This window comes from Thalassovita sp. ABM4_323, assembly GCF_056158665.1.
Genome location: NZ_JBSWTS010000007.1, coordinates 3,423,251 through 3,480,921, shown reverse-complemented (window position 1 = coordinate 3,480,921; position 57,671 = coordinate 3,423,251). Strand labels below are relative to the sequence as shown.

Annotated in this window: 43 protein-coding genes, 1 tRNA gene and 6 pseudogenes (2 of these 50 running past the window's edge); 21 read left to right on the top strand and 29 right to left on the bottom strand. The window is 59.8% G+C overall.

Annotated features, from left to right (window positions below):
* The 4 genes from mhpA to ACXADQ_RS19670 form a co-directional block, all read right to left on the bottom strand.
* Nucleotides 1–400, bottom strand: the 5' end (the start) of a protein-coding gene (gene mhpA / locus ACXADQ_RS19685) for a bifunctional 3-(3-hydroxy-phenyl)propionate/3-hydroxycinnamic acid hydroxylase MhpA (protein ID WP_475325405.1). The gene continues 1,139 nt to the left of window position 1, outside the view; the window shows 400 of its 1,539 coding nt (coding positions 1–400); its start codon is at nt 398–400; its stop codon lies off the left edge, out of view.
* 82 nt (nt 401–482) lie between these two features.
* A complete protein-coding gene (locus ACXADQ_RS19680; RefSeq protein WP_475325400.1) occupies nt 483–1,763 on the bottom strand; it encodes a TRAP transporter large permease in 1,281 nt (426 codons plus the stop codon).
* On the bottom strand, nt 1,760–2,239 hold the full coding sequence (locus ACXADQ_RS19675; protein ID WP_475325397.1) for a TRAP transporter small permease: 480 nt from the start codon (nt 2,237–2,239) through the stop codon (nt 1,760–1,762). The genes ACXADQ_RS19680 and ACXADQ_RS19675 overlap by 4 nt, the downstream gene beginning before the upstream one ends.
* A gap of 62 nt (nt 2,240–2,301) precedes the next feature.
* A complete protein-coding gene (locus tag ACXADQ_RS19670; protein WP_475325393.1) occupies nt 2,302–3,309 on the bottom strand; it encodes a TRAP transporter substrate-binding protein in 1,008 nt (335 codons plus the stop codon).
* Between the two features lie 208 nt (nt 3,310–3,517).
* Here ACXADQ_RS19670 and ACXADQ_RS19665 point away from each other — a divergent pair, with 208 nt between their 5' ends.
* Together ACXADQ_RS19665 and ACXADQ_RS19660 are read left to right on the top strand one after the other, a co-directional pair.
* The gene (locus ACXADQ_RS19665; protein WP_475325386.1) at nt 3,518–3,949 is read left to right on the top strand and encodes a MarR family winged helix-turn-helix transcriptional regulator; all 432 of its coding nucleotides are present in this window, start codon (nt 3,518–3,520) and stop codon (nt 3,947–3,949) included.
* A 97-nt stretch (nt 3,950–4,046) separates the two neighbouring features.
* Nucleotides 4,047–4,694: pseudogene (locus ACXADQ_RS19660) on the top strand (IS5 family transposase); the annotation flags it as partial.
* A gap of 31 nt (nt 4,695–4,725) precedes the next feature.
* Here the strand turns inward: ACXADQ_RS19660 and ACXADQ_RS19655 are convergent.
* Nucleotides 4,726–6,066 (bottom strand): annotated as a pseudogene (locus ACXADQ_RS19655) (integrase core domain-containing protein).
* A gap of 67 nt (nt 6,067–6,133) precedes the next feature.
* Here ACXADQ_RS19655 and ACXADQ_RS19650 point away from each other — a divergent pair.
* Entirely contained in the window at nt 6,134–6,922 is a 789-nt protein-coding gene (locus ACXADQ_RS19650) for a recombinase zinc ribbon domain-containing protein (RefSeq protein WP_475325384.1), read from the top strand.
* Nucleotides 6,923–7,144: 222 nt separating this feature from the next.
* Here the strand turns inward: ACXADQ_RS19650 and ACXADQ_RS19645 are convergent, their stop codons facing one another.
* Nucleotides 7,145–7,621, bottom strand: a complete 477-nt coding sequence (locus ACXADQ_RS19645; RefSeq protein WP_475325381.1) for an Lrp/AsnC family transcriptional regulator — start codon at nt 7,619–7,621, stop codon at nt 7,145–7,147.
* A 140-nt stretch (nt 7,622–7,761) separates the two neighbouring features.
* On the opposite strand from ACXADQ_RS19645, the pseudogene ACXADQ_RS19640 reads away from it, so the two are divergent.
* Nucleotides 7,762–8,427, top strand: a pseudogene (locus ACXADQ_RS19640) (alcohol dehydrogenase catalytic domain-containing protein); the annotation flags it as partial.
* A gap of 27 nt (nt 8,428–8,454) precedes the next feature.
* Here the strand turns inward: ACXADQ_RS19640 and ACXADQ_RS19635 are convergent.
* A protein-coding gene (locus ACXADQ_RS19635) for an IS3 family transposase (RefSeq protein WP_475325379.1) occupies nt 8,455–9,614 on the bottom strand; the annotation gives its coding sequence in 2 pieces (ribosomal slippage) (nt 8,455–9,365 and nt 9,365–9,614; 1,161 coding nt in all).
* 71 nt (nt 9,615–9,685) lie between these two features.
* On the opposite strand from ACXADQ_RS19635, the pseudogene ACXADQ_RS19630 reads away from it, so the two are divergent.
* The 4 genes and pseudogenes from ACXADQ_RS19630 to ACXADQ_RS19615 all read left to right on the top strand — a co-directional run.
* Nucleotides 9,686–10,054: pseudogene (locus tag ACXADQ_RS19630) on the top strand (zinc-binding dehydrogenase); the annotation flags it as partial.
* A 3-nt stretch (nt 10,055–10,057) separates the two neighbouring features.
* Entirely contained in the window at nt 10,058–10,858 is an 801-nt protein-coding gene (gene proC / locus ACXADQ_RS19625; protein ID WP_475325377.1) for a pyrroline-5-carboxylate reductase, read from the top strand.
* Between the two features lie 86 nt (nt 10,859–10,944).
* A complete protein-coding gene (locus ACXADQ_RS19620; protein ID WP_254656780.1) occupies nt 10,945–11,181 on the top strand; it encodes a hypothetical protein in 237 nt (78 codons plus the stop codon).
* A 6-nt stretch (nt 11,182–11,187) separates the two neighbouring features.
* Nucleotides 11,188–12,372, top strand: a complete 1,185-nt coding sequence (locus ACXADQ_RS19615) for an aromatic amino acid transaminase (RefSeq protein WP_475325371.1) — start codon at nt 11,188–11,190, stop codon at nt 12,370–12,372.
* Between the two features lie 712 nt (nt 12,373–13,084).
* Here ACXADQ_RS19615 and ACXADQ_RS19610 read toward each other — a convergent pair.
* Genes ACXADQ_RS19610 through ACXADQ_RS19590 form a run of 5 tightly spaced genes read right to left on the bottom strand, consistent with a single transcriptional unit; the run spans nt 13,085 to nt 16,468 of the window.
* Complete coding sequence (locus ACXADQ_RS19610; protein WP_475325367.1) at nt 13,085–13,729, bottom strand: ion channel; 645 nt, start codon at nt 13,727–13,729, stop codon at nt 13,085–13,087.
* Nucleotides 13,726–14,901, bottom strand: coding sequence for a low temperature requirement protein A (locus tag ACXADQ_RS19605; protein WP_475325365.1), 1,176 nt, complete (start codon nt 14,899–14,901; stop codon nt 13,726–13,728). The genes ACXADQ_RS19610 and ACXADQ_RS19605 overlap by 4 nt, the downstream gene beginning before the upstream one ends.
* A gap of 15 nt (nt 14,902–14,916) precedes the next feature.
* Complete coding sequence (locus ACXADQ_RS19600) at nt 14,917–15,453, bottom strand: DUF924 family protein (protein ID WP_475325362.1); 537 nt, start codon at nt 15,451–15,453, stop codon at nt 14,917–14,919.
* 11 nt (nt 15,454–15,464) lie between these two features.
* Nucleotides 15,465–15,716, bottom strand: a complete 252-nt coding sequence (locus ACXADQ_RS19595; RefSeq protein WP_475325357.1) for a hypothetical protein — start codon at nt 15,714–15,716, stop codon at nt 15,465–15,467.
* Nucleotides 15,716–16,468, bottom strand: coding sequence for an SDR family NAD(P)-dependent oxidoreductase (locus ACXADQ_RS19590; RefSeq protein WP_475325353.1), 753 nt, complete (start codon nt 16,466–16,468; stop codon nt 15,716–15,718). The genes ACXADQ_RS19595 and ACXADQ_RS19590 overlap by 1 nt, the downstream gene beginning before the upstream one ends.
* A gap of 116 nt (nt 16,469–16,584) precedes the next feature.
* On the opposite strand from ACXADQ_RS19590, the gene ACXADQ_RS19585 reads away from it, so the two are divergent.
* Entirely contained in the window at nt 16,585–17,493 is a 909-nt protein-coding gene (locus ACXADQ_RS19585) for a LysR family transcriptional regulator (RefSeq protein WP_475325349.1), read from the top strand.
* A 186-nt stretch (nt 17,494–17,679) separates the two neighbouring features.
* On the opposite strand, the pseudogene ACXADQ_RS19580 reads toward ACXADQ_RS19585, so the two are convergent.
* The 5 genes and pseudogenes from ACXADQ_RS19580 to ACXADQ_RS19560 form a co-directional block, all read right to left on the bottom strand.
* A pseudogene (locus ACXADQ_RS19580) lies at nt 17,680–17,880 on the bottom strand (tyrosine-type recombinase/integrase); the annotation flags it as partial.
* Between the two features lie 1,314 nt (nt 17,881–19,194).
* Nucleotides 19,195–21,474 carry a peptidoglycan-binding protein gene (locus ACXADQ_RS19575; protein ID WP_475325347.1) on the bottom strand — a complete coding sequence of 760 codons (2,280 nt, stop codon included), beginning with the start codon at nt 21,472–21,474 and terminating at the stop codon, nt 19,195–19,197.
* 10 nt (nt 21,475–21,484) lie between these two features.
* A complete protein-coding gene (locus ACXADQ_RS19570) occupies nt 21,485–22,690 on the bottom strand; it encodes a serine protease family protein (protein ID WP_475325344.1) in 1,206 nt (401 codons plus the stop codon).
* A gap of 71 nt (nt 22,691–22,761) precedes the next feature.
* Entirely contained in the window at nt 22,762–23,700 is a 939-nt protein-coding gene (locus tag ACXADQ_RS19565) for a S1 family peptidase (protein ID WP_475325341.1), read from the bottom strand.
* Nucleotides 23,701–23,702: 2 nt separating this feature from the next.
* Nucleotides 23,703–24,503 carry a M12 family metallopeptidase gene (locus ACXADQ_RS19560; RefSeq protein ID WP_475325338.1) on the bottom strand — a complete coding sequence of 267 codons (801 nt, stop codon included), beginning with the start codon at nt 24,501–24,503 and terminating at the stop codon, nt 23,703–23,705.
* A 293-nt stretch (nt 24,504–24,796) separates the two neighbouring features.
* Here ACXADQ_RS19560 and ACXADQ_RS19555 point away from each other — a divergent pair, with 293 nt between their 5' ends.
* Entirely contained in the window at nt 24,797–26,413 is a 1,617-nt protein-coding gene (locus ACXADQ_RS19555) for an amidohydrolase family protein (protein WP_475325335.1), read from the top strand.
* An 821-nt stretch (nt 26,414–27,234) separates the two neighbouring features.
* On the opposite strand, the gene ACXADQ_RS19550 is transcribed toward ACXADQ_RS19555, so the two are convergent.
* Nucleotides 27,235–31,683, bottom strand: coding sequence for a calcium-binding protein (locus tag ACXADQ_RS19550; RefSeq protein WP_475325333.1), 4,449 nt, complete (start codon nt 31,681–31,683; stop codon nt 27,235–27,237).
* Between the two features lie 191 nt (nt 31,684–31,874).
* A pseudogene (locus ACXADQ_RS19545) lies at nt 31,875–32,603 on the bottom strand (calcium-binding protein); the annotation flags it as partial.
* Between the two features lie 2,040 nt (nt 32,604–34,643).
* Between ACXADQ_RS19545 and ACXADQ_RS19540 the strand changes: the two are divergent.
* Both ACXADQ_RS19540 and ACXADQ_RS19535 read left to right on the top strand, forming a co-directional pair.
* A protein-coding gene (locus tag ACXADQ_RS19540) for an IS3 family transposase (RefSeq protein ID WP_475324003.1) occupies nt 34,644–35,803 on the top strand; the annotation gives its coding sequence in 2 pieces (ribosomal slippage) (nt 34,644–34,893 and nt 34,893–35,803; 1,161 coding nt in all).
* Nucleotides 35,804–35,840: 37 nt separating this feature from the next.
* On the top strand, nt 35,841–36,317 hold the full coding sequence (locus ACXADQ_RS19535; protein WP_475326109.1) for a tyrosine-type recombinase/integrase: 477 nt from the start codon (nt 35,841–35,843) through the stop codon (nt 36,315–36,317).
* Nucleotides 36,318–36,383: 66 nt separating this feature from the next.
* Here the strand turns inward: ACXADQ_RS19535 and ACXADQ_RS19530 are convergent.
* A tRNA-Phe gene (locus ACXADQ_RS19530) sits at nt 36,384–36,458 on the bottom strand.
* Between the two features lie 294 nt (nt 36,459–36,752).
* Nucleotides 36,753–36,950 carry a heavy-metal-associated domain-containing protein gene (locus tag ACXADQ_RS19525; protein ID WP_475325330.1) on the bottom strand — a complete coding sequence of 66 codons (198 nt, stop codon included), beginning with the start codon at nt 36,948–36,950 and terminating at the stop codon, nt 36,753–36,755.
* 141 nt (nt 36,951–37,091) lie between these two features.
* Between ACXADQ_RS19525 and ACXADQ_RS19520 the strand changes: the two genes are divergently transcribed.
* Nucleotides 37,092–39,545, top strand: a complete 2,454-nt coding sequence (locus tag ACXADQ_RS19520; RefSeq protein ID WP_475325327.1) for a heavy metal translocating P-type ATPase — start codon at nt 37,092–37,094, stop codon at nt 39,543–39,545.
* Between the two features lie 3 nt (nt 39,546–39,548).
* Entirely contained in the window at nt 39,549–39,938 is a 390-nt protein-coding gene (gene cueR / locus ACXADQ_RS19515; RefSeq protein WP_475325324.1) for a Cu(I)-responsive transcriptional regulator, read from the top strand.
* 13 nt (nt 39,939–39,951) lie between these two features.
* On the opposite strand, the gene ACXADQ_RS19510 is transcribed toward cueR, so the two are convergent.
* The 6 genes from ACXADQ_RS19510 to ACXADQ_RS19485 are packed head-to-tail and all read right to left on the bottom strand — an operon-like array spanning nt 39,952 to nt 46,893.
* Nucleotides 39,952–40,926 (bottom strand): NAD(P)H-dependent flavin oxidoreductase, encoded by a 975-nt coding sequence (locus tag ACXADQ_RS19510; RefSeq protein WP_475325322.1) that lies wholly within the window; start codon nt 40,924–40,926, stop codon nt 39,952–39,954.
* The gene (locus ACXADQ_RS19505; RefSeq protein ID WP_475325320.1) at nt 40,927–41,712 is read right to left on the bottom strand and encodes an enoyl-CoA hydratase/isomerase family protein; all 786 of its coding nucleotides are present in this window, start codon (nt 41,710–41,712) and stop codon (nt 40,927–40,929) included.
* Nucleotides 41,713–41,723: 11 nt separating this feature from the next.
* Complete coding sequence (locus ACXADQ_RS19500) at nt 41,724–42,851, bottom strand: CaiB/BaiF CoA transferase family protein (protein ID WP_475325317.1); 1,128 nt, start codon at nt 42,849–42,851, stop codon at nt 41,724–41,726.
* Nucleotides 42,848–44,995: a 3-hydroxyacyl-CoA dehydrogenase NAD-binding domain-containing protein gene (locus ACXADQ_RS19495; protein WP_475325314.1), complete on the bottom strand. Its 2,148-nt coding sequence runs from the start codon at nt 44,993–44,995 to the stop codon at nt 42,848–42,850. The genes ACXADQ_RS19500 and ACXADQ_RS19495 overlap by 4 nt, the downstream gene beginning before the upstream one ends.
* 11 nt (nt 44,996–45,006) lie before the next feature.
* Entirely contained in the window at nt 45,007–46,215 is a 1,209-nt protein-coding gene (locus tag ACXADQ_RS19490) for an acetyl-CoA C-acetyltransferase (RefSeq protein ID WP_475325312.1), read from the bottom strand.
* Nucleotides 46,216–46,239: 24 nt separating this feature from the next.
* The gene (locus ACXADQ_RS19485) at nt 46,240–46,893 is read right to left on the bottom strand and encodes a TetR/AcrR family transcriptional regulator (RefSeq protein ID WP_475325308.1); all 654 of its coding nucleotides are present in this window, start codon (nt 46,891–46,893) and stop codon (nt 46,240–46,242) included.
* A 205-nt stretch (nt 46,894–47,098) separates the two neighbouring features.
* Here ACXADQ_RS19485 and ACXADQ_RS19480 point away from each other — a divergent pair, with 205 nt between their 5' ends.
* From ACXADQ_RS19480 to ACXADQ_RS19450, 7 genes are all read left to right on the top strand, one after another.
* Entirely contained in the window at nt 47,099–47,974 is an 876-nt protein-coding gene (locus ACXADQ_RS19480) for a branched-chain amino acid ABC transporter permease (RefSeq protein WP_475325306.1), read from the top strand.
* Between the two features lie 4 nt (nt 47,975–47,978).
* Nucleotides 47,979–49,076, top strand: a complete 1,098-nt coding sequence (locus ACXADQ_RS19475; RefSeq protein ID WP_475325304.1) for a branched-chain amino acid ABC transporter permease — start codon at nt 47,979–47,981, stop codon at nt 49,074–49,076.
* Entirely contained in the window at nt 49,073–49,843 is a 771-nt protein-coding gene (locus ACXADQ_RS19470) for an ABC transporter ATP-binding protein (protein WP_475325300.1), read from the top strand. Before ACXADQ_RS19475 ends, ACXADQ_RS19470 begins: the two co-directional genes overlap by 4 nt.
* The gene (locus tag ACXADQ_RS19465) at nt 49,840–50,607 is read left to right on the top strand and encodes an ABC transporter ATP-binding protein (protein WP_475325297.1); all 768 of its coding nucleotides are present in this window, start codon (nt 49,840–49,842) and stop codon (nt 50,605–50,607) included. The genes ACXADQ_RS19470 and ACXADQ_RS19465 overlap by 4 nt, the downstream gene beginning before the upstream one ends.
* A 4-nt stretch (nt 50,608–50,611) precedes the next feature.
* Nucleotides 50,612–52,459, top strand: a complete 1,848-nt coding sequence (locus ACXADQ_RS19460; RefSeq protein ID WP_475325293.1) for an AMP-dependent synthetase/ligase — start codon at nt 50,612–50,614, stop codon at nt 52,457–52,459.
* Nucleotides 52,460–52,519: 60 nt separating this feature from the next.
* Complete coding sequence (locus ACXADQ_RS19455; protein ID WP_475325290.1) at nt 52,520–53,686, top strand: ABC transporter substrate-binding protein; 1,167 nt, start codon at nt 52,520–52,522, stop codon at nt 53,684–53,686.
* Nucleotides 53,687–53,770: 84 nt separating this feature from the next.
* Nucleotides 53,771–54,922, top strand: coding sequence for an acyl-CoA dehydrogenase family protein (locus ACXADQ_RS19450; protein WP_475325287.1), 1,152 nt, complete (start codon nt 53,771–53,773; stop codon nt 54,920–54,922).
* Nucleotides 54,923–55,120: 198 nt separating this feature from the next.
* Here ACXADQ_RS19450 and ACXADQ_RS19445 read toward each other — a convergent pair whose 3' ends face one another.
* Together ACXADQ_RS19445 and ACXADQ_RS19440 are read right to left on the bottom strand one after the other, a co-directional pair.
* Nucleotides 55,121–55,531: a hypothetical protein gene (locus ACXADQ_RS19445; protein ID WP_475325283.1), complete on the bottom strand. Its 411-nt coding sequence runs from the start codon at nt 55,529–55,531 to the stop codon at nt 55,121–55,123.
* A 155-nt stretch (nt 55,532–55,686) separates the two neighbouring features.
* Nucleotides 55,687–57,671: the 3' portion of a caspase family protein gene (locus tag ACXADQ_RS19440; protein WP_475325279.1), read on the bottom strand. 136 nt of this gene lie beyond the right edge of the window; 1,985 of the gene's 2,121 nt are visible here — the last part of the coding sequence; the start codon falls outside the window, past its right edge; it ends in the stop codon at nt 55,687–55,689.

Here is a 57,671-nt window from a genome sequence, read left to right as displayed (position 1 = left end):
CCTCATAGCCGGTCACTGGAGTGCCCTGTCGCACAGTAATGAGGTCATGGCCTTTTGCTGCCCGGTCCAGCACGTCTTCGACATGGGGCTGGTACATCATGTATTGCGACGGCCAGCCGCATTTGCCTGGGTTGTCGTATTCGATGTCCAGCAGCACTTCGCCCTTGCCGTTCAGCCATTCATAGCCGCGCTGGATGTTGGTGCCAGCCAGCATTTCTTCGGCGATTCCAAGGTGCTGGAAGGTGCGCATGGTCTCATCGTCAAAACAGGCAGCGCGGGGCAAGTTGTACAGCCCCTCGAACCGTTCAAGGATGACTACCCTGCGACCCAGTTTCGCCAGCAGAAGCGACAGGACCATTCCTGTCGGCCCATAGCCCACAATGGCGACGTCGTATCTCATGTTTTCCTCCGATCAAAATTATTGCGTTAGCATATGTTGCATATGCATATATAAGTGGTCATGACCCACGCATCCCGTCAACTCAGCGCCCGATCAGAAGGTCCACCCCGATCAGTGAAATCGCGGGGACATAGGTGATCAGCAATAGCGCAATTAGGTAGAGCAGAAAGAACGGCGCGGTGCCTTTGTAGATGGTCATCAGGTTGATCCGGCTCAGCGCCTGAAGGACGAAGATGTTGATGCCAAACGGGGGCGTGAACAATCCAATGGCCAGATTGACGGTGACGATGATGCCAAAGTGGACCGGATCGACGCCAGCCGCAGTGATCAGCGGCACCAGCAGCGGCGTGAGAAGCAGGATCGCCGACAGCGGGTCGATCAGGCAGCCCACGATCAGCAACAGCATGTTGATCGCCAGCAAGAGCACCCAGGTTGGCAGGGCCATTTCCTGGATAAAGGCCACCATCGCGCCCGAGATCTGATTGACCGTGATCAGCCAGGAAAACACCCCGGCACAGGCGATCACGATCATGATCTGCGCGGTATATGACACGGTCGTACGCGCGGCAGTCATCAGGTCCGCCACTTTCAGGTCGCGCATGATGAAGAGCGATACGATCATCGCATAAAGGCAGGCGACCGCGGCGGCCTCGGTTGGGGAAAAGATGCCGCCGTAGATTCCGCCCAGAATAACCACCGGAACGCCTGCGGCCCAGACGCCTTCTTTGGTAGCGCGCAAGAAGCGGCGGACCGAGAACTTCTCGTCCGCGCCAACCTTGGACTTGCGGCCCACCCACATGGAATAGAGCCCGATCAGCGCCACGATCAGCAACCCCGGCACGATGCCTGCCGCATAAAGGCGCGGGATCGATTCATCCGCCGCCGCGGCATAGACAATCATCGGGATCGACGGCGGAAGGATCACCCCGACCGCGCCGACTGAAACCAGCAGCCCCGCGTTGAAACCGTCAGGATAACCGTCGTCGCGAAGGTGGGGCAGCATCACCCGGCTGATCGTCGCGACCGATGCCGCCCCAACCCCGGTAATGGCCCCGAACACGGCACCGCTGGTCGCCGTCGTCAACGGTACTTTGGCGGGAACGCGCCCCATGCTGGCCCGCATGAGCCCAACCAGCCGTTCGGATATCCCGCCACGGCCCATCAGTTCTCCGGCCAGGATGAAGAAGGGCAGGGCCAGTAGCGCATAGGCATTGACTGAGGAAAAGAGGTTCTGCTGCAGCGCGACAAGCGGAATGTTCATCGTGAAGACCATCGTCGCGGTCGACGCGGTCAGAAGCACAAGAAAGATCGGAAATCCAAGCGCCATCAGCACCAATGGCAGGACAAGCAGCGTCCAGGTCATGCAGCGTCCTCCCCCCGGATCGCCTGAACGATCTTGAGAACAGAGATCGCCGCCATGCCCACCAGTCCGACCAGCACCAGAGAATGCAGGAGCCAAAGCGGCGTGTTCGACATGTTGCTAAGGGTGCCCCGCTTGATCAGCATTGCAACGACCTTCCACGAATAGGCTGCGACATAGAGACAGGTCCCGGCGATGAGCAGGTGCTCCAACACCTGCACGACCCGCGTCGCCTTGGGCCCGAGCGCCTGAACGAACAGCGACATCTTCAGATGTTGGGACCGGTAAGAAACAGAGATCACGCCCAGAAATGTCACGCCGATCATCGCGAAGACCAGCGTCTCATCCGCCCAGAGGATCGAATACCCCCAGCCATACCGCAGCGCCACGTTCAGGCAGCCCATCGCAACCATCGCAAGGATGACGCTGGCCAGCACCGTGTCGAGCAGACGAGTTAAGCGGTCGATTACATGTGTCATGGAGTGCTCCGAAGGCGAGGACGGACGAGAAAGTCCGCCCTCCATCTGATTGCTCGACAGGTTTATTCGCGCGCCAGACGCTCTGCTGCGGCGCGGAAGAACTCCAGCTCACCGTTCAGCGTGCTGTTGGCCTCGATTGCGTCCGGCAGGCTGGCGTTGACAACGTCGAGATACTTGGCGGCCTCGTCGCCCTCGAGCGTCACGATCGTTCCGCCGTTCTGCGTCCACAGGTCATGCATCTTGCCATTCATCCCAAGGGTGAATTCGCTGGTCGCGGGCAGGGCCTCGCGTGCGGCTGCGCGTACTTTTTCGGCCAAGTCTTCGCCGATCATGTCCATGAACGTCTGGCTGGCGACGGCGGTGACCACCAGATAGCTCTCGGGCAGGATCGCCATTTCGGTGGCCACGTCATAGTAGCGGCCAAGGATATAGACCGGCACGCCCGCGATCAGCCCGTCGATTGCGCCGTTCTGCATGGCTGGCAGAACCTCGCCCAGGGGCATTGAGACGGGCGAGGCGCCCAGCCGCTGGAACGGCCCGGTGTTCAGCGCCGTGGGCCCCGCAACGCGGATCCGCTGTCCATCCAGCTGGCCCATGGTCGCAGTGCCTTTGGTGCTGAGCAGGGCAAGCGGCCCATGCGGGAAGGCGGCAATCGTTTCGACCCCCTGATCGTTGGCATAGGCCGAGAGGTGGTCCAGAACCTCGTCATCCGCCAGCACTCTCTGTGCATGGGCCAGATCGCTGAACAGTCCCGGAACGCTTAGAACCTCGAAGCGCCCGTCAAGCTGGATGAAGAAGCCCGACGCGGGCGCGGTGACCTCGATCGTCCCCATGGCGACACCTTCGACGGTCGTGGGGATCTGGCCCAGCTGGTTGGCTGGGAACAGCTGCACATCGATTGCGCCGTCCGAGGACGCTTCGACCTTCTCTTCGAATATCTGCATCCATTTCAGGATGGGATCGTTGTTGGTCGGTGACGAAACCTTCAGCGTGTAGTCGGCTGCCATGGCAGTACCGAAGGGCACGACAAAGGGTATGGCCGCAAGGGCCAGTGCTTTCGCGAGTTTCATGATTTCCTCCCTTGATTCTGAAACACGCTAGCTGGCTAAATATGTAAATGCAACATTTCTATTTGCAACCGAATGCAGCACGTTGCTTTGAAAGGGGGTGAGTTTGTACACATCCGTTGCATTTCGAAGCCTTGCGAGGCCATATATTCCACAATGGCAGGTTCCGTTGCAGGTGCCGCGGCCTTACGCGCAGATAGAAAAGACCCCGATGTCATACACATTCACGAATTCCGTCCCCTACCTGATCAATCGTGCCGGCACCGCAGTCGGGAATCGGTTCAGCCGCCGGATTGCGGATCGCGGCATTAGCCTGCCGATGTATCGGTCGTTGGCGGTTCTGCGGCAAACCGGTACCAAAACGCTGGGAGAGCTGTCCGTCATGGTGTCGAAGGAGCAGTCGACCCTTTCCCGGATCATAGGCCAGATGGAGGGACTCGGGCTGGTGACACGCGTCCGTCCGAAGGAAAATGCGCGCATTGTCCTGATTGACCTGACGCCCGCAGGGGCGCAACTGGCCGAGGAACTGATGCCGATCGCCATCCACTTCGAGGAGACGCTGACCAAGGGCCTGGACGCCTCAGAAGTTGCGGAACTGAAGCGGCTACTGAAACAAGTCTATGCGAATATCGATGATCTCTGACCGGTCTTCCCCGCAGCACTCCAACTTCGGTTAGGCTCAGGACCCATTGATTTCCGCGTGTCGTCGTGATTTATCGCGCATAAAACAAGCGGTGAATATGTCTGATCTTTTCTGGCCAACGGACCCGCAGATGGGCCGTCTGGCGCCTTTTTCCTGAACTCCCACGGCAAGCCGCGCGTTCACTGCCCGGCAGGGTATTGCGCAGCGATGTCCCGAGAGGGGATGACCGACGTGTGCAAATCGGGATTATCTTCATTAATCGCAATGGGTTGAGATGGTGCGACGCCCCCTCGGCCTATGGCCCACATAAGACGCTCTACAACCGTTGGAGGCGCTGGAGCGACAAGGGTATCTTCGCCCGGATGATGGCTGGTCTGGCGGCTGACCACGGCGAACAGAAGAGCGTGATGATCGACGCGACCTACCTCAAAGCCCACCGCACAGCGACCAGTTTGGGCGTCAAAAAAGGGGGCGTGGACGTTTGATCGGTCGGACCAAGGGCGGCATGAACACCAAATTGCATGCCATCTGCGACAGCCAGGGACGTCCGCTCAACCTGTTCGTGACCGCGGGACAAGTCAGCGATTACATCGGAGCGCGGGCCTTGTTGAGCAGCCTGCCAGATGTCGATTGGCTGCTCGGAGATCGCGGCTATGACGCCGATTGGTTCCGGGAAGCGTTGAAAGACAAAGGGATACGCGCCTGTATCCCTGGCGGAAAACAGCGGAAGAAACCGGTGAAGTGGCGTGCCCCCATCGGGTGGTCCGGTTTGATTGTTAGTGCATGGTGGGCCTCTGGTCCATTGGCACGATGCTTTTGGGCGCAGGCGGACGGTAGCCCAATGAGCTATGCGGCCTGACTGTGTTGTAGTGAATGCGCCATTGCTCGATCAGGATTTGCGCTTCCCGCAAGGTGTAGAACAACTCGCCATTCAGGAGCTCATCCCGGAACCGGGCGTTGAAGCTTTCACAGTAGCCATTCTCCCATGCCCTGCCCGGCAGGGCATCGCATGGCGATGTCCCGAGAGGGGTGATCCTGGTTCGATGTATGCGGTCTTGGCACCAACGGCGGCGATCCAGTCCCTCACCTTTTGAGCGATAAATTCTGGCCCATTGTCGGATCTTATGTATTCCGGTGGTCCACGCAGGATGAACAGGTCTGTCAGCGCATCCAGCACGTCCGTGGAGTTGAGTTTGCGATCCACGCGGATCATCCATTGCCCGGCAGGCGATTTGCCTTGCAAATCTGCCGAGAGGGGGGCTCTCTGGTGTATTCATCGATGATGTTGAGCGTCCGATAAACCCGGCCGTCAGCGGTGCGGTCCTGGACGAAGTCATAGGACCAGACGTGGTTGGGGCGCTCGGGTCGTAGACGCACGCATGATCCGTCCACTGCCCGGCAGGGCATTGCGCAGCAATGTCCCGAGAGGGGTTCAGCCAAAGCCGTCCTGTTCGCCTGTTCTCTCGAACCGGTGGCGTTCACAGGCTCACTCTTCTGCTTTTGCGGGACCTTCAGCCCTTCACGCCGCCATATCCGTTCAACCCGCTTATGGTTCACACACCACCCAGCATTGTTCAGCAAACCTGTCACCATGCGATACCCATAGCGCCCGTATTGATCGGCCAGCTCGATAATGTCGTCGGTCAAACGCGCTTCATCAGCACGGCCTTGGGGGACCTTGCGCTGCGTGGATCGATGCTGACCGAGTGCGCGGCAGGCGCGGCGTTCAGACACGCCAAGCTCCTGCCGTACATGGTCGACGCATTTCCGGCGACGCGAAGGGCTTAGGGGCTCCGCCCGTTCAGGCCTGACTTGATCCACAGGATCAAGTCCTAGACGGCCATCACTCCCTTTGCGGCTTCAGTCAAGATGAGCTTATCCAAGGTCAAATCGGACACCGCCCGTCGCAGCCGTTGGTTCTCTTTCTCCAGATCCTTCAGGCGCGCAAGCTGAGACCCCTGCATCCCGCCATAGAGCTTTCGCCATCGATAGAACGTCTGCTGCGTCACGCCGATTTGGCGCACTGCCTCGGTAATCGTCGCGCCTTGCCCCTGAAGTACTTCAACCTGCCGAAGCTTCGATACAATCTCTTCGGGCTTCTCTCGTTTTCCAGCCATCGCTGATCCTCCAATTTGCGGGATATTCTATCCCAGTTGGTGGACCACTTTCAGGGGGCTAATCCACGTGAACAACTACCCGAAGAAGAGAACCGACTACCTCCTGAGCGGCTTGATGAAATGCGAAGAATGCGGCTCGTCGTATATTTCCATGGGCGGTGGCAAGCATATTAAATTTGGTTGTAGTGCCCGCCGTGAGCGTTCCACCTGCACAAATAGACGCATGATCGCACGTTCAATCATCGACAATAGTGTTCTCTTCGCGCTGCAGGAGCACCTCCTTAGTGACGAGTGCATCAAACCCGCCATCAAGGCGTATGAGACCGACTTAGCAAAGCACGTGGCAACTTTGGAGACGACACGGCCTAAACTTGAAAGGCGACTGAAACAGATTCAAGAGACACGTCGTAAGCTGTTGCTGTTGCTAGAGAAGGGCGTCGAACCTGAAGCCATCGAAGACCGTATGCTTGAACTCGACTCCGAAGAGCGCACCAATAAACGGCAGTTGAAGGATGCCCCTCAGCCTATCGACGTAGACTTTTCGCAGGCTCGTGAAGAATACGAAGATGTGATTGGAAATCTTCGCTGCAACACCCTCCAAGACAACTTCGCCTACAAGAAAGAAGTTATGAGCGCGGTCCGGGAATTGGTGGATGAAGTTATCATTTATCCCTCAAACAACTCTCAAGGCCGAGACGTAGAGTTGGGTGACATCGAAACGCTTTGCTTTCCCAAGGGCCTTGGTATGGAAGCGATGGTGCCCGGGGGCTTTTCTTGGATGTCCTCGAATTCGACAACCAAATTAACTTCCTTTCGGCTAGTTTTCAATGTCTTACCACCTAATACATCGAGTTGAAGCGGCCAAATTCTCGCCGAAAGCTGCTATTTTTCTAGCTACATTGGCCGCCAAATTGGGACGTTAGAGCTTGGCTCCGCCAATGCAGGTATCGCCCCTCTCAGCGGCGCTTCGAGCGAGAAAGCGGCCCTTCGGAATGGCGGCAGCGGACGCTCACAATGCGGGACGAAGCCGGCTTTCGATGGAGCTGCACGAATGTCTGCTGTTGAAACGCTCTGCTAATCATCGCTCTGAACCACGCACTGGCAGCTTGCTCGATGCCTTCATCTCTTTGAGTGACAGGTTCGAGCGAATGCTGGTCACACCAGGAAGACGCCGTAGCGTGCTGTCGACGAAGGCGCTGTAGTCGTCCAGATCGCGCGCGACCACGATCAGCAGGAAATCGTCCTCGCCGGTCGTGTTATGGCAGGCGAGGATATTGGGCGTGACCTCGATAACACGCTGGAATTCGGCGGTCGCGTCTTGATCGTGCTCTGAGCAACTCAGCTGAACGAAGGCCATGACACCTAGCCCCAGTTTTCGACGATTGAGGTGAGCCTGATAGCCCTCGATGATGCCCGTCTCTTCCAGTTTCTTGAGCCGTCGCCAGCAGGGGGTTTCGCTCATGTTCAGGTGCTCAGCCAGTTTGGCGTTGGTCATGCGCCCATCGCTTTGAAGCAGTTCGAGAATTTGTGCGTTGACTGGGTCGATGCTGAACAAGGGAAGAGTTTCCTCAATAAGCGCTCATTTTGAGGGGTTTCTGCTTAAAGTATTCACAATTAAGGGCAGTATAGCAAGGTAATTTCGTCATCATAGGATAACTTCCACTCAACCAGCCGATACAACCGAAAGATCCTGCCATGAAAGCCGTCCTGTTCGAAAAATTCCAAGAAGCCCCCAAGGTCGTGAACGTGGCGGACCCTGCGCCCGAAGCGCATGGCGTTGTGCTGAAAGTCGAAGCCACCGGGGTGTGCCGCAGCGACTGGCACGGCTGGATGGGGCATGACAGTGACATTGACCTACCGCACATCCCCGGCCACGAACTGGCCGGTGTGGTCGAGGCAGTTGGCAAGGACGTGAAGAACTGGAAGGTGGGCGACCGTGTCACCGTGCCGTTCATCTGCGGTTGCGGATCGTGCAGCGAATGTCATGCAGGTCATCAGCAGGTGTGCCTGCATCAGGAACAGCCGGGTTTCACCCATTGGGGCAGCTTTGCGGAATATGTGCCGATCCATCAGGCTGACCTGAATGTGGTCGCTTTGCCTGAGACAATGGATTTCGCCACAGCCGCAAGTCTGGGATGCAGGTTCGCCACATCGTTCCGCGCGGTGATCGACCAGGGCAAGGTCAGCGCAGGCCAATGGGTCGCCGTGCATGGGTGCGGCGGCGTCGGCCTCTCGGCAGTGATGATCGCCAGTGCGGCGGGTGCGAATGTGATCGGTGTTGATCTGGACCCGGCAAAGCTGTTGCTGGCCAAGGAGCTTGGCGCGGTCGCGGCCATCGATGGCAAGGGCGATGTTGTCGAGGTGACCTGCCCCCCGAGGCTCCCTCATTCATAACGAGAGTTTGCGGGTCTGGTTTTCATAGTCTTGGTCGTCAATTTGGGCAAGCGCGCCGGACGCGGAGCTCTCAAATTGCTCAAGCGTTCGGCGCGCTTCTGCGGGCGTTTTGTTTCCGAGAGATGAGTGCGGCCTGACGTTGTTGTAGTCGTACCGCCAGAGCGCCAGTTTTCGACGCGCATCATCCAGACTTTCGAACATCTCTTCATTTAGACATTCGTCGCGCAAGCTGCCGTTGAATGACTCGATGAAGGCATTCTGCTGTGGCTTGCCCGGATCAATGTAGTGCCAGTCGACGCCGTTGTCGTTCGCCCATTTCAGGATTGCCCGGCTTGTGAACTCAGTCCCGTTATCGCTGACAATGCTGGCAGGCTTGCCATAGATACGCACAAGCGCATCCAACTCACGCGCAACCCGGGCACCCGAGATGCTGGTGTCGGCCATCAGGCACAGGTTCTCACGGCAGCAATCGTCATTGACGGCCAGGATGCGGAACCGGCGTGATGCCCCGAACGTGTCCGACAGGAAGTCCATCGACCAACGTTCGCCTGGCCTCAAAGCCTCTGGCATTGGTGTTCGAGACCCACGCGCCCGTTTCCGTCCACGCCGTCGCCGAACGCCCAGCTTCTCCTCGGTGTACAGCCGATACAGCTTCTTGTGGTTCATCACGTATCCTTCGCGCTCCAGCATCACGCCGATCCGGCGGTAGCCAAACCGACGCCGTTTGGCCGCGACGGCCTTCATCTCCTTGCGTATCTCAGGATTGTCCGGCGGGCGTTCACGCCGGACCGTCTTCGGATCGACACCGACAAGTCGGCAGGCCCGGCGTTGCGAGATGTCATGATCCCGCATCGCCCTGAGCGCTGCCTCTCGCCGCTCATTCGGCGTCGTCAACTCTTTCCCAGCAAATCCTTCAGCACAACGTTGTCCAGCATGGCATCGGCCAGCAGACGTTTAAGCTTGGCGTTCTCGTCCTCCATCGCCTTCAGCTTGGCCGCATCAGACACTTCCATGCCGCCATACTTGGATTTGAATTTGTAGAACGTGCCCTGGCTCAGGCCATGCTTGCGGCACACCTCCGCCGTCGGAATCCCGGCTTCTTGTTCTTTGATCATCCCAATGATCTGGGCTTCAGTGAAACGGCTCTTTCGCATTTGTTTGCTCCTTCAAGAGGTTGAGCAAACTCTACATTAAAGTGCGGGAGATTTCGGGGGGCAGGTCAGAGGCCATCAAGGAGATCACCAAGGGCGGCGCGCATGTCTCGCTCGATGCTCTTGGTCACCCGGCGACGATGACCAACTCGATCCTCTGCCTGCGGCCACGGGGCAAGCACATCCAGGTGGGCCTGATGTTGGGCGACCACGCTGCCCCTGCGGTGCCCATGCCGAAGATCGTTGGCCAGGAGATTGAGTTGCTTGGCTCCCATGGGATGCAAGCCCATCGCTATGGGGCGATGCTGGACATGGTCGAGAGCGGCAAGCTGAACCCGGCGCGGCTGGTCGGCGACAGGATCGGCATCGACGCGGCCCCCGAGGCGCTGATGAACATGGACAAGTTCCAGTCCGTCGGCGCGACCGTCATCACGAGCTTCTGAGCTATGGATAAGATTGCATTCATCGGCGGTGGCAACATGGCGTCGGCCATCATTGGCGGCATGATCGCCAGTGGTTGGGAGCCTTCGCGGATCACGGTTGTCGATCCGAACGCGGATCAGCGGGACCGGTTGGCCAGCGAGCACGGCGTCCACACGACTGACGATGTGGCCAGCGCCTCTGTCGCTGACATCATCGTGCTGGCCGTCAAACCTCAGGTCATTGCTGCAGTGGCCAAACAGATGGATGCGGACCTGTCTGGCAAGCTGATCCTCAGCATTGCCGCCGGGGTTACGATTGCATCGCTGGAAGGCCTCTTTGGACCGGTGGCCATCGCCCGCACCATGCCCAACACGCCCGCCCTGCTTGGCCTGGGGGCGACGGGGCTTTACGTCAACCAACACACGACCGAAGCCCAATGCGCAACGGCCAAAGCGATCATCGAAGCCTTCGGCATTTGCGTCACCGTCGAGCGTGAAGACCTTCTGGATGCTGTCACGGCGGTGTCGGGCAGTGGCCCGGCCTATTACTTCCTGATGATCGAAGAAATGATCTGGGCCGGAACCGCTTTGGGCCTGTCCCCGGAGGATGCCAGTGCGCTGACCCTGCAAACGGCGCTTGGCGCTGCCACCATGGCCACCAAGGGAGATCCACCAGAGGCCCTCCGAGCCCGTGTCACATCGCCCAACGGAACAACCGATGCGGCCATTGTCTCGATGCAGGAGAACGGCTTTGGGGAGGTGATCGCAAAGGCAATGATCGCCTGCCGCGACCGGGCCGTCGAACTGGGGAAGGCGGAGCGATGATCATTCGATGGTGGCGCGCCGTCGCCGGATCTCAGGCCGTTCTTGACCAATACGCGGACCATTTGGAACGGACAACATTCCGGGAGATGGCTGAATTGCCCGGTCATCTTGGCGCGTCTCTTGCCGTCAAAGTGAATGGGACCGACTATGAACTGGTGGTGACCAGCCTTTGGTCCGACCTTGCCTCGGCGGGGCATTTCGAACAGGGGGCGTTCGACGATGCCGTGGTCAAGCCGAGCACCCAGAAGCTGCTGAAATCCTTTGACCTGAAGGTTGAATACTTCGAGACGCTGGTCACAACAGGTATCTTGGAGAAGGGCTGACGCAGAATGTTTGAACAGGTTGAGGACTATCCCGTCGACCCCATCATGATCGGTGCCGACTACTTTGCAGCCGATCCCCGCAAGGACAAACTAAACCTGACCGTGGGCATTTATCAGGATGCCCATGGCCAAACACCTGTTCTCGAAGCCGTCAAGCTGGCCGAACAAAAACTGGTCGAGACTCAGACCAGCAAATCCTACCTCGCCCTGACGGGGGACGCCGACTATTGCCGCGTGCTGGGGCACGAGACAATGGGCGATTCCTTTGACAATGGCTGGGTGTCCGCACAGACCTCCGGTGGAGCCGTAGCCCTGCGAGTTATGGCGGACCTCCTCGCGCAGATGCCAAATCCTCCTACCGTCTGGCTGCAGACCCCGACCTATGGCAACTACATCCCGATCCTGACCGCGGCCCATGCACGGTTCGCGCAGGTGCCGTATTACGACCGGCTGAAGGCTCAGATCACCTTTGATCAGATGCTGGAGGGGCTGACGGCCGCCCGTGCGGGCGATGTCTTCCTCATGCAGGGCGTCTGCCACAACCCGACCGGCGCGGACATGAGCGCAGAGCAGTTCGACGCGTTGCTCGAACTTCTGGAGGCACGCGGGATCGTGCCTTGGATCGACCTTGCCTATCTGGGCTTCGCCCAAAGCTGGGACGCCGACTGCGCCATGGCTCGCAAAATCGCCGCGCGGTTCCCCGAATGCATCGTCTGCATCACTCTGTCCAAATCCTTCGGTATTTACCGCGACCGGGCAGGCGCGCTGTTTGTGAAAACGCGCGCGGGTGATCGGGAGCGCATGCATCGTGCCGTGTCCGCGATCGTCCGCTCCGGCGCATCCCATGCGCCGGATCATGGCCCATCGGTGGTGCGCATGATCCTGCAAGATGAGAGCCTCAAAAGGCTCTGGCTGGCCGATCTGGACAGGATGCGCGCGCGCGTCGCCGGGGTGCGCCAACAGATTGCGGAAACCGAACGTGCCGAGTTTGGCACTGACCAGCTCGCTTATTTTGCAAAGCAATCCGGCATGTTTTCTCTCCTCCCCCTGACCGAGGCTCAGGAAACCGCTCTGACGTGTGCGCACGGCATACACGTTGTGAAGGGCGGACGCGTGAACGTCGCTCGATTGGGAGCTGGTGACATCAAAAAACTGATTAGAGCGATATCGGAAATAACATCCGCCAAATAACATCTAGCGTACAGCAAGGCGGATCAGTTGAGCGAAAATTGGGCCTGCGACAACTTCAATGCCGACATTGATAAGAGCTGCAGCATCTTTGAGTTTGGGCTCGTTCCCAGCATTCGCCGCACAGCACGTGAATGACAGCTTCTGAGTTTTGGCCCACAGACGCCGCGAAGCGTTCTTGGTACTTCGGGTGAATTTGAACGGGTTTCCGTCTCTTGACATAGAATCCCGTTTCCCGGGGGCTTTTCTTGGATGGCCTCGAATTCGACAACCAAATTAACTTCCTTTCGGCTAGTTTTCAATGTCTTACCACCCAAAACATCGAGTTGAAGCGGCCAAATTCTCGCCGAAAGCTGCTATTTTTTTAGCTACATTGGCCGCCAAATTGGGACGATAGAGCTTGGCTCCGACAATGCAGGTATCGCTCTTTTCAGCGGCGCTTCGAGCGAAAAGCGGCCCTTCGGAATGGCAGCAGCGGACGCTCACAATGCGGGACAAACCAGACTTGTGCACTTGCGGCTATTGCTGGCGCAACATCCTTTTGTGGTTGCGGCAGTCCGACCGCTGCCCTGGAGCGACGGTCACCGAACCGGACGTTTAGCAGCGTCAAAATGGCCCTAGCCGAGACTGTATATTCGCCGCAACCTGATCAGATCCGCGAGGTGGGGAAAAAGCGCCAATTTGCTGCGGTTGCGACAATGCCTATTCTTAATAATTATGCCGATTTGTCGCCCGACGCATACATGCCAACAAGGCGCGACAGCAGGATCACGGTATAAAGCGTGCCGCCGACAGCTTCGAAGGTCACGATGGACTGGGCATAAAACCCCACGGGAAGGATGTCTCCGTAGCCGAGCGTCGTTAGGGTGACGTAGCTGAAATAAAAGAAATCCTGCCAGCCAGCCGCGCCGCCTGACGCTGTGGTGAAGGAACCGGGGGCGAGCCACTCTGTGAGGGAATAGACCGCTGCGAAGCCCGATCCGATCACAAGGTACAGTGACGTCGCAGAAAGCAGGATGTCTGTTGTGACGGCCCCGGCGCGAAAGGTGTAAAGCGCAAGGACACCGATCATCAACAAGTGGTAGAGGATTGAGGTGCCAAACACCGCCAAAGCCGCGACGCTGCTTGGCGCATAAGAATTCGCCAACCCTGCCGCGATCACGGCAAGCCCGATCAGCGCCATGAGCCGTTTTACGGCAAAACGCGCGCTCAGTGCAAAGACGGCCACGACGAACATCGACCCATAAAAAAGATAAAACAAGGCAGGCCAGACCCCACCCGCCGCCGAGAGCGGGTAGGCCAGATTATGCACCAGGATGGCAACCAGCAAGCCTAGGTTTATCTTAACAGCGCGGGTCATGCGCTGGCTTTCGAAAAGCGGGCGGCGGCGATGGACAATACCAAAATGGCCAGAACGCCCGCGCCCAGGATCAGACCTGTCACATGCATATCATTGGCCAGCCATGCCCATGCCGCCAGCGCCGCGATTGTAACAAGATAGGCCAGCCGGAAGCTCTCAAGCATCGTCCGGTGAAACACCGAAGCCCCCGTCAGGAACAAGGCGGGACCGGAGAAGGCCACAATCGCCGCATCTGCGTGAATGGCGTCATGCGGATGCGCCACGATCAACTCGATTGCGACCGCCATGACAATTGCTCCGCAGACCATGATGCCATGCGCATAGGCCAAAGCCGCGCGCGCAAGCCGCGTATGATCCGAGGATTGCTCAAATCGGTGCTCTCCGGGTTCGCTGAGATCAACGAAGTAAATCCACCACAGCGCAACAATCATCAGAAAGCCAACCACCCCCGCCAAAACCACATCCGCGTGCAAATCGTGATCAACCAGCATCGCCCCAAGCAGAAGGATCAACTCGCCAAGCGCGATGATGAAAACAAGCTGATTGCGTTCAAACAGATGCAGACCTTTTAGTGGCCAACTGTCCATCGGCGTCGCCCCTTTGCCGGGCACCCAAAAGCCCGAGTAAGGCGCAAGGTAGTCAACGACAACAGCCCCAATCCACAGCGGCAACCGCAAGGACGGGATCAGCGCACCCGCAATCCACAACAGGCCCGAAATCGCGCTCCAGACGCCAAGCTGGATATAGTTTTGTCCCATCTGGTGCCCGCGAAACAGCATGGCCATAAAACCGGCGCGGATCAGCGCCATGGCAACATAGGCCCCGGCAAACAGCCCTGCGCGGTCTCCAAAGGCTTCGGGCACCGAAATGGCCATGGTCAGCGCGCAGCCCATCAGCAGGATCATCACGACGCGCCCCGCCGGATGGTCCGGGTTTTTCCAGTTGGCGGACCAGGCGGTATAGTTCCACGCCCACCAGATCGCGGCAAACAGCGTTGCGGCCTCTACCGCGCCGTGCCAACTCATGTGATGAAGCAGAAAATGCGAGAGCTGGATGATGGTAAAGACGTAGACCAGATCAAAAAACAGCTCAAGCGTCGTCACTTTAGCCGGGGCATCCGGGGCGAGCGGCCTCAGAGCGGCTTTTGGGGCGATGCGGTCAATAAGGGGCATAAGTCTTCCTCGTCACTATCCGTTGAACCCACCGTTGCGCAGATAGGAAATCTCTGCCGGTGTCGGGGTGCGTCCCAGTATTTTGTTGCGGTGGGGAAACCGTCCAAACCGTTGGATAATCTCCCGATGTCGTTTTGCTTTTGATACCCCGGACGGCAAATGCTGTCGATGAAGCTGGACCGAAATATCCTGATCCGCCAGATCCTCTGAATGCGCAAAAGGCAGAACCATAAAGAGGCGCAGATCGGCGCGCACCGTCTTGATCAGGGGCATGGCAAGACGCGCGACCTCAATCGCGCGCGGGTCTGTTGCGTACATGCGAGGCGAACCACGGAACGCATTGCGGGGATATTGATCCAACAGGATGAGCCGCGCGAGCTGATCCTCGCCCGCATCTGCCCATCCATCCCTTTTGTCGCGGACCAGATCAAAACTCGCGGCAAACCGGTTCCGAAAGGCGCGATCAAAAGCGGGGGATTTCCGGAACCATTCGGCCGAGGCCTTGGCCCAGAAATCCACCACGTCCCGTGAGTGATCCTTGGTGAATGCCATGACGCAGAAGGTCACGACCGCCGCGCCCACAACAGGGCCAGCGCCGCAGGGATACCAAAGATGATCAAGAAAATCGGGGCCTCTTCGGCAATCGAATAGCCTGCATGGGCCACACCGATATACATATTCAGAGCGGCACCCACGGCCCACAGGATCAGAAAGCCGGGCAGAAGCGCGGAAAACGGACGCTTCAACACAGCAGCCAGCCCCACGGTCAGCGCGAGGAAAACAATCCCCGCGCCCGTCACCATCAGCACATGCATCACAGGAACATCCCCCCGGAGGCTTCGATCCGCTGGCCATTGACCCAACGCCCCGCGTCGGAACACAAGAAGGCCACGACGCCACCAATGTCATCCGGCACACCCGCACGTCCCAGCGCGGTCTGAGAGGCAACGAAAGTGTTCAAATCTGCGTTGTCGCGCACGGCACCACCACCAAAGTCAGTTTCAATTGCACCGGGTGCGACGGCGTTCACACGGATGCTCTTTTCACCAAGCGATTTTGCCTGGTAGCGCGTCAAAACTTCAACACCGCCTTTCATCGCGGCATAGGCATCATAGCCGGGCAAGGTGAACCGCGCGAGGCCCGTAGAGATGTTCACCACACCGCCGCCGTCATTCAAGAGTGGCAGCGCGGATTGGGTCATGAAGAACGCCGATTTCAGGTGGATATTCACCATCTGATCGAACTGTTCCAGCGTCGTGTCTGTAAAAGGCGCATGAATGCCGATCCCGGCATTGTTCACCAGATAGTCCAGTTTGTCTGCACCAAAGCCGGCCAGTGTCTTGCTCAGATGTTTGAAGAAAGCGGGGTAGGTTTCTGCCTTGGACACATCCAGTTGCAAAGCCGCTGCTTTTTGGCCTTTGGCTTCAATCTGCGCAACGGTAGCGGTGGCCATGTCGGCGTTGCCCAGGTAGGTGATGATGACGTCCTTGCCAGCCTCAGCCAAGGCAAGCGCCATGTTTTTGCCAAGGCCGCGAGACGCGCCAGTTACAAGTGCGATCTGTGTCATAACGTGGTCCAATCCATCGGAGTTTTTGTTGCTGCAAGATTTACTGGTTTGAATTTTCGGCAGTAGAGGGATAATTTCGACCTAATTGGTCGAAATTTGCGAACAAAAGGAAATCCATGGACCGCATCCGCCAAATGGAGGCGTTTATTCAGATCATAGAAAGCGGCAATTTTACCCGCGCCTCTGAGGTGATGGGTGTGCCGCGCTCAACGATCTCTACAGAAATCCAGAAACTCGAAGACCGCCTCGGCACGCAGCTTTTGCATCGTACCACGCGCACCGTCACACCGACGCAGGATGGGTTGCAGTTTCTGGATCGTGCAAGAGAGATCGTGGATGCGATGGACGATGCCGAAACGGCTTTTCGGCGGTCTCCGCGCCAGATAACCGGCCGGTTGCGGGTCGATATGCCCAGCCGATTTGGCAGCAAGCTGGTCATCCCAGCGCTGGCGTCTTTCCTAGAGGCTCATCCGAATGTCTCCTTGGACATCAGCACGACCGATCGTCCGGTCGATCTGGTGACCGAGGGGATAGATGTCATCATCCGTGTCGGTGAAACAGGGGATTCCTCGGTGATCGGTCGAAAGTTGGGCGAGCTGCGCCTGATCAACTGTGCCAGCCCGGACTATCTGACACGTTTTGGGGTGCCGCAGTCGCCCTCCGATTTGCAGCAACACATGTTGGTAAATTTCTCGCCGGTCCTTCCTGCGTCTGACGCCGTGTTTGAGTGGGAAAGAGGGGAAGCCCAAATGGAAAGCCGCATCGCTGTCGACAATGCCGACGCCTACATCGCGGCTGCCATCGCGGGACATGGCATCATCCAAGTGCCTGCCTATGACGTGGAACCAGAACTCGCGGCGGGCCAATTGATCGAAATCTTGCCGGAGTATACGCCGGAGGCCCTGAGCCTTACCGCGCTTTTCGCGCGCAAACGCAATCTCTCGTTCCGGATTGAGGTTTTTATCTTGTGGCTTGGCGCGTTGATTGCCGAAAGGTCAATAGGCGCAGCGCGACAAGTGGGGTGAACGCTCGAGAATTGCGTAACTATTGGCTTCTAAAGATCACTGCACGAAAACAGCATAGGCTGATCGAGGTGCCCATTGATTTTTCCTGCTGCATTGGATCGAATGGGCTCAGCACTGACTGTCGCCGCGCAAGTGACAGGCAGACGCTTTGAGATGGCGAACGGCAGGACCGTTCGCCAAGTTAACTCAGATATCGATACGCTCAGCGATGCTCAGAGCATCTTCGAGTTCAACGCCGCGGTAGCGCACTGTACTGTCGACCTTCGTGTGACCGTGCAACAGTTGGACCGCGCGGAGGTTGCCGGTTTTTCGATAGATCTCCGCGGCCTATGTCCGACGGAGCGAGTGGGTGCCGTATCCGCTCGGCTCTAGCCCAATCATCAGCACCGCGCTGACAGGATAATTCTACAGGTTGATCGAAGAGCCGGTGTCGGAGATGCAAGATAGCGGATGTGGCCGCGCGAGCATTGATCCGTTCAGAGCCCACTTTACCGGATACCACAACGCTACGAACGAGCGTTCGTGATCAGCCTTGCCGATATCAATGCCCGCATGGCCCCGTCAGGTCGGGTTCAGCGGACGCTCACTAACTGTTGGCGTCGCTCATAGATGGATCGTTCGTGGCGATCTCAAGCGCTTGCAACGCAGAGTGGCCAAATAGCCGCAAGGCAGTTTAGTCCGCGTCTTACTCATTGCATGACAAAACCGTGCAGCGTCTTGTTCCAATAGCCGCATTCTGCGCCGCTTCGCAGAGCTCAAGATGATGCGCGCGCGGCAAAATTCCTGCTGCGTGCGCACGCAGCCAAAAAAGAAAATTCACAGGGTGGGCTCTCTCCCGACTTTCTCTGCGCCCGGAATGAACGGTCGCTTCGGCGTCTGACCGAGTCGAATCCCGAAAGCGGAACTGTTCAAGCAATTGGAAACAGGCGTACATCCGTCTCTTGACAGATTTTTCTGGTGCCCGGGGGCTTTCTTGAATATCCTCGAATTTGATAGCCAAATTAACGACCTTTCGGCTAGTTTTCAAGGTCTTAGCGCTTAAAACGTTGAGTTGAAGCTGCCAAATCCCTGCCGAAAGCCGCTATTATTCTAGCTACATTGGCCGCCAAATCGGGACGTCAAAGTTTGGCTCCGACAATGCAGGAAACGATCTCCTCTGGGGTGCCCGGAGTAAAAAGCGGCCCTTCGAAATAGCAACCACGATTGCTCACAATGCGGACGAAGCCGCCATCGGACGCCAGCTTTCTAACGACTGCATTCATAAGGCCCCAAAAAGTGAAGCTCTCGAAGGAGTTGGGCATCTTCCCTTGCGATCACTCTCCCGATCCAGAGCATAACGCTATATCAGCACTACCAATCTCGATAACCCGTTAACCCACGGCATTTGCTAAATCGGCTCTCCCTGGTCGTTCTCTGCGCCGTGCACGAAGCTCCGGTCCAGGAGATTGTCCCCATTCGCGGAACAACGAACGAACCAATGAAGAGCGAAACAAATGGGCAAGCAACAAGTCTTTACGTGCTGCCGTAGCCCGGCGAAAGCCAGCCACTGCAAAGCAAAACTACCAGACTTTCCGAGGTGTCCAATTGATCCTGCAATGCGCATCAACCCCGCATCCTGTTCGAAATGTTGCACAAAGGGCAACGCCTGTTCTGGTCAGGTACTCAGCGCAGTATGACACTACATTTCGATGGCCCGCGAGATCAGGGGATAATCTGGCCCGACAGGCAGCCAAGATCCATTGTATAGCGGGGATCGAAGCGTGCAAACGCGTCTGCGCCCGTCTTACCGTCGTCGGTCTTGGGGGCCACGTCGCGGACCAGACGTATCCAACGGCGGCCTAGGTCGATATCCTCGCCGAGATCGATGGCGACGACATGGTAACCCTCAGGTGCCCCCTGGGTGTTCGCTTCGCCCGCCCGCGAAATGTAAATTCGGCGACCGGCCAACTCGGTCCCAGCAAGGTGTCGCGCGAATTCGGCCACGTCTTCGACAGCCTCGCCGCAGCCACGGGTGGTCAACTCGTGGCTGGCGATTTGGATCTGGGCAGGACCGATTGGCTGAGGGAAATTCTGGGGCGTTTGCGGGGCGGCGAGGAAGTAGGTGTTCGAGTCGGTCGCAGTGTGGAGCAGGCGCCCGTGGGTAGCCAAAGTACTCAGCGCGTCGCGCACTCGGGCCGGAGCGACTTTTGGCACTTGGAAGCCGATGCCCCGAAAGGCCTCCAATGCGGTTTCGATTTCGGGATCGCCGGCCTCGGATCCATGACAGTCGCGCACAGATGGCGGCTGATACCTGACAGTGACGTTGATCGCCTCACCCAACCCATCGCGTAGCTCTTGCAGCGCGCGCAGGGGACGGACAATGCCGGGCCAGAGCGCGGGTGCAGGTACACAGGAAGGATCGGTCCCGTAGATTTCGGAAGGCGCGAAGTTTCGCACCCCCGGCATGTGGGCGGCAAAGAAAAGGTCGAAGGACAACTGGTACAATTCAATCCGTTTCCGGGCGTCGAGTACTTCCGGAGGAAAGCTGTCGAGGTCATTCCAGAACATCTTAGCCAGAACGTCGAGAGGCAGCTCGGTGGCCCCGTTGCTCTCCAGATCGACTGGGATGCCGGTGCCGTTGGCAGCCAGGAACCGCTCCAGCGCAGCAACGGTTTCGCGGCCAAGATAGCCGTCGGCGGTGCCGGAATAGAACCCATCGGCGCGCAAGCGCCGCTGGATCGCGGTGGTCAGGTCCCGCTCGGCATCGCTTTCGCCTTTCACCTCTTCCGCGCCCAGCAAGGCCAAAGCGGCCCCGGGGTCGCCGGATATCAGGTCTCGGGTGTCGATCATCATCGGACCGTCGGCGAAAAGAACCGCCAGCCTGCGCCCATCAGATGAGAGATCGAAATCCACGATCTCGCCTGCCCCGCCACGCAGATCGAACAGCCGGCGTACACCGCCCCGGCTGTCGTGGTCGCGAGCGAAGCCATGGATCGTGTTCCCCTCGCCGCCGATCAGCAGCAGCGACTGGTCGTCCGACCCGGCGATCTTGCCGACCAAGGACGCGCGCGACCAGAATGCCACATCGCCCGCCGTTTCCGCGACCACCGGCGCCGGCACCCGGGCGAGGTCTTCGAGTTCTATCCGCGTTGCAAGGCGCAACTGCCGGAAGTCAGTATCGACGTCGAACAGGTCCACGCGTCGGGCCGCTGGCAGCGCCACCAGAACGGCGCTGCGCCTTGTGTCGGCCTGCCCGCCGATGGACATGCCCTCCAGCACCACACCGATCGGGGGGGCGTCGAGGTCGAGCGCGTCGATGATCTTGCCGTATTCCACATCAAGGGCCGCCAGCACGCTTTCGAACCGGTGCGCCGACACCAGGAAGTGCTCGCGCAGACCCGAGAAGGCCACCAGATCGGCAATGGGCGGCATTCCGGTTTCAAGCCAGCTGCTCCGCATACCGCGCTTTCTGTCCGCACAAAAGATCGCGAGCACCGGGGCGAATTCGTAGGCACAAAGATCGTCGACGCGGACCAGCGGTCTCTCGCCATCGGCCACATAGAGGAAGTCGTCGTGATACACCGCGCTGTCCAGCCGGAAGTCCGGCAGCGTGAGCCGGAAGACCAAGCTTTTGGAGGGCTCCAAAAAGTCGACCTGTGACAAATTATGCGACCGGCTGCGGCCAAAGCGCAGCAGAAACGCGTCGGACGCATGAAAGCCGGTGACCTCGTAGTCGGGCAGCTGGGATTCGACCGGCACCCTTTCCCCCGAGCGCATGACCACGGCCCCGCTCCGGGGATCGGTGCGCAGCATCCGGTACGGGTAGCGGTCGCCATCGCCGATGATGTGGATCTGCTTGAGCGGCTTCGGCGGCGGTCGGACGTCTTCGGCCTGGGCGACCGCGACGGTCAGCAGCGGGGCAAAACACCCGATGAGCGTCTCGCGCAGGACGCGCCAAAGCCGGCCCTGTGTCCCCTGTCCCCCCGGTTTCGCCTGTGCCATGCGCATCTCCCTAGCCCCCGATTTCCATGTCGAGCGGGAACTGGAACACCGTCTGATCCCCCACTTCCATCTTGTCCCGCCGGCCCGGAAGGCAGGCCGGATCGTTGAGATAGGGCAACAGTGTGAACTCGACGTAGTTCAGTTTCTGAAATCCCAGGTTGCCGGCCAGATCGACATAGTCGCTGAGCAGATGCTCGGCATAGTGTTCGGTTCGGGGGATCGGCAGGAAGGCTTTGCTTTCAAAGCCTTCGAGCCCGACGTAGTTTTCGTTGCCATCCTTGTCGATGCCCTGAACGCGGCTGCTGACTTCCACCGCACAGACCGTGCGCGAAGGGTACATGGGCTTGCTGAAGAACCGGATCAGGATCTCGGGATCGGAATGCGACGACGGCCATCTCATGATCCGGAAGTTCCAGATTACGCCGCCGCGCAGCTCGTCCTGGAAACGCTCAAAACTCGCCATCTCTTCGAGGATGTCCGAGATGAACACCTGCGACAACAACCGGTCGGCGAACTCGATCGGAAGGAAGACGGCGTCGTCATAATCGGCGACCAGCAGACCGAGCAGCGTGCCATCGCGATGATCCAGAACGGCGCTGCCGGCTTCCGGCCGGCTTGGCGCATAACCATTGATCTTCCATTTCACCTGATCGCGGGCTGTCACCGAATGCGTGTCCTCGGACGGGATCGCGGCATATCCCGCCCCCTGTTCTAGAAACCCGGCGAGGCAGATCCGGTCGCGGATCTGGACCGGGTCGCGGGCCAGCTGCGGCGCGATCAGGCCCAGTTCGAGGACGCTCGAATGAGGGATCTTCACCAGCAGCAGGTCGCGGCGCCAGTCATGCCCGATGACGATGCCGCGGGCGTTGGGGGCGTTGTCTGTCTTCTCGGTCGCCCAGACGTCGACACTGAGCGCCCTAGGGCTTGGGCTTCCGGAACTGTGGCTGAGCAGCTTTTGCGGACCCATATCGGCGTCCAGCAGCAGGCTGTAGGAGGTCAGCACCAGCCCGGTTTCGGACACCAGGGTGCCGGTGCTGCGGGTGGTCTCAAGCAGCGCGCCGTTGTCTGCCCGATGCTGGTATTCGAGCAGAACAACGTGGTGTCTGGCGTCACTGTGTGCCCGGTCCAGGCAAGCCGCCGTCAGCGGAGCGGTGGACAGCAGCAAAAGTGCTGCCACAAGCGCTACGATGGTCCTGCGCAACTGCCAATTCCACATCACAGATTAATGCTCCTGACTGGTTGAAAAAAACGTTACGGCACAGCGAGGATCAGTGCAACATTCCCGGTTCAGCGGAGTGCCAGGCAAAGCGGCGTTGCCTTGATCGTGCCGCTGCCACCCTGATCTCCGATCAGCACATATTGACCGTCGCGCACGATCAGGCCGATTTCATCTTTGCCGTGGTCGAACTTGCCCTGGACCGCCGACAGAAAGCAGATGGCGTCGTCGACGCTGACGCCGAGCGGCCTGTCCTGGCCGTCCGGAACCCAGACGTCGATCACGTCGGGCACGGATCGCAGCGCCGCGGCCTCCAGCGTCTCGAGCCGGTCGGTCAGGTCGCGGATGCGGACCTGGGCGATCAGGCCGTCGGCGGCATCGATCGGGATCATGTAGACCGCGCTGTCATCATCGGCCTTGAGCACGCCGATCACCGCGCCCCTGGCGTCGTAGACCGGGCTGCCGCTCTGCCCCGAGCGGATGCGCAGGTCGTCGATCGACCACAATGCCCCGCCCGGCCCCTCGCGGGCCGCGATCTCGCCCGAGCCCTTGCGATAGCTGATGTCGCGCGGAAAGCCCGACGTATAGACCCGGTCGCCTTCGGGATGACGATAGGCGCTGCCGAGCGTGACGGTCACGTAAGGAGCGACCGCCGGCACCGCCTTGAGCAGCAACAGGTCCGAGATCTCGTTGCCATCCACGGTCAGCGCGGTGCGCGCGTCGGCCGATTTCTCGCCGACAGAGACTTGGAACCTGATCGTACTCGGCACGGCGTATCCGAGCTGATCGAGGATATGATAGTTGGTCAGGATCAGCCCGTCGGAGGAGACAAAGAACCCGGTTGCGCGAGCCTCGATATCCCGGCCTTGCCCGGCCGGATCCTTGTCGTTGGACAGGGCCGTGGCGCGGATATAGACGAGACTTTCGCGGATCGTGTCATGCGGTTCTTCGGCACCAAGCCCCCCACCGGTCAAGAGCAGCGCCAATACGGCTAGATACAGACGCCGCATGCTCATCCCTGGCCGTAGATGTACTGGAGCGCCACGATATCGAATTTCGACAGCACCCCGTCATTGGAATATTTGGGATTGCAATAATTCATCACCGAATGCGGATCCCATGGAGTCAGGTCGACGGTGTCGCCATCGGTCCCCTGTGCCAGCTTGTCGCAATCGCCGGGTGTATCCGGGCGGTTGTGCTCGTGGGCGAAACCGATGGCATGCCCGAACTCATGCACCGCGATCACCCGATTGCAATAATCCAGCATGTTTTGGCAGGAGGTGCTCCAATTGGCGTAGGTCGCGTTCAGGACCATGCCGTTCTTCTTGCCATTGACGAATTTGCCGAGGAATTGGACATGCGGGCCCTCGTCCTTGACGGCAATCCGCACACCCTTGTCGCCGGGCGTGCACTCGGTCCAGCCGGGAAACTCAAGCGCCGAGTGCTTTTCCCAGGTGTCGCGCACGGCATCACGTACCAGCTTGCGATAGGCCGACGTGGATTGGTCGAAATCCTCCCAGCACACGAACACCACGCCGAACGGCCATTTCGCGGCCAAAAGGGGATAGGCACGGTCGGTGATGGCGCGCTCCTGTTCGTCGGTGAGGTCAGTCAGCAGCCTCCCCGCGCCAGAACCACCGATGGGCGCGGCTGCCTCTCCTGACGGCGGCGGCGGCACGGCGATTTCAGAGGAGAATTTGATCTCACCATCGGAGATGGCGCGCAATAGGTCCTCCTCGGAGGCCTCGGCGATATGGCTCGCGCCGAAGAGGCAGGCTGCGATCACAAAGAGCAAATGACTAGTGCGGGGCATAATTAATTTCTCCTTTTTCGTTTTTCAAAAGAAAGACCATTTCAGAAACAGCATGGCGCTCGCCTGGCGACAACGAGATACTGCAGCGCGTTAACTCAGTTTCCGGACCGTACCGGGGACATCGGCATATGGTCGGCCTAAATAAAATACAACCTTGGCATGATTCGGATAACCTGCAAAGCTCGATATGGAATCGCGGCCCCTGCGGCGGGTCGTAGGAATCGGACAACGTGTTGGATCAAATGCACAAGGCGCAGGGCACACAGGTATACGGCGAACAGGGGGGAAACCAAATGCTGGACCGCAGACAATTCATGGCCCTCGGCGGCGGCACGATGCTCGCCGCTTGTGGCCAAACGATGCCCATCCTGCCCTTTCAGCCAGACTACCCCGTCATCGACATTCACGGTCATATCTTCAACGGCAAGGACATCCCGGCCGCCGGGTTTCTGGACCAGGTGGTTCTGCGCGACCCGCACGAAGCGGTGACAGATCCCGGGATCGTGACCGCGCTTGCCCGGCTTGGGGTCTTCATCCTGCGGCAAACCACGCTGGGCCCGCGCGAGGAACTGCGGCAGTTGACCCGTTCCCCGGGCGCCGCCGCCGAGGCGCTGGCCCCGTCCGCGCCTGATGCCCCGGATCAGGCCGCCGTCGCCCGCGCGCTGGCCGAATACCGGGCAGCGGTGGCCAGCCGGTCGGAAGCGTCATCCCTCGATGGCAGCCCGCCGGCCGATACGCGTCTCATAAACGAGCTTTATCCGACCGGCGCGGGCGAGCAGGCACTGGCTATCGGCGAAGACCCTGATACGGCGGCCGCCAGCCGTATCTACGAGAAATCGACCGGGCGGACCTATGTTCGCCAATCGCCGCTGTTCCAGACCATCCGATGGGCCGGCCTGCTGACCAGGCCGAGATCGGAAATTCTGGCCGAGTATCTGCGGCTTTACGTCACTGACGGACCGGTGCGTCTGGTCTCGCCTTCGGTTCTTGATTTCGAGCTCTGGTTCCGCGAGAACGAACCCGTGGCAGCCTTGTCCGACCAGGTCGAGGTGATGTCCGAGATCGCCCGCCGGACCGAGCCCTTGCTGGTCCTGAATTTTCTGCAGTTCTGCCCGTTGCGTGCGGCCCAGAGCCCGGCGCAGCAGTACCGTAGTTTCGAATTGCTGGAGCATGCAATCGAAGACCGCGGATTTGCCGGTATCAAGCTCTATCCAGCGCTGGGCTATCGGCCGATCGGCAACGACCCAGGGGCTCTTTATGGGGGAAAACCGGGGCAGCGGGTTTCCGGTGCCCGGATTGATGCGGAACTTACCGCCCTGTACACTTGGTGCGAGGACAAGGGCGTGCCAATCAAGGCGCATTGCACGAACAGCAACGACGCGGGACAGTGCACTGCAGCATTCGGCTCGCCAAACTACTGGCGGCAGGTGCTGGCAAGATGGCCGGGCCTGTCGCTCAATCTGGCGCATTTCGGCAGCTTTCACGAAAGCCGGGAGATGAAGGCCTGCGATGGCGGCGATACAGACTGGGAGGAGCTGATCGCGAAAGCGACGGCGGAGGCTCCCGGGCTATATGCCGATATGGGATACTGGACCGACGCCTATCTCGGACCGCGCGCGGACCGGCAGTATGTCAAGAACGGTGTCCGCAGGCTGCTGGCCGCGCATCCGGAACTGGGTGAGCGCCTGATGTTCGGCACCGACTGGTCAATGCTGGCACGCGAACCCACGCACCCCAACTATATCGGGCAGGTGCAGCGGTCGCTTCGTCAGACCGGCCTGTCGCGGCGGAAAGTTATGTACAGCAATGCGCTGCGCTATCTCGGTCTCGACAGGGACAGCCAACAGGCGCTGCGTTTATCCAGGTTCTTCGGTGCGGACCGCTTGTCGGTCATTCGGGCCGAGGCCTGACTGCACCTTTATATCGGAGCGAGGTGAACGCTGCCGAGCCAGTGTTCCGTATGGGCAGTGAAAAACCGCCACGTTGATTGCCGGGTTGCGCCTCGAGGGTATTTCCACGACGGGCGTGATCAATGGGTCCAAGGATGGCGAATTGTTCACCCTTTGTCTTCAAGGTTAGTGGCTCTTAACGTGAACCTCAAGCGAGTTGTTTCCTCAATGAAATCCTCCGTAGGCTCCTGCTCATTCGAATCCCGAAAGCGGAATTGCACCAGTGGACAGAAATAGACGGAACTCCGTCCCTTGACGGAAATTTCCAATTCCCGGGGGCGGAATCGAACCACCGACACGAGGATTTTCAATTATAGCGCCAGCGCATCGGCTACCAACGGAAACACGCCGCGCCCCCTTATTTTCAAGAGCAATTCGGTTGACAAGTATTCGCCCAGGATCTGTTTGGTCCCGAACTATACCGGAACATTCCAAACTCGATTACACATGAATTACACAGGCTTGGTAATTGACATCACCATTTGGTCGCGCTCTTGTTCCTATGGAAAATCACGATCAGAACGCATAAAATGACCTGTGGCAAAGTCCTCGGAACGCCTCCAACTCAGTGAAACCCTGTTTTAGTGCAACGATCGCGTTTTATAGCGTATGTAAGCAGCAACCACATTAGGTGTGCGAAGCGCTTCTGGACGGACTCAGAATGCTCTGGTGACGAACAGAGACTGTATTTTCGCCAACATTTCGCTGGCCTAATCAAACCGCTTGAAAAGCGATTTGTTTAGGCAATTTGGTTTTTTCGTGGCTTTCTATAAATCACATCTCTAGAACATCTCGATATCCGCCGCCGTTACCATCGCGTTCTGCTCGAACGTTGCGATCAGCACCTGATCGCCTGCGCCTGAACCATCCGCATCAAACCACAGCTGCCCCGAGGCCTGATCAAAGATAAACCTGTCATTGGCATCCAGCGCGGCGGTGCCCGCCACAAACGCATCAGCAGCCAAGGCCCCCGCCGTCATGCCCGCGAACTCGGAGGCTTTGAACTTCAGGATGTCGCCCTCATTGGCCTCGTTCGTGTTGAAGTCGATGATGCGGTCCACATTGTCCGGGCCAATTGCGCGGTCAAACACAAAGGTATCCGCCCCGCGCTGGCCCTTCAGCGTGTCTCGCCCTTCGCGGCCCACAATGGTGTTCTCAAACGGTGTGCCGATGATGGTGTTGTCCAGCCCGTTGCCGATGCCGTTGAACTGCGTTGGATTGCCATCTCGGGTAAGGACTGTCTGCATGAAGAGCTGTTCGACATGGGCGTCCAGAGCATACGACCGATAGGCCAGAACCACGTCATTGCCTTCGCCGGCCTGTTCCACCGCATTATCCCCCGGCGCACGGATGATATAGCGGTCATTGCCCAAGCCACCGACCAATGTATCAACGTTCTTGCCGCCATCCAAGATGTTGTCACCGTCATTGCCGGTGATCCTGTTGGCCAGCCCGTTGCCCGCGCCCAGACGGGCCGTGCCGGTGAGCTCGAGATCCTCGATATGCTTGCGGCCCATGCGGAAATCGACGGAGGATTCCACCGTGTCATGGCCCGCCCATTTGCGGCTTTCAGCCACCCGGTCGCCTGCATCATCGACGATGATCCGGTCAGAGCCCGGCCCGCCGATCAGCAGGTCGGCGCCCGTGCCGCCGTCAATCGTGTCGTCGCCCGCACTTCCATTCAGCGTGTCATCGCCGGCTCTTCCATAAAGACTGTTATTGGCACTGTTTCCGTGTAAGAAATCTTCCGATTGCGTGCCGAAACCGGAAATTGGATCTGCACCCATTAGATAAAACAGTTCAATATCAGCTCCACCAATATCGAAGGTGACCCAGCTGGAAACACGATCAGTTCCACTTTCCCAACTATATTCTAAGATTCGATCACCTGCGTCGTGCACATAGTAATGATCACTTCCGGCACCACCTTTGAGATAATCATCCCCCGCGCCGCCCGTCAGCGTGTCATCGCCCGCACCGCCCTCGAGCGTGTCATTGTCCGCGCCGCCGGTCAGGGCGTCGTCGCCCGCTTCGCCGCGCAGCGTGTCGCGCCCCGCCAGACCATCCAGCGTGTCATCAATGTCAGAGCCCACCAGAAGGTCGGCCCCTGCCGTACCAATCTGTGTCTGCCGCGTGATCTCGGCTGCGTCCCAGACCGTGCCATCGGCAAACACCACCGCGCCAATGGCATAATTCACCCCGCTGAAGGCCGATTGCACCAGGATCTGATCGCCACCGTCACCGACCGTCAGGTAAAGGTCATTGTAGCTGCGCCGCGCTGACACATCGCTCTCGGCAATCCCCGCGCCGAACACGATCCGGTCGATCTTGTCCGCGACATCGTAATACTGGGAGGCATAGTTGTAGATCCGGTCCGAACCAAACCCCGCCTCGAACCGGTAATCGTCAGACCCATAACCACCTTTGAGATAATCATCCCCCGCGCCGCCCGTCAGCGTGTCATCGCCCGCACCGCCCTCGAGCGTGTCATTGTCCGCGCCGCCGGTCAGGGCGTCGTCGCCCGCTTCGCCGCGCAGCGTGTCGCGCCCCGCCAGACCATCCAGCGTGTCATCAATGTCAGAGCCCACCAGAAGGTCGGCCCCTGCCGTACCAATCTGTGTCTGCCGCGTGATCTCGGCTGCGTCCCAGACCGTGCCATCGGCAAACACCACCGCGCCAATGGCATAATTCACCCCGCTGAAGGCCGATTGCACCAGGATCTGATCGCCACCGTCACCGACCGTCAGGTAAAGGTCATTGTAGCTGCGCCGCGCTGACACATCGCTCTCGGCAATCCCCGCGCCGAACACGATCCGGTCGATCTTGTCCGCGACATCGTAATACTGGGAGGCATAGTTGTAGATCCGGTCCGAACCAAACCCCGCCTCGAACCGGTAATCGTCAGACCCATAACCACCTTTGAGATAATCATCCCCCGCGCCGCCCGTCAGCGTGTCATCGCCCGCACCGCCCTCGAGCGTGTCATTGTCCGCGCCGCCGGTCAGGGCGTCGTCGCCCGCTTCGCCGCGCAGCGTGTCGCGCCCCGCCAGACCATCCAGCGTGTCATCAATGTCAGAGCCCACCAGAAGGTCGGCCCCTGCCGTACCAATCTGTGTCTGCCGCGTGATCTCGGCTGCGTCCCAGACCGTGCCATCGGCAAACACCACCGCGCCAATGGCATAATTCACCCCGCTGAAGGCCGATTGCACCAGGATCTGATCGCCACCGTCACCGACCGTCAGGTAAAGGTCATTGTAGCTGCGCCGCGCTGACACATCGCTCTCGGCAATCCCCGCGCCGAACACGATCCGGTCGATCTTGTCCGCGACATCGTAATACTGGGAGGCATAGTTGTAGATCCGGTCCGAACCAAACCCCGCCTCGAACCGGTAATCGTCAGACCCATAACCACCTTTGAGATAATCATCCCCCGCGCCGCCCGTCAGCGTGTCATCGCCCGCACCGCCCTCGAGCGTGTCATTGTCCGCGCCGCCGGTCAGGGCGTCGTCGCCCGCTTCGCCGCGCAGCGTGTCGCGCCCCGCCAGACCATCCAGCGTGTCATCAATGTCAGAGCCCACCAGAAGGTCGGCCCCTGCCGTACCAATCTGTGTCTGCCGCGTGATCTCGGCTGCGTCCCAGACCGTGCCATCGGCAAACACCACCGCGCCAATGGCATAATTCACCCCGCTGAAGGCCGATTGCACCAGGATCTGATCGCCACCGTCACCGACCGTCAGGTAAAGGTCATTGTAGCTGCGCCGCGCTGACACATCGCTCTCGGCAATCCCCGCGCCGAACACGATCCGGTCGATCTTGTCCGCGACATCGTAATACTGGGAGGCATAGTTGTAGATCCGGTCCGAACCAAACCCCGCCTCGAACCGGTAATCGTCAGACCCATAACCACCTTTGAGATAATCATCCCCCGCGCCGCCCGTCAGCGTGTCATCGCCCGCACCGCCCTCGAGCGTGTCATTGTCCGCGCCGCCGGTCAGGGCGTCGTCGCCCGCTTCGCCGCGCAGCGTGTCGCGCCCCGCCAGACCATCCAGCGTGTCATCAATGTCAGAGCCCACCAGAAGGTCGGCCCCTGCCGTACCAATCTGTGTCTGCCGCGTGATCTCGGCTGCGTCCCAGACCGTGCCATCGGCAAACACCACCGCGCCAATGGCATAATTCACCCCGCTGAAGGCCGATTGCACCAGGATCTGATCGCCACCGTCACCGACCGTCAGGTAAAGGTCATTGTAGCTGCGCCGCGCTGACACATCGCTCTCGGCAATCCCCGCGCCGAACACGATCCGGTCGATCTTGTCCGCGACATCGTAATACTGGGAGGCATAGTTGTAGATCCGGTCCGAACCAAACCCCGCCTCGAACCGGTAATCGTCAGACCCATAACCACCTTTGAGATAATCATCCCCCGCGCCGCCCGTCAGCGTGTCATCGCCCGCTTCGCCGCGCAGCGTGTCGCGCCCCGCCAGACCATCCAGCGTGTCATCAATGTCAGAGCCCACCAGAAGGTCGGCCCCTGCCGTACCAATCTGTGTCTGCCGCGTGATCTCGGCTGCGTCCCAGACCGTGCCATCGGCAAACACCACCGCGCCAATGGCATAATTCACCCCGCTGAAGGCCGATTGCACCAGGATCTGATCGCCACCGTCACCGACCGTCAGGTAAAGGTCATTGTAGCTGCGCCGCGCTGACACATCGCTCTCGGCAATCCCCGCGCCGAACACGATCCGGTCGATCTTGTCCGCGACATCGTAATACTGGGAGGCATAGTTGTAGATCCGGTCCGAACCAAACCCCGCCTCGAACCGGTAATCGTCAGACCCATAACCGCCCTCGAGATAATCATCCCCCGCGCCGCCCGTCAGCGTGTCATCGCCCGCACCGCCCTCGAGCGTGTCATTGTCCGCGCCGCCGGTCAGGGCGTCGTCGCCCGCTTCGCCGCGCAGCGTGTCGCGCCCCGCCAGACCATCCAGCGTGTCATCAATGTCAGAGCCCACCAGAAGGTCGGCCCCTGCCGTACCAATCTGTGTCTGCCGCGTGATCTCGGCTGCGTCCCAGACCGTGCCATCGGCAAACACCACCGCGCCAATGGCATAATTCACCCCGCTGAAGGCCGATTGCACCAGGATCTGATCGCCACCGTCACCGACCGTCAGGTAAAGGTCATTGTAGCTGCGCCGCGCTGACACATCGCTCTCGGCAATCCCCGCGCCGAACACGATCCGGTCGATCTTGTCCGCGACATCGTAATACTGGGAGGCATAGTTGTAGATCCGGTCCGAACCAAACCCCGCCTCGAACCGGTAATCGTCAGACCCATAACCGCCCTCGAGATAATCATCCCCCGCGCCGCCCGTCAGCGTGTCATCGCCCGCACCGCCATAAAGCCTGTCGTTTCCGCTCCCCCCGAAACGGAATCGTCGCCTTCGTTTCCGTGCACGCGGTCATTTCCTGCGTCGCCCGAGAGCGTGTCATTTCCCCCGTTTCCGAAAATGTCATCGACACCATCAAGCCCCCGATATACTTCGCTTGCTGCGCCTCCGATAATGTAGTCGTCACCATTCGTCGGCGCATTCAAGCGTGAAAAGATGTCAGCGATTGTCCATTCCGAGCCATCGTGAAAGCGAAATGTATTGATCGCAAAAGGCGACTGTCCGCCTTGATCGAGGAAGCTGGAGATTGTGATCGAGTCGTCTTGAGCAACCCTTAGAACAAGATCGAAATGATTGCGCTCGACTGAAACTTGCGTTGCTGAAACGCCCACGCCAAACTCCAGCCGATCGAGCGAGCCGTCGCGATCGTAGTTGTTGATTGTGTCATGCCCGTCACCCGAATCGAACCGGTATATATCAGCGCCTGCATTACCGCTGAGCGCGTCATTTCCGGTGCCCCCCACAATCGTGTCATTGCCCGCGCCACCTGAAATGGTGTCATCCCCCCCCAAGCCGGGCAGGAAGTCATCGCTTTCTTCTCCGCTAAGCCTGTCGGCTTGATCTGTGCCGACCAGATCGGAAACGCCGAAATCTGCGAGCGCCTTTTCGGCGTCTGTGCCCTCTGGATCACCCACTGCGCGCAGATATTCAGCAATCCGTTCCCCAAGTTCGCCAAGCTGTTTGATTGTCGACGCAAATCTCGACATGAGGATTGCGCCCTGTTCTGAACTCTGCCCATAGCGCTCAAGCAAATCTGCCGCCACGGCAGAAACATCCACGTCGACGCGCCCTGTTTCGGGCGACCACGTGAGAGAGACACCAGCCATCAGATCCGCATAGTGAGATTGCAGGCTTAACTGCCCGTCAACCCAGGACATGAGGTCAGCAAACGCTTCCAGCAATATTTTGGCAGCTGGCCCATGCGGGTTTGGGTCCAATTCTCCCCAACACCAGATGCCAACATAGGAAGAGCCCATAAACTTTTCCAAAACGGCCAGTTTGCGCGCATCGCCGATGGCGTTGCCATAAATCTGGGTCGCTTCCCGGGCGTCCGGGGCAATATCGTAGACATCAGCCCAACGGTACATCACTTCTAACAGATGCGACATGCGCTGTGCGTCGGTGGAGGCGCCGATATAGGCTTGCAGGGCTGCTTTCAGCCGTCCGCTGTTATCCCCGGCCATGGTTGCGCGTAGGCTTCCCACATTGCCAAAGCCAAAGACCTCGGGAAGCGCGAGGATGTCATCCGTGAATGTGATATCGCGCTGATCAACCGTTCGGGCAGTATCAATGGCAAACCACACGTCATGTGCTGCGCGGCTCTGCCCATCAAGAGCCGTATAGGTGCCCGATTGCAGATGAGAATTGCCATTCTGATCGACAACTTCGGTTTCGGTATAGCTCACGCTGATAGAGAATACGCCGGCATCTTGCAGCGTCAGCAACTCGCCTTCATCAGTCTCTGCATCCGCGTCACGATCAACCCAGACCCGCAATTCGGAAAAGACAAAATCTGCACTCGAAATCTGCCCGTCGCCGTTCTCATCGTATGATGCCAGCGCTTGAAAGCCGTTTTCAAATCCACCCGCAGCATCGCTTGCATGACGATCCCCGAACAGCTCGGCACCGGTTGTGATCCGGCCGTCTTCGTCCTGATCCAGAACCAGCAGGCCGTCACCTGCACCAACCCAGCCAGTGTTTTCGGCAAATCCGTTGCCATCATGGTCAAAATAAACACGAGCACTCAGGCCCAGAGTCTCAACCCCATTGCCACCCAGATCAAGCACAAGGGGAGAGCGGGTTTGAGTGGCCTCTTCGAATTTCTCTTTGATTTTGTCGATAATGTCGTCAGCGGCATCGCCTATGCCTTCTATGAGATTTTTGGGAGAACAAAGTATATCCACTGAGCCCTGGCCAATAGCGCTTCCCCGGGGTTCAAGAAACCAAGGGAGGTCCGGGCCGTCAGTAACGACAATTATTGCTGCCTCAACTACACCCAAGCGTTCAGAGGCCGATCGATCGTTTGGATCATTGGAACCATTACCCCAACAATAATAGGGGTTCATATCCAAGACCACATGGTCGCTAGAACAGGTTGTTGTTCCGTAATTTGGTGTGCCTTTAAACTTAATATCTGTGACAAATTCGTATGTTGTTTGACCTGTTTCAGGGTCTGTGACAGGGCGAACAATATACTCGTGAAGACCATCCTCGCTTAACCACTTTTCATTTTGGGCGTTTAAGGGGTCGTTTTCGTCTCGGTGGTACTTATTCTCCGCATCCGACGCTTTACGGTAACGTCCGGAGTTTACCACCTCATCAGCAGTCGGTTCGTTCTCTTCGCGAATGATATAGCGTGCTAGATGAATGATCTCCGCCTGCTCAATGTTATCAACACTTTCCAAGTCTAAAATATAGTCAACAACCTGTGGATTATCGTCACGATAGTTGCGAAGGATGTTCTGAATATGATCGAGATGTGTATCGAAATCGTCAATCACAATCTGTTCGAGCGGTCCAACTGCCATGGTAACCTCTTAAAAACAATCGGATGCACTCAGAACGAATTTGGGACTCAGCGACCGCTTCAATTCCGTACACCGTGACAAATTGGGGGGGCGGCCGTCAACCCTCGGCTGTTGGCATGAAATCCGAAATGATTTCAGACTGCGCACTTAGTGACCTGCCCCCCGAAATCTCCCGCACTTTAATGTAGAGTTTGCTCAACCTCTTGAAGGAGCAAACAAATGCGAAAGAGCCGTTTCACTGAAGCCCAGATCATTGGGATGATCAAAGAACAAGAAGCCGGGATTCCGACGGCGGAGGTGTGCCGCAAGCATGGCCTGAGCCAGGGCACGTTCTACAAATTCAAATCCAAGTATGGCGGCATGGAAGTGTCTGATGCGGCCAAGCTGAAGGCGATGGAGGACGAGAACGCCAAGCTTAAACGTCTGCTGGCCGATGCCATGCTGGACAACGTTGTGCTGAAGGATTTGCTGGGAAAGAGTTGACGACGCCGAATGAGCGGCGAGAGGCAGCGCTCAGGGCGATGCGGGATCATGACATCTCGCAACGCCGGGCCTGCCGACTTGTCGGTGTCGATCCGAAGACGGTCCGGCGTGAACGCCCGCCGGACAATCCTGAGATACGCAAGGAGATGAAGGCCGTCGCGGCCAAACGGCGTCGGTTTGGCTACCGCCGGATCGGCGTGATGCTGGAGCGCGAAGGATACGTGATGAACCACAAGAAGCTGTATCGGCTGTACACCGAGGAGAAGCTGGGCGTTCGGCGACGGCGTGGACGGAAACGGGCGCGTGGGTCTCGAACACCAATGCCAGAGGCTTTGAGGCCAGGCGAACGTTGGTCGATGGACTTCCTGTCGGACACGTTCGGGGCATCACGCCGGTTCCGCATCCTGGCCGTCAATGACGATTTCTGCCGTGAGAACCTGTGCCTGATGGCCGACACCAGCATCTCGGGTGCCCGGGTTGCGCGTGAGTTGGATGCGCTTGTGCGTATCTATGGCAAGCCTGCCAGCATTGTCAGCGATAACGGGACTGAGTTCACAAGCCGGGCAATCCTGAAATGGGCGAACGACAACGGCGTCGACTGGCACTACATTGATCCGGGCAAGCCACAGCAGAATGCCTTCATCGAGTCATTCAACGGCAGCTTGCGCGACGAATGTCTAAATGAAGAGATGTTCGAAAGTCTGGATGATGCGCGTCGAAAACTGGCGCTCTGGCGGTACGACTACAACAACGTCAGGCCGCACTCATCTCTCGGAAACAAAACGCCCGCAGAAGCGCGCCGAACGCTTGAGCAATTTGAGAGCTCCGCGTCCGGCGCGCTTGCCCAAATTGACGACCAAGACTATGAAAACCAGACCCGCAAACTCTCGTTATGAATGAGGGAGCCTCGGGGGGCAGGTCAGTCACGCTGAAATTCTTTCGATCCGCCGTGAAGATGTCGATATAGAGAAGCGCGTGATTTGGGTGCCCCAAGCGAAGGCTGGCTCGCGGGAACAACCAATTACCAGGGAGTTGGCTGAATACTTGGGGCAGCGAATGGCTATGCTGCCGCCTGGGTGCGAATGGGTCTTCCCGTCACTGGGAAGCGCAACGGGTCATGTACATACAATTCGCAAAGCGTTTCGCCGTTCCGTTGAGCGCGCTGGGCTTGATCCCGATCAGATCACGCCGCATACGCTGCGGCACACGGCAGTGACGCATTTGGTGCAAGCTGGCGTAGATTTACCGACCGTCCAACGCATTTCCGGACATAAGACTTTGTCCATGGTGGCTCGTTATGCGCATCAAAGCGGTTCACACATTGAGGCGGCGATGGACCGGCTTGAAGGGCGGGTAAGCGGTGCGCAGGCCGATAATGTGCGTCAGTTAAAGCCGAAAAGTTCGGCTTAATTACACACGAATTACACGTGCGCTTGACTTCATAGCTTTGATGATATGCTAAGTCGTTGATTTTAATGGTGCCCGGGGGCGGAATCGAACCACCGACACGAGGATTTTCAATCCACTGCTCTACCCCTGAGCTACCCGGGCACGGGTGAACGCTTGCGTTCGGGTGGAGGCCTTCTAGGCGAGTCACGGATTGGTGTCCAGAGGGATTTTCAAAAAACCTGTGAAAAAGCTGTCACGTTGATTTGTCGTGGAGTGCTCTTCTGATTTTGCCGGGGTTCTGGCGAGAATTTGCCGGGGCGCAGGGGCGAAGCGAGGGTTCTAAGCGATTGGTCGGGCGCGCGAATCCTTTGCATCGACCATTGCTGATCGCAGGATGATTTTCCTGGGTCCGGCCTAGCCTGCTCCTGTCCCGGGATATCGCCAGAGACGCAAATCTCAGGCGGTGGTCGCGTCAAACCCTGCGCTGTTGATCGCAGCCAACAGGACGGCCGCGTCATCGGCGCTATCGATCTCGACCGTGCGGGCGTCCATGTCGAACTCCAGCAGGGCGGTCGGGTCGGCCTCGGTCACGGATTTTTCAATCTTGGCGGTGCATTTGCTGCAATTCATTCCGGGAACGGCGAAAGTCGGCATTTGAAGTCTCCTTTGACACGGCAAATGGGACCTTCCAGCGGGGGAAGGTCAAGCGATTTTCGGAAAATTACGCCTGGACCTTGACCTTCCAGCTAGTGGAGGCCTTATCTGAAGGGCCCATACGGCATGAAAGGCCCAGAAATGAGCACGCAAACCGCCCAAATCCAGATTGAAGGCATGACCTGCGCCGCCTGTGTGGGCCGGGTGGAAAAGGCCCTGCGCGCGACGCAAGGGGTATCCGGGGCCAACGTAAACCTGGCCACCGAAAGCGCGATGGTGACCTATGAAACCGGAGGGGTCGACGGGATCTTGGCTGGTCTGACCCGTGCGGGCTATCCGGCGCATGTGGTGACGCAGGTGTTCGATGTCGAAGGTATGACCTGCGCGTCCTGCGTCGGCCGGGTCGAAAAGGCCTTGGCCGATCTGCCCGGCGTGACCGATGTGGCGGTCAATCTGGCCAATGAAACCGCGCAGGTGACCTATGTTCAGGGGCTGGGCGATCCGGCACAGATGCAGGCGGCAATGGCGGCGGCGGGCTATCCGGCCAAACCGCGCGATACCGGAGCCAAGCTGCACGAAAACCGCAAAGAGGAAGAGGCCCGCCAACAGCGCGGGCGGCTGATCCTGGCGGCGGCTCTGGCCCTACCGGTCTTTGTTCTTGAGATGGGCGGGCATCTGGTGCCGGCCTTCCATCACTGGGTGCATATGTCGATCGGCCAGCAGGCCAGCTGGATGCTGCAATTCGTGCTGACGACAGCGGTGCTGATCGGGCCGGGGCGGCAGTTCTATGCCAAGGGTTTCCCGGCGTTGTTCCGCGGTGCGCCGGATATGAATGCCTTGGTCGCAGTGGGCACGGCGGCGGCCTATGGGTTCTCGGTTGTCGCGTTGTTCGCGCCGGGGCTGCTGCCCAGCGGAACGCGGGCGGTGTATTTTGAATCCGCGGCTGTGATCGTGGTGCTGATCCTGCTGGGCCGGTATCTGGAGGCCCGCGCCAAGGGCCGCACAGGGCAGGCCATCCGCAAGCTTCTGGGGCTGCGGGTCTCGACCGCGCGGGTGTTGCGGGACGGCGAGGCGCAGGATATCCCGACCGAAGAGATCGTCACAGGTGACATTGTTCTGATCCGCCCCGGCGAGCGGCTGGCGGTGGATGGCGAGGTGACCGAGGGCAGCTCGTACGTGGATGAAAGCATGATCACGGGCGAGCCCGTGCCTGTCGCCAAGTCCCCCGGGGCTCAGGTCGTCGGTGGCACCGTGAATGGCACCGGAGCGTTGCAGCTGCGCGCCACCAAGGTTGGCAATGACACGATGTTGGCGCAGATCATCCGCATGGTCGAGCAGGCTCAGGGCGCGAAACTGCCCATTCAGGGCGTGGTCGATCGTATCACCCTGTGGTTCGTGCCCGCCGTGATGGGCGTGGCGCTGCTGACGGTGCTGGCCTGGCTGGTGTTTGGGCCCTCTCCGGTGCTGTCCCATGCGTTGGTGGCCGGGGTGGCCGTGTTGATCATCGCCTGTCCTTGCGCGATGGGGCTGGCCACGCCGACCTCGATCATGGTGGGGACGGGGCGCGCCGCTGAAATGGGCGTGCTGTTCCGCAAGGGGGATGCGTTGCAGGCCCTGTCTGGGGTGGATGTGGTGGCCCTGGACAAGACCGGGACGCTGACAATGGGCGCCCCGGCGTTGACGGATTTCACCGTTGCCGAAGGTTTTGATCGTGCGGATGTCCTGCGCAAGGTTGCGGCGGTCGAGGCGCTGTCCGAACACCCGATTGCGCGCGCCATCGTGGACGCGGCGGACGGCCCGTTGGCACAAGTCGACAAGTTCGGCTCGGTCACCGGGTATGGCGTGTTGGGCACGGTCGAGGGCGCGCGCGTGATGGTCGGTGCGGACCGCTTGATGCAAAGGCGCAAGGTCGATCTGGGCGCACTGCAACAGGTCGGCGCGGCTTTGGCAGCCGCCGGGAAAACCCCGCTCTATGCGGCCATTGACGGGCAGATCGCGGCGGTGATTGCGGTCTCGGACCCGGTGAAACCTGCCAGCAAGCAGGTGATCGACACACTGCATGCACGGGGTTTGCAAGTGGCCATGATCACCGGCGATAACAGCGCCACCGCCCAGGCCATCGCCACCGAGCTGGGCATTGACCACGTGGTCGCCGAGGTGCTGCCCCAAGGCAAGGTCGAAGCGCTGGACAGCCTGCGCACGGGCGGCAAAACGCTGGCCTTTGTGGGGGATGGCATCAATGACGCGCCCGCCTTGGCGCAGGCGGATGTGGGGATCGCCATCGGGTCTGGCACGGATGTGGCAATCGAAAGCGCCGACGTGGTGCTGATGTCGGGCGATCTGCGCGGGGTGGTGAACGCCTTTGGTCTGTCGGCCCGCGTGATGCGCAATATCCGGCAGAATCTGTTCTGGGCCTTCGGGTATAACACCGCGTTGATCCCAGTTGCTGCGGGCGTGTTCTACCCGCTTTTTGGCTGGCAGCTGTCGCCCATGCTGGCCGCCGGCGCCATGGCCACCAGCAGCGTTTTCGTGCTGACCAACGCCTTGCGTCTGCGCCGGACGCGTCCTGATATGCCCCTGGAAACGAAAGGATAAGCCATGAATATCGGAGAGGTTTCAGACCGATCAGGCCTGCCTGCGAAAACCATTCGGTACTACGAGGATATCGGGCTCATTCATCCCGATCGTTCGGCCAACGGGTATCGCAGTTTCAGCGAGAATGACCTGCACAAGCTGGCCTTTCTGGGCCGCTCGCGGGCGCTGGGGTTTAGTATCGAGGATTGCCGCCACCTGCTGACCCTGTACGAGGATCGCAGCCGCGCCAGCGCGGACGTCAAGCAGATCGCCAAGGGGCATCTGGCGCGGATCGACGAGAAACTGGCCGAGCTACAGGAAATGCGCGCCACACTGGCCGGGTTGGTCCATGCCTGTGCCGGGGATGATCGCCCGGATTGTCCGATTCTGGCCGATCTGGCTGCCAAAACCTGATCGGCCAGCGCCTTTAGCGATAGCGGGCCACGTCGGCGCTCAGACGGTCGGCGGCGGCAAAGTATTCCTCGGCCAGGCGGTCCACCAGCTGGGCGGCAGGCACCACGTCTTTGACCGCGCCGATCCCTTGGCCCGAGCCCCAGATCGAGCTCCAGCTTTTGGGTTTTTCCGATCCGAAATCCATGTTCGACGGGTCCGAGCGTTCCAGGTTGTCGGGATCCATTCCCGCCGCCGCGATGGACGGTTTCAGGTAGTTCCCCCAAACGCCCGTGAACAGGTCGGAATAGACGATATCCGAGGCGCCGCTTTCGGTGATCATTTCCTTGTACCGGTCGGCGGCGTTGGCCTCGTTTGTGGCGATAAAGGCCGACCCGGCATAGCCGCCATCCGCGCCCATCGCCTGCGCGGCCAGAATGGACTCGCCCTTGGCGATCGCACCCGACAGAAACAGCGGGCCATCGAACCATTCGCGAATCTCCTGGATCAGCGCCAGCGGAGACAGCGCGCCCGCATGCCCCCCGGCACCCGCCGCGACAGCGATCAGACCATCGGCGCCTTTCTGAATGGCCTTGCGCGCGAATTTGTCGTTTATGATGTCATGCAGCACGATGGCGCCGACGGAATGCGCGGCCTCATAGACCCATTCCTGTGCGCCCAAGGACGTGATCCAGACGGGCACCTTGTGTTTCACGCACAGCTCGACATCGCGTTCCAGCCGGGGATTCGAGCGGTGCACGATCTGGTTCACCGCAAAGGGCGCGGCGGGCTGATCGGGGTTCGAGGCGTTGTGTTCGGCCAGGGTGTCCGTGATCCGGGCCAGCCATTCGTCCAGATCGTTGCCCTCTTTTTCACGGGCATTCAGCGCAGGAAACGCGCCGACGATACCAGCCTTGCATTGGGCGATCACCAGATCGGGGTTCGAGATGATGAACAGCGGGCTGCCGATCAGCGGGATACGCAGGTTTTGCAGGACGGGGGGCAGGGACATTTATTCACCTTTGAATGCGGGTTTGCGTTTCTCAATGAAGGCTTGCACGCCTTCGCGGAAATCGGCGGATTGGGTCAGCGGGGCCTGGGCCTGGGCCTCGGCTGTGAATGCGTCCGAGAAGGACACATTGCTGATATTGCGCAGGATTTTCTTGGCGCTGGCGGCGGCCAGCGGGGCCGCAGCGGCAATGCGATCGGCCAGCGCGCGGGTATCCGCGTCCAGCTGATCGGCGGGCGATAGCTGATTGACCAGCCCGTGTTGAAGGCATTCCTCGGCCGGGATTTTGCGCCCTTCGATGATGGCTTGCAGCGCGCGGTGATAGCCCATGCCTTTGAGCAGCAGCCAGGTGTTGCCGCCGTCCGGCACCAGCGAAATCGCGGCAAACGCCATATAGAGCGAGGCGTTCTCGGCCATCACCACCATGTCGCAATTCATCGCATAAGCCGCGCCAATCCCCGCGGCCGAGCCATGCACCTGCGCGATCCAAATCTTGGGCGAATTCGCAATCCCCATCAAAGAGGGGCGGTACTCTGATTCCAGCATGTGGTCGGTGGGCATCGGACCCAGACCGCCCTTAAGATCGGCCCCTGCGCAGAACCCGGGGCCCTCGCCTTTCAGGATTACCACGCGGATATCGGCCATGCCGTCGATATCGGCCACGGCCTGGATCAGCGCCGCGCGCATGGCGTCATTGATGGCGTTGAAAGCATCCGGGCGGGTCAGGGTGACGGTGGCTATGGCGCCGTCCGTTTCGACCGAAAGAACGCCGTTATACGGATCGCTCATGTGTTTCCTCCTTAGGTCAGAATGCCATCCTGGCGCATCCTTGCAATGGTGTCCGCGTCATAGCCCATACGGGCCAGTACGCTGTCTGTGTCAGCCCCCGGCACGGGCGGGGCGCCGACGGGATCCGGGGCCGAGCGGCTGAATTTCGGGGCAGGGTTGGCCTGAGTGATACCGTTCACCTGGGTGAAAACGCCACGCGCTTTCATATGAGGGTGTTCCGGTGCCTCGGACCATGTCAGGACCGGGGCAACGCAAGCATCCGTGCCGTCGAAAATCTCCTCCCATTCCGCGCGGGTTTTGGTTTTGAAGACCTGAGCATAGGACGCATGGCGATCCAACCATGACGTTTCGTCGTTTTGGCTGGCCTTGTGGTCGGGTGGCAGACCGGCAAGGTCCACAAGCTGCGCGAAAAACTGGGGCTCCAGCGGCCCAACCGAGACGTATTTCCCGTCCTTGCATTCATAGCTGCGATAGAACGGAGCGCCGCCATCCAGCCAGTTGCTTTGGCGGTGTTCGCCCCAGCGGCCCATGGCGATCAGCGAATGAATCAGGGCCATCAGCGCGGGGGCACCATCCACCATCGCCGCGTCGATGACCTGACCGCGCCCGGAATGATGCCGCTCATAGATCGCGGACAGAATGCCCAGCAGCAGGAACATGGTACCGCCGGCATAGTCTGCGGCGATGTTCAGCGGGGGGATGGGGGGCTCATCCTTTTTACCGATCGCATGCAGGACACCCGTCAGGCCAAGATAGTTGATGTCATGCCCCGCCATTTGCGCCATTGGGCCATCCTGACCCCAGCCGGTCATGCGTCCATACACCAGCGTAGGGTTGCGTGTCAGGCAATTGTCAGGCCCCAGCCCCATGCGTTCCATCACCCCGGGGCGAAAGCCCTCGATCAGCACATCAGACCGTTCGATCAGGTCCAGCGCGGCGTCGATGCCCTCTGGTGTTTTCAGGTTCAGCGCGACCGACAGCTTGCCACGATTGTTGATATCCGCCGGGTTGGCCGGGCCGGATTTGCGGGTGATCAGGATGACCTCGGCCCCCAGATCGGCCAGGAATTGCCCGGCCAGGGGGGCGGGGCCCAGCCCCGCCATTTCCACGACCGTCAGACCATGTAAGGGGCCGCTCATGCCGCTTGGTCCTGAGGGTCGCGCAGGATGTCCAGGGCACCGGGGGCTAGCGCGAAGCGTTCGCCATACTGATCGGCCAGCTGTGCGGCGCGGGCAGCAAAGGGTTCAATCCCGATGCCGCGAATGAACTGGATCGCGCCGCCTGTGTGGGCCGGGAACCCGATGGCAAAGATGCCGCCCAGATTGGCCTCGACCTCGGTGCGCAGCACGCCCTCGTTCAGGCAGCGCAGAGTTTCGATGGCCTGCCGATACAGCAGCCGGTCAATCGCATCTTCGACCGAAATGTCGGCGTTGCCCTTGGCGAACTGGCCCAGACCATCCCACAGGGTTTTGGACCCGTCAGCGGCGTAGTCATAAAACCCCCCGCCATAGTGACGCCCGCCGCGCCCCTGTTCGATCATCGCGTCATAGACCATCTTGGCGGCGGTGTTGTGCTTGCCGAACCCGCTGTCCACGCCCAGCCGTTCGTCCAGCGCCCTGTGGGTGCGCTCGACCTTCTGCGACAGCACCAGCGATACCTCGTCATGCACGGCCAGCGGCCCCACGGGCATCCCGGCCAGCCAACCAGCGCGTTCGACGGCCACGGGCGACATGCCGTCCACCATCAGCGCAATGCCTTCGTCCATGAAGGTGCCAAACACGCGGCTGGTAAAAAAGCCCCGGCTGTCATTCACCACGATCGGCATGTAACCAATCTGCTGCACGTAGTCGTAGGCCTTGCGCAATGTGTCCTCAGAGGTCTTCTCGCCCATGATGATCTCGACCACCTTCATCTTGTCGACGGGGCTAAAGAAATGCAGCCCGATGAAGCGGCTCGGATCGGGGCAGAACTCGGCCAGAATTGAGATCGGCAGGGTCGAGGTGTTGGACCCATAAATCCCGTCCGGCCCCAGTTGGGCAAAGGTTTCGGGGATGACCTTTTCCTTCAGGTCGATGTCCTCGAACACGGCCTCGATGATCAGATCGGTGCCCGCAAAAGCCGTGTTGTCCGTCGCGGGGGTGATCAGGTTCAGACGTTGTTGTTTGCCCGCTTCGTCCATCCGGGCGCGCTTGATGCGCTTGTCGCACAGGCCGGCGGTGTAGGATTTGCCCTTTTCTGCGCGCTCGATATCTGTGTCCTTCAGGACCGAAGGCAACCCGGCATTTGCATGCGCCCAGGCGATGCCCGAGCCCATCATCCCCGCGCCCAGAATGGCGGCATTCTGGGCCTTCCATCGGTCGCCCTGTGGACGCACCTGGCCGCCTTTGATTGCCTGCATCCCAAAGAAGAACGAACTGATCGCGGCCTTGCATTCGGGCGTTACGATCAGCGCGCAAAGCCCTCGGCTTTCGCTGCGCAGCGCGGCGTCATAGTCGATCCGCATCGAGTTCACCGCGATATCGAGGATTTTTTCCGGCGCGGGCAGCAGACCACGGGTTTTCGAGTACAGAAACGCCGAGGACCCCACGATCAGTTGGCGAACTTTAGGGTGCAGAACGTCCCCGCCCGGATAGCGAAACCCCCGCTGGTCCCAGGGTTGGGCGTGGCTGTCGGGGTTGGCCTTGATCCAGGCCTTAGCGGCGGGGATCAGGGCGTCGGTGCTGTCGACCACCGCGTCCACCATGCCGATTTTCAGCGCCTTTTGCGGCTTGACCGGCTTGCCCTCGGTCAGGTGGGGCAGGGCGGCCTCTAGCCCCAGCAGTTTCGTCAGACGCACCACGCCGCCCGCACCGGGCAACAGGCCCAGCGTGACCTCGGGCAGGCCAACCACAGCTCCGGGCACATCCGCGATAACACGGTGATTGCAGGCCAGGCACAGCTCGTACCCGCCGCCCAATGCGGCCCCGTTGATGGCGGCAACCACGGGCACCGGCAGCTGTTCCAGCTCGCGATAGGCGCGCTTGTTTTCCTCGATATAGTGGAAGGTCTCGGCGTCGGCCTTGTCCACCGCCAGGATCAGCCGCAGATCACCGCCCGCAAAGAAGGTTTTCTTGGCCGAGGCAAAGACGACCCCGGTCAGATCGTCCTCGGATCGCAGGCGGTCCAATACCGCATCCATGCCCGGAACATAGCGTTCGTTCATGGTGTTGGCGGACTGGCCCTGCATGTCCATGGTAACGGTAACGATGCCATCGGCGTCTTTTTCGTAAATGAAATCAGTCATGTCTGTCCCCCTCAGACCCGCTCGATGATCGAGGCAATGCCCATACCGCCGCCCACGCACATGCAGATCAGTGCGCGTTTTTGGTTCCGCCGTTCCAGCTCGTCCAGCATGGTCGACACCAGACAGCCCCCCGTCGCGCCCAGCGGGTGGCCCATGGCGATGGCCCCACCCACGACGTTCAGTTTCTCGTCCGGTACGTTCAGATCACGTTGCAGGCGCAGGGCGACCGAGGCAAAAGCCTCGTTGATTTCCACCAGATCAATGTCGTCGATGGTCAGCCCGGCCTTGGCCAGGGCTTTTTCCGAGGCGGGCCCCGGGCCCGTCAGCATGATCGTCGGATCGGTCGAGGTCAGCGCAATCGACACCACCCGTCCGCGCGGGGTCAGGTTCAGGTCTTTGCCGACCTGTTCGTTCCCCAGCATGATCAGCGATGCCCCATCCACGATGCCCGAGCTGTTGCCGGGTGTATGCACGTGGTCGATCTGCGCCACCTCGGGGTATTTGGCCAGCGCAACGGCATCAAAGCCAAAGCCCCCCATCGCGGCAAAGGATGGCTTTAGCGAGGCCAGTTTCTGCATATCCGTGTCGGGCTTGATGAAATCATCCCGATCCAGAATGACCACGCCGGTTTCGTCCTTCACCGGCACGACCGAGCGATCAAACCAGCCTGAATCCCGTGCATGGGCCGCGCGTTTCTGCGATTCCACGGCAAAGGCGTCGACGTCATCGCGGCTCCAGCCCTCGATGGTGGCGATTAGATCGGCGCCGATCCCCTGGGGCACAAAGCCCGTCTGGATTGCGGTCGCCGGGTCCTCGGCGAACGGCCCGCCATCGGCCCCCATCGGCACGCGGGACATGGATTCATACCCGCCCGCGCAGACCAGATCTTCCCACCCACTGGCGATCTTGGCGGCGGCCGTGTTGAATGTGTCCAGACCCGAGGCACAAAAGCGGTTCACCTGCGCCCCCGCGACCTTCTGATCCCACCCGGCCTTTTGCAGGGCGATCTTGGGCAGCACGGCCCCTTGTTCCATCACCGGGGCGACGCAGCCCATCATCAGGTCGTCCACGCGGGACGTGTCCAGATCGTGGCGGCTTTGCATCTCCTCCAGCAGGGTCGTGACCAGGTCAATTGGTTTGACCTCGTGCAGGGTGCCGTCTGGCTTGCCCTTGGACCTTGGTGTTCGGATTGCGTCGTAGATATAGGCGGTCTCTGTCATCTCGCTCCTCCTTCGAATGACAAATCAGCTTGGCACGCTCTCCTCTACCGGCTTGGGCAAATCAATTCTTGTGAAATCCAGTCGCGGCAGTGGTTCAAAACGGCGAGCGCAGATGGCGCGTGCCTCGTCACGGGGCACGCCAATAGCGCGCAGATAAAGTTCGGCGGTGTCCGCGCAGGATTGGCGCCAGGTCAGCAGGCCGCTCAGGACCATCGAGGTCGCCCCCATCACGGCCCCACCCCCCAGTGCGGTGATCGAGGGCAGCTGCTCTTCGTCAAAGCTGAAACGGCCGCTTTCCAGCCCCTCCATCAGCAGGCGACGGGGCAGTTTTCCCCAGAATTTTCCCAGCCGAGGGTCCAGCATTCCGAATTGGGCGATGAATTTTCCCCAGTGATGTTCCTCGTGAACGCGCCGGATGGTCTGACGCATCACCAGCGCCAGGCGCTGCGCCGGGTCGTCCAGATGAGCCGTGTTTTCCCGCATGGCCTGACGCAGTTCGTAATACAATAGATCACAGATCTGATTGAACAGCTCGTCCGGATTTTCCACGTTATTATAAATGGTTCCGCGCGACAGACCGGCCTCTTTCGCCAGGTCGCTGACGGCGATCTGCATCGAGCCTTTGTCGGCAAACACGCGGAGTGCGGCGTGTAAAATGCGGGCATTCACGGCTTTCATGCGCGGGTCCAATGATCAGTGTTGACAGAAATTGAACACGTGTGTTTATTTGAAGTCAATAGCGTTCATCGGTCATGGGAGGAGGCAGAATGGATGCGTGTATGAGTGACCCTGTTGCAGGGTCGTTCCCGGTTCGCACCCGGGGTGTTTTGTTTGTCCAGTCCGGCGCTTGTGGGATGCGTTCGGCGACAGAAAGGACAAACGCATGGAATTGATTCAGCTGATCATCGGGGGGATCGCGACAGGGTGTATCTATGGCCTTGTCGCGCTGGGATTTGTCTTGATTTACAAGGCGACCGAGGGCGTGAACTTTGCCCAGGGCGATATGATGATGCTGGGCGCCTTTGTGGCGCTGGGGCTGGTGAACGCGGATTATGGCGCACTGGCCTTTATTCCGGGCGTGATCCTTGCGGCCGTTATCATGGGCGGCGTCGGATATGGCGTGGATCGCTTTGTGGTCAGGCAGATTTTCGGACAGCCGCACTTTGCGCTGGTGATTTTGACGATTGCGATGGGCTTTGTGTTCCGCTTTGTGGCCGGGGCCATCTGGGGCTTTACCCCGCTGGTGCTGGAGACGCCTTTTGCCGGAAAGGTCTTTGATATTGGCGGCCTGATCATCGGATACGAGGACGTGACGGCCATTGTGGTCACCGCCGTCCTGACCCTGTCGCTGTGGGCATTTTTCCAGTTTACCAAGCTGGGTCTGGCCGCGCAGGCCTCGTCGCAGAACCAGATGGCGGCCTATATCGTGGGCGTGCCGGTGCATCGGGTGAACTCGATGATTTGGGCGCTGTCAGGGGTCGTGTCGACGATTGCCGGGGTGCTCTACGCCTCGAAGGGGGCGATTGATCCTAATATCGGTTTGCTGGGGATCAAAGCCTTCGCAGCCGCAGTGATCGGCGGTTTCGGCAGCCTGCCCGGCGCCTTGCTGGGCGGTATCCTGATCGGTGTGGTCGAGCCCATCGCAGCGCGATACCTGCCTGCCGGTTTCAGCCAAATGAGCCCCTATATCATCATGCTAGCTGTGCTGGTCACGCGTCCGAACGGACTGTTTGCCCAGATCTACGCCAAGAAGGTCTGAGCCGATGAAAGTTATCTTTAAGACAAGTTACGACAACGACATCGACCTGCACGAGGACGGCTGGGCGCGGGGCAAAATCGCGCTGCTGGTGGCCTTTATGGTGGTGCTGCCGTTCTTTGCCGGGGAGTATTACCTGGCCGAGATCACCAACACGCTGATCTGGTCGCTGGCCGGGATGGGGTTGATGCTGCTGGTGGGCCATACCGGTCAGGCCAGCCTGGGCCACGCGGCCTTTCTGGCGATCGGGGCCTATACGGATGCGGCGCTGATGAATATCGGTGTGCCGTGGGTGATTGCCTTTCCGCTGGCCGGGATCGCCGCTGGGGTGTTTGGCGCGATTGTCGCCATCCCTGCGGTGCGCATGTCGGGTATCTATCTGGCCATCGCCACGCTGGCGCTGTTCGTTATCGTCGAGGAACTGATCATCGTGGCCGAGCCCATTACCGGCGGGGTAGGGGGCATCTTTGCGCCCTCGATCACCATTTTGGGCGTGGATTTCGACCGCTATTCCAGCCTCAATAACTTCTACTGGCTGTGTCTGGCGGTCGTTGTCGGGGTGACGTGGATGTATGCCAACCTGATGCGCAGCCCTACGGGCCGCAGTTTCCTGGCTGTGCGCGATTCCGAGGTCTCGGCCCGCGCGCTGGGGATCAACGTGACGCGCACGCGGTCGTTGGCCTTTGGCCTCAGCTGCGCGATGACGGGTTTGGCGGGCGCGTTGATGGGGCACTATATCAGCTTCTTCAACTACGAGCTCTTCTCGATCTTCATCTCGATCAACCTGCTGTTGGTGGTCACGATCGGGGGCTTGGGCTTTATTCAGGGGGCGTTCTTTGGTGCTATCCTGATTACGGCTGTGCCTCAGGTGATCGCGATCCTGCGGGACGGGCTGAAATCCAGCGTCGGGATCGACCTATCGGCGATGCCCGGTCTGGATACGCTGATCTTCTCGGTCATTCTGGTGACTTTCATCATCTACGAACCCAATGGGCTGTATGGCCGCTGGCTGAAAATACGCGCCTGGTTCCAGCTGTTTCCGCTGGCCCGGCGTGACATGTTCCGCCGCCAGAAAACCTATCTGAAAACGGAGCGGATGAAATGAGCCTGTTGGAAGTTGACGATCTGGCCATCTACTTCGGCGGTGTGAAAGCCGTGGACGGGGTCAGTTTCAAGGTCGAAGAAGGCGAGGTCTTCTCGATCATCGGGCCGAACGGGGCGGGCAAGTCCACGATCTTTAACCTGATCTCGCGGTTCTACAAACCGACCCGCGGCACGATCCGGTTTGACGGTCAGGATATCACCGCGCTGAACGCGCATGATATTGGCCAGCTGGGCATTGCGCGCACGTTCCAGAATATCGAGCTGTTCGACCATTCGACCGTGTTGGACAACCTGATGATGGGGCGCCACACGCACCGTCAGACCCGCTGGTATCAGGACATGTTCTTTGTGCCCAAGGTCCGGCGCGAAGAGCGCGGCCACCGCCAGAAGGTCGAAGAGGTGATCGAGTTTCTGGAGCTTGAAGCCTACCGCGAGAAACTGATCGCCGGGCTGCCCTATGGTGTGCGCAAGGTGGTCGAGATTGGCCGCGCACTGGCGATGGGCCCCAAGATGATCCTGCTGGATGAACCGGCCTCGGGCCTGTCCGTCGAAGAAAGCCAGGAGGTCGCCTTTTGGGTCGAGGATATGCGCCGCGACATGGGGCTGACCGTGCTGATGGTGGAACATGACATGAAGCTGGTGAATCAGGTCTCGGATCGGGTGCTGGCGGTGGCGAACGGCCAACCCCTGGCCATGGGTTCACCCGCCGAGGTCCAGGCCGACGCGCAGGTGCAAGCGGCCTATCTGGGCACGGAGGTGGACGCATGACCAAGGTTCTGGATATCCGCAACGTCGAAACCTTTTACGGCGCGATCATGGCGCTGCGCGGGGTCTCGCTGGAGGTGAACGAGGGCGAGATCGTCACCATTCTGGGCGCCAATGGCGCGGGCAAAACCACGTTGATGAAAACCATCAGCGGGTTGATGGATCCTGAAAAGGGCAACATCGAGTTCAACGGCGTGGACATTGTCGGCAAGCAACCCGACGAGATCGTCCGCATGGGCTTGGCCCACGTCCCCGAAGGACGCGAGGTGTTCCCCTATCTGACCATCGAAGAAAACCTGAAGATGGGCGCCTATGCCCGCAAAGGCGTGGACTTGCGCGACGATATTGCGCTGGTCTACGAGTATTTCCCGATCCTCAAGGAACGGCGCGGCCAATCGGCGGGCTTCTTGTCGGGTGGACAGCAGCAGATGCTGGCAATCGGGCGCGGCCTGATGGCCAAGCCGAAACTGATGCTGCTGGACGAGCCCTCGCTGGGTCTGTCGCCGCTGCTGACGCAGGAAATCTTTGCCATCATCAAACGTCTGAATGCCGAGCAGAAAGTCACGATGCTGCTGGTCGAACAGAACGCCAATGTTGCGCTGCACACGGCGCATCAGGGCTATGTTCTGGAAATGGGCCGGATCGTGATGGCGGGCAGCTGCGAAGAGCTGCGCGCCTCGGACGATATCCAGGAATTCTATCTGGGTCGTCAGGAAGATACCCAGCGTGGTCAGAAACGCTGGAAACGGCGCAAGACGTGGAGGTAACGAGATGATGAACACGGATATGCTCATCCCGGCCGACGCGCCGATTGCGATGGATGGCTGCGACACGGTGGTGAAACTGTGGGCCAAACGGTGCCACGAGCTGGGCGACAAGACGGCTCACCGCGAAAAGGAACTGGGCGTCTGGCAATCCTACAGCTGGACCGACTATTTCAACGGCGCGCGCAACGCGGCGCTGGGTCTGATCGCGATGGGGCTGGAACGCGGCCAACCCGTACAGATCCTGTCTGAGGATCGGCGCGAATGGCTGTATGTCGATCTGGGTGTGGCGGCTGTGGGGGGCATTCCCTCGGGGGTGTACACCACGGATGCGGCCAGCCAGTTGGCCTATCTGGTCAACGATTCCGGCGCGCCCTTCTTGTTCTTGGAAAATGACGAACAGCTGGACAAGTTTTTGGAGGTGCGCGACCAGATGCCTGGCCTGAAAAAGGTCATCGTGTTTGATCGCGACGGGCTGGCGGATTTCAGCGATCCCATGGTGATGTTCTGGGACGAGCTGATGGAGATGGGCGAGGCCGAGGCCAAGGCCCACCCCAAACGCTTCATGGAAGAGCTGGAGAAGGCCAAACCCGAAGATCCGCGCATGCTGATCTATACCTCGGGGACGACTGGCCCGCCCAAGGGCGCGATCATCACGCATCGCAACATCATCTATCAGATGTTCGCGGGCGAGCAGACGATCGAGTTTGAACAGACCGATGAACTCCTGTGCTTCTTGCCGTTGTGTCATGTGTTGGAACGCCTGATTTCCGTGGAATTTCCGATCCTTGCGGGCTGTAAGGTGAACTTTGCCGAAAGCCCGGAAACCGTCTTTGACAATCTGCGCGAGGTCAGCCCGCACTCGTTCACCGGCGTGCCGCGGATCTGGGAAAAGGTCTATAGCCGTATCAGCATCCTGCGCTCCGAGGCCGGCTGGATCGGCCGGACTTTCCTGGACTGGGCTGTCGCGGCGGGCATGAAAAAGGTCGAGGCCAAGGAGGCCGGCAAGCACATGTCGCCCGGCGCCAAGCTGAACCTGTTTTTGGCTGATCTGCTGGTGCTGCGGAACCTGCGCCAATTGGTTGGCTTGCAACGCACCCGGCGTTGTACAACCGGGGCCGCGCCGATCTCGCCTGATCTGCTGCGCTGGTTCGAGGCCATCGGTGTGCACTTGCTGGAAGGCTTCGGGATGACCGAAACCTCGGGTGTGGCCACGGTGAACACGCTGGCGCACAACAAGATCGGCACTGTGGGGCAGGGCACGCCCGGCACGCAAATCAAGATCTCGCCCGAGGGGGAAATCCTGGTCGGTGGCCCGGCGGTGTTCGGCGGCTATTGGAATAAGCCCGAGAAAACGGCCGAAACCATGACCGAGGACGGCTGGCTGCGCACGGGGGATGTGGGGCGTCTGGACAACGAAGGCAACCTGACCATCACCGGCCGGATGAAAGACATCATCATCACCGCCGGGGGTAAAAACGTCACCCCAGCCGAGATCGAGAGCAAGCTCAAATTCTCGCCCTATGTATCCGACGCCGTGGTGATCGGGGACGCGCGCAAATACCTGACATGTCTGGTGATGATTGATCAGGAAAATGTTGAAAGGTTCGCGCAAGAGCGTCAAATTCCTTATGCGGACTTCGCGTCGTTGACGCGGGCAAAGGAGGTGGTGGACCTGATTGGCCAGGTCGTAAGCGAGACCAACAAAGACTTCGCCCAGGTGGAGCAGATCAAGGATTTCCGACTGATCGATATCCTTCTGACCGCCGAAGACGAAGAGCTGACCCCCACCATGAAACTCAAGCGGAATTACGTGAACGAACGTCACGCCGGCTTGATCGAAAGCATGTATTGATCGCGCCTTTGAGGAGGGGCGCGGCCAGAACGTAACAGTACCAATGGGAGGAACTGAACCATGAAAGCATTCAAGACCCTTGCCGCCGTTGCGGCGCTGTCTTTGGGGCTTGGCGCCCCTGCGATGGCCGAGGATGGTGTCTCGGACACCGAAATCAAACTGGGCGGGGCACATGACCTGTCGGGCATCTTTGCGCCCTTCTCGGTGCCTGCGGTGAAGGCCGCGCAGCTGTATTTTGACGAGATCAACGCAGCCGGCGGCGTGCACGGTCGCCAGATTTCCTATATCGTCGAGGATCACGGATATCAGGTGCCCAAGGCCGTGCAGGCTGCCAACAAGCTGGTGAACCGCGACAAGGTTTTCGCGATGCTGCTGAACCTGGGCACGCCCACCAACATCGCGATGTTCAAGCTGCTGGAGCCCAAGGGCATCCCCAATGTCAGCCCGCTGACCGCCGCGCGCCAGATGGTGGACCCGCCTGCGCCGTGGAAATTCGCGGGAACTGCGGCTTATTATGACGCGGTTAAGGCCGCGACGGTGTCTATGGCCAATGACGGCGATCCCGAAACCTTCTGCCTGATGTACCTGCCGACAGATTTCGGCAAGGAAATCGAAATGGCCGTGAAAGACGGCGCTGCTGAAACTGGTGCGTCCTTTGGTATCGAAACGCAGCACAAGCCGGATGAGACCGATTTTTCGGGCGCATTGGGTAAGGTCAAAAGCGCAGGCTGCACCACGGTTGGTCTGGCGCTGGGCATCAGCCAAACCATCAACGTGATCGCTACCGCCAACAAGCTGGGCGTTGACGTTGACTTCCTGCTCAGCTCGGCCGGATTCCACACCGTTGTGGCCAAGGGTCTGGCCGCTCAGGGTGTGATGGGCGGCGTCTATGCTGCCGCTGGCTGGCAGGATCTTGAGGCGCGCATGGGCAACGCAACCGTCGCGGGCTGGGTCAAAGCCTATACCGAAGCGACGGGCGAGAAGTTCCCCGGCACCGGTGCTCTGCTGGGTCGTTCGGCCGCCGAGCTGATCGTCAAAGGTCTTGAAGCCGCTGGCCCCGACCTGACCCGCGAAGGGTTCATCGCGGCGATGGAAGGCCTGCAATATGACGACGAAGTCGCAGGTAACAAGGTCAACATGTCCGCCGACAACCACGTGGCGGCCACGCAGATCTATATCTCGGCCGTTGAGAACGGCAGCTGGAAACTGATGACCACCATCGAGTGATCCAAATACTGCGGGGCGGTGAAATATCGCCCCGCAGCTCTTTCTCTGACAATTCAAACGCCATGATCAGACCGGAGGTGCCCCGTGCTGAAACGAACGATCTATGACGAAGAACACGAGATTTTCCGCCAAACTGTTCGCAAATGGGCCGAGGCCGAGGTTTTTCCCCATGGCGAGGCGTGGCGCGCGGCAGGATGTGTCAGCCCCGAGGTCTGGAAAAAGGCAGGGGAACAGGGGTTCCTGTGCATGTATGCCGACGAGGCCTATGGCGGGCTGGGGCTGGACGATTTCCGCTATGACATGATCCTGGCCGAAGAAATCAACCCGCGCGAACCGGGCTTTTTCATCGCGCTGCACAACCGGATCGTGGGGCCCTACCTGCACAAGCTGGGCACCGAGGCACAGAAAGAACGCTTTATGCCGGGCGTCGTGTCGGGCGACACGGTTCTGGCCATCGCGATGACAGAACCCGGCACCGGATCGGACCTGGGCGCGGTCAAAACCCGCGCCGTGGATATGGGCGATCACTGGGTGCTGAACGGATCGAAAACCTATATCTCAAACGGTATTCTGGCCGGGCTGGTCGTTGTCGCCGCGCGCACTGGCGATGGCCACCAGATCGGGTTGTTCCTGGTCGAAGACGGGATGGAGGGGTTCTCGCGCGGGCGCAACCTCAAGAAAATGGGCCTGGCCTCGCAGGACACGGCCGAGCTGTTTTTCGACGATGTGAAAGTGCCCAAGGAAAACGTGCTGGGGGATCCGTACAAGGGGTTCAAGGCGATGATGATGAACCTCGCCGAAGAGCGCATTATCGGTGCGCTGGGCTTTATGGCGCGGGCGGAACATGCCTTCAATATCACGATGGACTACATCACCGAGCGCCGCGCCTTTGGTCAGCCGATCGGAACGTTCCAGAACTCGCGCTTCAAAATGGCCTCGATGCGGACCGAGCTGGATGCGGGCTGGGCGCTGACAGATCACTGCGTGCGCGAACATCTGCAAGGCCAGCTGAGCGCTGAAATGGCGGCAGAAGCCAAGCTGTTCACCTCGGAGGTAGAGGGGCGCGTGGTGGACGAATGTGTCCAGCTGCACGGCGGGGCAGGCTATATGGAAGAGTACGAAATCTCGCGGTTGTACAGCGATGCCCGGATCAGCCGTATCTATGCCGGAACGTCGGAAATCATGCGTGAAATCATTGGGCGTGGGTTGGGGTTGGACGAACGCGGTCGCAACTAAGCGGTGCGCGCTGCGCGCGCGCTGGATATCTCGGCCTGGCGGCCTCGGGGGTGGGGGCGTTGCCCCCACGGTGCGCGCCTTGGCCGTGGGGATCCTTGTGAGTGGCGCGCAAGGTTTGAGGGAAAAATGAAACCGGCCCACCCCTGCTCTGGGTGGGCCGGTTGTGTTGATGACGTCCCGGGGGCAGGACGATGGGGACTAGTCTTTGGGCCCCCGAACCGGAGAATTGGACATCATCAAACCAAGTGTGGCGGTGCTGCCTGCGACCCCGATCAGAAGAGCCGGGGGAGCGGAATAGAGCAGCTCTGACAGGGTGTAGGCCAGGGCGCTGGTCAGGCTATGTGCGGGGGAGGGCGTGAGCGCGATGGCCCAGAGCATTGCCTGCCAGAGCAGTGAGAGGATCACCCATTTTGCACGCGCCAGCGGTTGGTTTTGCCGGTGGGCCCGCAACAGTGGCAAGCTGAGCACAAGTGTCAGAAAAAGGGCCGGCAGGGCACTCACCCCCTGCCGGCCAGAGGTGTCGAAAGCCAGCCAGACTGCCATGGGGACAGATGCAGCCAGAACCGGCAGGGCAGCGACCAAAACGGAAAGGGAAAATGATTTGGTCATGGAAAAGTGCCTTTGTTTCAACATGCTATGACTATACCTGCGGGCATGTGTGGGCTCAAATGACGAAAGCCGTCATGAATTGAGACGGCGCTGTTTTCCAAGAAAAAGGCCGGTCCCACTGGGACCGGCCGGAGCCATTTCCAACGCGCTTGGCCCTAGCTTTCGGGCACGGTGTCGATTTCAAATTGCAGGAATCGCGGCGCGGGTTGGGATTTCTTTTTGCGGCTGGACAGGCTGACGGCCGCGCGGGTGGTCAGGCCAAACCCGGCTTCGTCCAGAAGCTCGCTTAACCCCTGCGGGGGCGGGGCCGACAGGGCGCGCGAGCGCTCCAAGGGGGGCTGTTCCAGAAAGGACAGATCCTCGACCGCGTCCTGTTTCCCGGCGGGGGACACGATCACCAGCAAGCGATCCCGACCAAACGCGTCATCAGTGACCAGCACGAAGTCTTCGGTCAAGGTGTCGCCCGGTTGCATACGCCCATTTCCCATGAAGGTCACCGAATAGTCCGACCCGACATAGAGCACATTGAAATCCACGGGCGTTTTGTTTGGGTTTGATAGCTCGAGGCCGATCACGTCATCCGGCACCATGCGGACAACGCCGGTGGCGGTGACCGCCGTGTGGCTGCCCTCGACGATATCTTCGGCGTCCAGGTCAAAACGCGCGCGGGTCAGGCTGGCCTCGACATTCAGGGCCTTGGGCGTGGGGGTTTGGCCCATCTTCATCAGGTTCAACACCTTGGACATCGCCGCGATATTGTCGGTAAAGACATAGGCCAGCTGTTCGGCATCTTTGTCCGCGGTCGTGATGGAATAGAGCCGGTCATACTCGTCGACCTCGGTCAGGCCCGCAGAGGGCAGGAACCAGATCGCATCGGGGCGGGGGCTGTCGGGGATGACGGCCAGGCGCAGATCGGCCGGGGCACCAGCGGGCACGAATTGCACGCGCGGTCCGATCAGGGCCTGATCACGGGCCCAGCCAATGGCCGTCTCCAGCGCCTGGGCAGGGGCCGAGCCCGGCGCGGGCAGAGAGATGGTCAGCGTCAGATCCATCGCGGCCGAGACTTTGCGCAGCACCGCGCCCTTGGGGATGTCGACTGCTTCGCCGACCGGTTTCAGCGTGGCCTCGAAGGTCGATAAACTGTCCACGGTAAAGCTGGCCAGCGCCGCATCGTCGGTATCGACGGGCGCGCGCAGCAAGATCAGTTCTTCGCCCTCGGTCAGCCCGTGCAAGCGTCCGGCGGACAGTTTCACCGTCTTACCTTTGGTCTGGGCGGGCCATTGCAGGATGCGCCCTGCGCTGCCGGTGCCAAAGATAGGATCGTCCAGCGCGCCTTCGAACAAGGGGGTCGAGCGGGCCAGATTCAGCACCGAGTATTTGCGCAAAACCTCCTGGGCCAGCTGGCGATAGGTGATGCCGGGGCGCTCGGCCATGGTTTCAAACAAGGTATAGGTGAACACGCCCTGCAAGCGCCGCCCGGCCTTGCCTTTGGGCATGTTCTTTTCGGGTGTGGTCTCGTTGGTTTGCGCGGCGAAAAAGGCGGTCAGGCGGCCCATGTTTTCGCCGGCCTCTGCGGTCTCCACCGCCGGGGCGGGGGCGTTGCGCGGATCGGGCAGCGCGCGCGAGCGCAATTCGGCGGCGATCATCTGTTCCGGTTTGATCCCCAGCGCCTCGGGGCCAAGTTTGCGTTCGCGCACCTCGTCTTCCAGCCCTGCGGCCGCGCGGGTGGCCGTGCCGGAATGGCAGTTGTCGAACACCACCCAGACATCGGCCCCTTTGGCGCGAATGGCGTCGATCATCTGACCGATTTCATCATCAACCAAGGCGTTTTCCACGGTGCCGACAGTGTCGTTCCATGGGCCGATATCGACGGGCAGGAACAATTCGTCCAACCCGTCCAGCTCGGTGCTGGTGTCCAATGCCGGGGCCTGAGACCCATGCCCGGAAAAGTGCAGATAGACGAAATCCCCAGGCTGCACCTGCGCCGTCAAATCCACGAACCCCTGTCGGATTGCGGCCAGCGTGGGGGGCGTCGCGCCGTCAATCCCATCGGCCAGAATGGTGATGTTCGATGGGGCAAAAACGGCCACCGGGTTGGATTGCAGATAGGTTGCCACCAGATCCACATCATTGGCCGGGC

What these genes read in the sequence shown, in the direction of transcription:
- ACXADQ_RS19680 (WP_475325400.1), bottom strand. Translation starts at nt 1,763, where the DNA reads ATGACCTGGACGCTGCTTGTCCTGCCATTGGTGCTGATGGCGCTTGGA.
- ACXADQ_RS19675 (WP_475325397.1), bottom strand. Translation starts at nt 2,239, where the DNA reads ATGACACATGTAATCGACCGCTTAACTCGTCTGCTCGACACGGTGCTG.
- ACXADQ_RS19670 (WP_475325393.1), bottom strand. Translation starts at nt 3,309, where the DNA reads ATGAAACTCGCGAAAGCACTGGCCCTTGCGGCCATACCCTTTGTCGTG.
- ACXADQ_RS19665 (WP_475325386.1), top strand. Translation starts at nt 3,518, where the DNA reads ATGTCATACACATTCACGAATTCCGTCCCCTACCTGATCAATCGTGCC.
- proC (WP_475325377.1), top strand. Translation starts at nt 10,058, where the DNA reads ATGGATAAGATTGCATTCATCGGCGGTGGCAACATGGCGTCGGCCATC.
- ACXADQ_RS19620 (WP_254656780.1), top strand. Translation starts at nt 10,945, where the DNA reads ATGGCTGAATTGCCCGGTCATCTTGGCGCGTCTCTTGCCGTCAAAGTG.
- ACXADQ_RS19615 (WP_475325371.1), top strand. Translation starts at nt 11,188, where the DNA reads ATGTTTGAACAGGTTGAGGACTATCCCGTCGACCCCATCATGATCGGT.
- ACXADQ_RS19610 (WP_475325367.1), bottom strand. Translation starts at nt 13,729, where the DNA reads ATGACCCGCGCTGTTAAGATAAACCTAGGCTTGCTGGTTGCCATCCTG.
- ACXADQ_RS19605 (WP_475325365.1), bottom strand. Translation starts at nt 14,901, where the DNA reads ATGCCCCTTATTGACCGCATCGCCCCAAAAGCCGCTCTGAGGCCGCTC.
- ACXADQ_RS19600 (WP_475325362.1), bottom strand. Translation starts at nt 15,453, where the DNA reads ATGGCATTCACCAAGGATCACTCACGGGACGTGGTGGATTTCTGGGCC.
- ACXADQ_RS19595 (WP_475325357.1), bottom strand. Translation starts at nt 15,716, where the DNA reads ATGCATGTGCTGATGGTGACGGGCGCGGGGATTGTTTTCCTCGCGCTG.
- ACXADQ_RS19590 (WP_475325353.1), bottom strand. Translation starts at nt 16,468, where the DNA reads ATGACACAGATCGCACTTGTAACTGGCGCGTCTCGCGGCCTTGGCAAA.
- ACXADQ_RS19585 (WP_475325349.1), top strand. Translation starts at nt 16,585, where the DNA reads ATGGACCGCATCCGCCAAATGGAGGCGTTTATTCAGATCATAGAAAGC.
- ACXADQ_RS19575 (WP_475325347.1), bottom strand. Translation starts at nt 21,474, where the DNA reads ATGGCACAGGCGAAACCGGGGGGACAGGGGACACAGGGCCGGCTTTGG.
- ACXADQ_RS19570 (WP_475325344.1), bottom strand. Translation starts at nt 22,690, where the DNA reads ATGTGGAATTGGCAGTTGCGCAGGACCATCGTAGCGCTTGTGGCAGCA.
- ACXADQ_RS19565 (WP_475325341.1), bottom strand. Translation starts at nt 23,700, where the DNA reads ATGCGGCGTCTGTATCTAGCCGTATTGGCGCTGCTCTTGACCGGTGGG.
- ACXADQ_RS19560 (WP_475325338.1), bottom strand. Translation starts at nt 24,503, where the DNA reads ATGCCCCGCACTAGTCATTTGCTCTTTGTGATCGCAGCCTGCCTCTTC.
- ACXADQ_RS19555 (WP_475325335.1), top strand. Translation starts at nt 24,797, where the DNA reads ATGCTGGACCGCAGACAATTCATGGCCCTCGGCGGCGGCACGATGCTC.
- ACXADQ_RS19525 (WP_475325330.1), bottom strand. Translation starts at nt 36,950, where the DNA reads ATGCCGACTTTCGCCGTTCCCGGAATGAATTGCAGCAAATGCACCGCC.
- ACXADQ_RS19520 (WP_475325327.1), top strand. Translation starts at nt 37,092, where the DNA reads ATGAGCACGCAAACCGCCCAAATCCAGATTGAAGGCATGACCTGCGCC.
- cueR (WP_475325324.1), top strand. Translation starts at nt 39,549, where the DNA reads ATGAATATCGGAGAGGTTTCAGACCGATCAGGCCTGCCTGCGAAAACC.
- ACXADQ_RS19510 (WP_475325322.1), bottom strand. Translation starts at nt 40,926, where the DNA reads ATGTCCCTGCCCCCCGTCCTGCAAAACCTGCGTATCCCGCTGATCGGC.
- ACXADQ_RS19505 (WP_475325320.1), bottom strand. Translation starts at nt 41,712, where the DNA reads ATGAGCGATCCGTATAACGGCGTTCTTTCGGTCGAAACGGACGGCGCC.
- ACXADQ_RS19500 (WP_475325317.1), bottom strand. Translation starts at nt 42,851, where the DNA reads ATGAGCGGCCCCTTACATGGTCTGACGGTCGTGGAAATGGCGGGGCTG.
- ACXADQ_RS19495 (WP_475325314.1), bottom strand. Translation starts at nt 44,995, where the DNA reads ATGACTGATTTCATTTACGAAAAAGACGCCGATGGCATCGTTACCGTT.
- ACXADQ_RS19490 (WP_475325312.1), bottom strand. Translation starts at nt 46,215, where the DNA reads ATGACAGAGACCGCCTATATCTACGACGCAATCCGAACACCAAGGTCC.
- ACXADQ_RS19485 (WP_475325308.1), bottom strand. Translation starts at nt 46,893, where the DNA reads ATGAAAGCCGTGAATGCCCGCATTTTACACGCCGCACTCCGCGTGTTT.
- ACXADQ_RS19480 (WP_475325306.1), top strand. Translation starts at nt 47,099, where the DNA reads ATGGAATTGATTCAGCTGATCATCGGGGGGATCGCGACAGGGTGTATC.
- ACXADQ_RS19475 (WP_475325304.1), top strand. Translation starts at nt 47,979, where the DNA reads ATGAAAGTTATCTTTAAGACAAGTTACGACAACGACATCGACCTGCAC.
- ACXADQ_RS19470 (WP_475325300.1), top strand. Translation starts at nt 49,073, where the DNA reads ATGAGCCTGTTGGAAGTTGACGATCTGGCCATCTACTTCGGCGGTGTG.
- ACXADQ_RS19465 (WP_475325297.1), top strand. Translation starts at nt 49,840, where the DNA reads ATGACCAAGGTTCTGGATATCCGCAACGTCGAAACCTTTTACGGCGCG.
- ACXADQ_RS19460 (WP_475325293.1), top strand. Translation starts at nt 50,612, where the DNA reads ATGATGAACACGGATATGCTCATCCCGGCCGACGCGCCGATTGCGATG.
- ACXADQ_RS19455 (WP_475325290.1), top strand. Translation starts at nt 52,520, where the DNA reads ATGAAAGCATTCAAGACCCTTGCCGCCGTTGCGGCGCTGTCTTTGGGG.
- ACXADQ_RS19445 (WP_475325283.1), bottom strand. Translation starts at nt 55,531, where the DNA reads ATGACCAAATCATTTTCCCTTTCCGTTTTGGTCGCTGCCCTGCCGGTT.